This is a genomic window from Marinobacter sp. C2H3, from assembly GCF_037080155.1.
Classification (GTDB): Bacteria; Pseudomonadota; Gammaproteobacteria; order Pseudomonadales; family Oleiphilaceae; genus Marinobacter.
This window is the reverse complement of record NZ_JBBBNZ010000006.1, coordinates 115,344-170,910: the sequence shown is the minus strand read 5'-3', so window position 1 is coordinate 170,910 and position 55,567 is coordinate 115,344. Positions and strand designations below refer to the sequence as shown.

Here is a 55,567-nt window from a genome sequence, read left to right as displayed (position 1 = left end):
ACACCCAGGGTGTACAGAACCGTAAGCAGGGCCGCTCCAAGTACGGTGCAAAACGACCCAAGTCCTGATGTCCCTAGCGGGTGTCTTTTATCGTTGCTTGTCAGAACGGTAAGAGTAAGGCTGAGTAGCCAGGTGCTATCTCAGGGGTTCCTGAAGACCTTTTAACGATAAGGGCTTATCGATGCCTAGAAGAAGAGTTGCAGCAAAACGGGAAATCATTCCCGATCCGAAATTCGGCAGTGCACGGCTTGCCAAGTTCATCAACCACGTGATGGAAAGCGGCAAGAAATCCGTAGCAGAGCGCATTGTTTACGGCGCGCTCGACATTGTTGCCGACAAGTCTAAAGAAGAGCCGATCGAAATGTTCGAGAAGGCCCTGGAGAACATCCAGCCGATGGTTGAGGTTAAGTCCCGTCGCGTCGGTGGTGCCACCTACCAGGTGCCGGTTGAAGTTCGGCCTTCCCGTCAAAACGCGCTGGCGATGCGCTGGCTCGTTGAATTTTCCCGGAAGCGCGGTGAGAAGAGCATGGCGCAGCGTCTGGCCGGAGAAATCCTCGACGCCGCCGACAGCAAGGGTGCCGCTGTGAAGAAGCGCGAAGACGTGCACCGTATGGCAGAAGCCAACAAGGCATTCTCTCACTTCCGTTTCTAATCAGCCGAGGTTTATATCGTGGCACGCAAGACTCCGATCAAGCGTTACAGAAACATTGGTATTTGTGCGCACGTCGATGCGGGCAAAACCACAACCACCGAGCGGGTTCTGTTCTACACGGGCATCTCCCACAAGATCGGTGAGGTTCATGATGGCGCTGCCACCATGGACTGGATGGAGCAGGAGCAGGAGCGTGGTATTACTATCACGTCTGCCGCAACCACCTGCTTCTGGCAAGGCATGGACAAGCAGTATCCGGAACACCGGATCAACATCATCGATACCCCGGGCCACGTGGACTTTACCATCGAGGTAGAGCGTTCCCTGCGTGTTCTGGACGGCGCTGTTGTGGTGTTCTGTGGTTCCTCCGGTGTAGAGCCGCAATCCGAAACCGTATGGCGTCAGGCCAACAAGTACGAAGTGCCCCGGATGGTGTTCGTCAACAAGATGGACCGCGCCGGCGCGAACTTCCTGCGCGTGGTTGCTCAGATCAAGAACCGTCTGGGTGCGACTGCGGTTCCCATCCAGCTGCCGATCGGTGCCGAAGAAAACTTCGCGGGCATCGTCGATCTGATTCGTAACAAGGCGATTTACTGGAATGAAGAAGATTCCGGTATGACCTACGAGCAGAAAGACGTTCCGGCCGAGATGGCGGACGAGGTTGCCAAGTACCGTGAGCAGATGGTCGAGGCCGCTGCCGAGGCCAATGAAGAGCTCATGGAGAAGTACCTGGAGGGCGGTGAGCTGTCCATCGACGAGATCAAGCAGGGCTTGCGCCAGCGCACCCTCGCCAACGAAATCGTTGTGGCCACCTGTGGTTCCGCGTTCAAGAACAAGGGCGTTCAGGCGGTTCTGGACTCTGTGATCGAATTCCTGCCGGCGCCTGACGAAGTCAAGGCGATCCGCGGTGAGGTGGATGACGAAGGCACCGAAGAGACCCGTCCGGTAGACGACGATGCCCCGTTCGCGGCGCTGGCGTTCAAGATTGCTACGGACCCGTTCGTAGGTACGCTGACCTTCTTCCGGGTCTACTCCGGCAAGCTGGAGAGCGGCTCTGCCGTGTACAACTCGGTCAAGCAGAAGAAAGAGCGTGTTGGCCGGATGGTGCAGATGCACTCCAAAGAGCGTCAGGAGATCAAGGAAGTGCTGGCGGGCGATATCGCCGCCGCCATTGGTCTGAAGAGCGTCACCACCGGTGACACCCTGTGCGATGAGAACCACAAGATCGTTCTCGAGCGCATGGAATTCCCGGAGCCGGTTATCTCTGTCGCGGTTGAGCCGAAGTCCAAGGCCGATCAGGAGAAGATGGGCGTCGCTCTGGGCAAGCTGGCCCAGGAAGACCCGTCGTTCCGTGTCCGGACCGATGAAGAGTCTGGCCAGACCATCATCTCCGGTATGGGTGAGCTTCACCTGGACATCATCGTTGACCGTATGCGTCGCGAGTTCAAGGTTGAGGCGAACATCGGTAAGCCGCAGGTGGCCTACCGCGAGTGCATCCGCAAGCCGGTGGACGTTGAAGGCAAATTCGTTCGTCAGTCCGGTGGTCGCGGTCAGTACGGTCACGTCAAGATCAAGCTCGAGCCGCTGCCGCTGGACGATGAAGATGGTGAGAACTTTATCTTCGTGAACGAGATCGTGGGTGGTGTGGTTCCGAAGGAATACATCCCGGCCGTTCAGCAGGGTATTTCCGAGCAGATGCAGAACGGCTGTCTGGCCGGCTATCCTCTGCTGCGCATCAAGGCGACCCTGTACGACGGTTCCTACCACGACGTTGACTCCAACGAGATGGCGTTCAAGATTGCCGGCTCCATGGCGATGAAGAAAGGCGCCCTGGAAGCCAATCCGGCACTCCTGGAGCCCATCATGAAGGTGGAAGTCGTCAGCCCTGAGGATTACATGGGCGATGTCGTCGGCGACCTGAACCGTCGTCGCGGCCTGATTCAGGGTATGGATGATAGCCCGTCGGGCAAGATCATCCGCGCGGAAGTTCCGTTGTCGGAGATGTTCGGTTACGCCACTGACCTGCGGTCTGCGACCCAGGGTCGGGCGTCCTATGCGATGGAATTCTCTCGCTATATGGAAGCTCCGTCGAACATTGCCGAAGCGATCATTAAAAAGGGTTGATCCCAGGACTTAAGTAACAGGAAGAGGTGTAACCGTGTCTAAAGCAAAATTTGAGCGTAACAAGCCGCACGTAAACGTGGGCACCATTGGTCACGTTGACCATGGTAAGACCACTCTGACCGCCGCCCTGACCCGTGTATGTCACGAAGTCTGGGGCACTGGCGAGAGCCGTGCATTCGACCAGATCGACAACGCTCCGGAAGAGCGCGCGCGTGGTATCACCATCGCGACCTCCCACGTTGAGTACGATTCCCCGACCCGTCACTACGCACACGTTGACTGCCCGGGCCACGCCGACTATGTGAAGAACATGATCACCGGCGCGGCACAGATGGACGGCGCTATCCTGGTGTGCTCCGCTGCTGACGGCCCCATGCCGCAGACCCGTGAGCACATCCTGCTGTCCCGTCAGGTTGGCGTACCGTTCATCGTCGTGTTCCTGAACAAGGCCGACATGGTGGACGACGAGGAGCTTCTGGAGCTGGTCGAGATGGAAGTTCGCGATCTGCTGAGCCAGTACGACTTCCCGGGCGACGACACCCCGATCATTACCGGCTCTGCGCTGATGGCGCTGGAAGGTAAAGACGACAACGAGATGGGCACCACCGCTGTCAAGAAGCTGGTCGAGGCCCTGGACGAGTACATCCCTGAGCCGGAGCGCGCGATTGATCAGCCGTTCCTGATGCCGATCGAGGACGTCTTCTCCATTTCCGGCCGTGGTACCGTGGTCACTGGCCGTGTTGAGCGGGGCGTGATCAAGGTTGGTGAGGAAATCGAGATTGTTGGTATCAAGGATACCGTCAAGACGACCTGTACCGGCGTTGAGATGTTCCGCAAGCTGCTGGACGAAGGCCGTGCCGGTGAGAACGTCGGTGTTCTGCTGCGTGGTACCAAGCGTGACGACGTTGAGCGTGGTCAGGTTCTGTGTAAGCCGGGTACCATCAAGCCGCACACCAAGTTCGAGTGCGAAGTGTACGTACTGTCCAAGGAAGAAGGTGGTCGTCATACCCCGTTCTTCAAGGGCTACCGCCCGCAGTTCTACTTCCGGACCACTGACGTGACCGGTTCTTGCGAACTGCCGGAAGGTGTTGAGATGGTAATGCCGGGTGACAACGTCAAGATGAGCGTCACCCTGATTGCTCCGATCGCCATGGAAGATGGCCTGCGCTTCGCGATTCGTGAAGGCGGCCGTACCGTTGGTGCCGGCGTGGTCTCCAAGATCCTCGAGTAATTTGCTCGCTGGATCCGGAAAAGGGGCTGAGTTATCAGCCCCTTTTTCTGTTTGTCGCAACGGTTTGCCCGATCCTGTCCCCCAGCGTCGCTGTTGACAGGGTTGGGTATTCTGCATACAATGCGGCTCCTTTTTTTGAAGGTCGGCTAACTAGTCGCTGCCACAAGTGGAGTTTGGTGCATCATGCAAAGCCAAAAAATTCGTATTCGGTTGAAGGCGTTTGATTACCGCCTGATCGACCAGTCCACGCAGGAGATCGTCGATACCGCGAAGCGGACCGGCGCTCAGGTGCGTGGCCCGATTCCTCTGCCGACGCGCAAGGAAAAGTACACCGTACTGATCTCCCCGCACGTGAATAAAGACGCGCGCGACCAGTACGAGATTCGTACCCACAAGCGTCTGCTCGACATCGTCGAGCCGACCGAAAAGACAGTAGATGCTTTGATGAAGTTGGACCTGGCAGCAGGTGTAGACGTTCAGATCAGCCTCGGCTGATACCGCCCGGTATCAGTCTGTGTAACTGTCCTAAGGCCATAGAGGGTGAGAGCCCCGTACACTTAAGAGGTGAAACATGGCAATTGGTGTAGTCGGTCGTAAGGCCGGTATGACCCGTATTTTTACGGAAGACGGGCAGGCATTGCCCGTAACGGTAATCGAGGTTGAGCCCAACCGGATTACCCAGCTGAAAACCCTCGAATCCGACGGATATCGCGCCGTTCAGGTAACGGTCGGCGTTCGTCGCTCCTCTCGTGTCACCAAGTCCGAGGCGGGCCATTTCGCGAAGGCGGGCGTTGAAGCCGGTCGTGGCGTATGGGAATTCCGTCTGGCTGACGGCGAAGGCGAAGAGCTGGCTGCTGGTGGTGAGATCACCGCGTCAGTCTTCGAAGACGGTCAGATGGTGGACGCCATCGGTCAGTCCAAGGGTAAAGGCTTCCAGGGCGGCGTTAAGCGCTGGAACTTTGCCATGCAGGACGCCACCCACGGCAACTCCCTGTCCCATCGTGCGCCGGGTTCCATTGGTCAGAACCAGACCCCTGGCCGGGTGTTCAAGGGCAAGAAGATGGCGGGCCAGATGGGTAATGCACAGGTTACCGTGCAGAACCTGAAGATCGTCCGTGTCGACGCCGAGCGCAACCTGCTGCTGGTGAGTGGTGCCGTACCGGGCGCAACTGGCGGCGACGTTGTCATCAAGCCTGCAGTGAAAGCCTGAGGAGCGGTTCGATGGAATTGACAATTACTGGTAGCGGCAAAGGCATCGAAGTTTCCGACGCCACGTTCGCCAAAGATTTCAACGAGTCCCTGGTGCACCAGGTCGTCACCGCGTACCTCGCCGGCGGTCGTCAGGGTACCAAGGCTCAGAAGACACGTTCCGAAGTCAGCGGCGGCGGCAAGAAGCCCTGGCGCCAGAAGGGCACCGGTCGTGCCCGTGCTGGTACCATCCGCAGCCCGATCTGGCGTTCCGGTGGCGTAACGTTCGCGGCAAAGCCCCGTGATTTCGAGCAGAAAGTCAACCGCAAGATGTACCGCGCGGCCATGCGCGCCATCCTGTCCGAGCTGGTTCGTCAGGAGCGGCTGGTTGTGGTGGACGAACTGACGGTAGAGACCCCGAAGACCAAGGCCTTCAATGCGAAGCTGAAGGATCTGGGTGTATCCAGCGCGCTGATCCTGTCCGAGAGCGTTGAGCAGAACCTGCACCTGGCCGCTCGCAACATCCCGCACGTTGACGTGCGCGACGTTGCCGGCCTGGATCCGGTCAGCCTGGTTGCCTTCGAAAACGTTGTGGTCACCGTTTCCGCTCTGAAGAAGATCGAGGAGATGCTGGCATGAATCAGGAACGTATCTACAAGGTCCTGCTCGGACCTCACGTATCAGAGAAAGCGTCTCTGGCGGCAGAGCGTGGTCAGGTGGTCTTCCGTGTAGCCCCGGACGCCACCAAGCCGGAGATCAAGAAAGCCGTTGAGCAGCTGTTCAACGTCACCGTCGAAGGTGTTCAGGTTCTGAATCGCAAGGGTAAGCTCAAGCGCACTATCCGCGGGTTCGGCAAGCGTAATGACATTCGAAAGGCTTACGTCAAGCTGGCAGAAGGTCAGAACATCGATTTTCTGGATGTGGAATAAGGTAAAGGGGTCGTAATATGCCGATCGTCAAAACCAAGCCAACATCTGCCGGACGCCGTCACGTTGTAAAAATTTACAACCCGGACCTCCATAAGGGGCGCCCTTTCGAGCCGCTGGTAGAAACGCTGAACAAGACCGGTGGTCGTAACCACTTCGGTCGCATCACCACCCGTCACGTGGGCGGTGGTCACAAGAAGCATTACCGTGTTATCGACTTCAAGCGGAACAAGGACGGTATCCCGGCGGTCATCGAGCGCCTGGAATACGATCCGAACCGCTCTGCGCATATCGCGCTGGTCAAGTATGCCGATGGCGAGCGTCGTTACATCATCGCTCCGAAAGGCATGAAGGCCGGTGATCCTGTGCGTTCCGGCGTCGACGCGCCGATCAAGGTGGGCTCCACGCTGCCGCTCCGGAACATTCCGGTCGGTTCCGTGATCCACTGCGTCGAACTCAAGCCTGGCAAAGGTGCACAGCTGGCCCGTTCTGCGGGCGCATCCGTACAGCTGGTTGCTCGGGAAGGGGCTTACGCCACTATCCGCCTGCGCTCAGGTGAAATGCGAAAGGTGCTTGTGGAGTGCCGTGCAACGTTGGGCGAAGTGTCCAACAGCGAGCACAGCCTCAAGCAGCTTGGTAAAGCGGGTGCATCACGTTGGCGCGGCAAACGGCCAACAGTACGTGGTGTTGCTATGAACCCAGTTGACCACCCGCATGGTGGTGGTGAAGGGCGTACCTCTGGCGGGCGTCACCCGGTTACTCCGTGGGGTGTTCCGACCAAAGGGCATAAAACTCGTAAGAACAAGCGTACTGACAAGATGATAGTACGTCGTCGTTCGGCCAAGTAAACGACTACATAGAGGTAATTGCTGTGCCACGTTCTTTGAAGAAAGGTCCTTTTATAGACCTGCATCTGTTGAAGAAGGTCGAAGCAGCTCTGGAAGCGAATGACAAGCGGCCGATCAAAACCTGGTCCCGCCGGTCAACGATCTTCCCGGAGATGGTAGGCCTGACCATTGCAGTCCATAACGGCAAGCAGCACGTGCCGGTTTATGTCACCGAAGACATGGTTGGACATAAACTCGGCGAGTTCGCGGCAACGCGGACGTTCCGTGGTCATGCGGCCGACAAGAAAGCCAAACGCTGAGTGAGGTAATAGAAATGGAAGTAGCAGCCAAGTACAAGGGCGCTCGCCTCTCAGCTCAGAAAGCGCGTCTTGTCGCTGACCAGGTACGCGGCAAGGCTGTTGAGGACGCCCTGAACATTCTGACTTTCAGCCCGAAAAAGGCGGCGGTGGTCATCAAGAAAGCTCTTGAGTCCGCCATTGCCAACGCTGAGCACAACGAAGGTCTGGACGTGGATGAACTGCGGGTTTCCACCATCATGGTGGATGAAGGCCCGACGCTCAAGCGCATCAAGGCTCGAGCCAAGGGGCGCGCTGATCGTATTTTCAAGCGCACCTGCCATATCACCGTCAAGGTCGCCGACAAGTAGGAGATGCTCAGATGGGTCATAAAGTAAATCCGAACGGCATCCGTCTGGGTGTGATCAAAGAGCACAACTCAGTCTGGTATGCCGATAAAAAGAGCTACGCGAAAAACCTGTTGAACGATATTCAGGTCCGCGAGTTCTTGGACAAGCGCCTGGTGAAGGCGTCTGTCAGCAAAATTGTGATCGAGCGCCCGGCTCAGAATGCCCGGATCACGATCCATACCGCCCGCCCCGGTATTGTCATTGGCAAGAAGGGTGAAGATGTTGACCGTCTGCGTCGCGAAGTGAGCGACATGATGGGTGTGCCTGTGCACATCAACATCGAGGAAGTCCGCAAGCCGGATCTCGACGCTCGCCTGGTCGCACAAAACGTGGCCGGTCAGCTGGAGCGCCGTGTGATGTTCCGTCGCGCCATGAAGCGTGCGGTGCAGAACGCCATGCGCCAAGGTGCCAAGGGCATCAAGATCCAGGTTGGTGGCCGTCTCGGCGGCGCTGAAATTGCCCGTTCCGAGTGGTACCGCGAAGGTCGCGTGCCCCTGCACACTCTGCGTGCAGACATTGATTACGCGACCTACGAAGCGCATACCACGTACGGTGTTATCGGCGTCAAGGTATGGATCTTCAAAGGTGAGATTCTTGGTGGTATGGAGCAGGTCCGTGCTGACAAGAAAGCCTCTGGGAAGAAAGGTTCTAAGTAAAGGGGCACTCTTATGCTGCAACCAAAACGCACCAAATTCCGCAAGGTAATGAAAGGCCGTAACACCGGTCTTGCTCAGCGTGCCAACAAGGTGAGCTTCGGTGAATACGGATTGAAGGCCACCAGCCGTGGCCGTATAACTGCGCGCCAGATTGAAGCGGCGCGTCGGACCATGACCCGCCGCATCAAGCGGGGCGGCAAGATCTGGATCCGGGTCTTCCCGGACAAGCCGATCACTGGCAAGCCGCTCGAAGTCCGGATGGGTAAGGGTAAGGGTTCTGTCGAGTATTGGGTGGCTGAGATCCAGCCGGGCCGCATGCTGTATGAGATGGAAGGCGTCGCCGAAGATGTGGCGCGTGAAGCCTTCGCTCTGGCCGCAGCGAAACTGCCCGTACAGACCACCTTCGTAACGAGGACGGTGATGTGATGAATGCAACAGAGCTGCGTGACAAGTCAGTCGAGGAGCTGAACAAAGAGCTGATCGACCTCCTGAAGGAGCAGTTCAACCTGCGCATGCGTAAGGCGACGGGTCAGCTGAATCAGTCTCACCTCCTCGGCAAGGTGAAGCGTGACATTGCTCGCGTGAAAACAGTATTGAACGAAAAGGCAGGACAGTGACATGACCGAAGCTACCCAAACTGCCAGAACGCTGAGCGGCAAGGTCGTGAGCAACAAGATGGATAAGTCCATCGTGGTCCTGGTTGAGCGTCAGGTTAAGCATCCTCTGTACGGCAAGTACATGAAGCGTTCAACCAAGATCCATGCGCACGACGAAAGCAATCAGTGCAACATCGGTGACACCGTAACCATTCAGGAAACCCGCCCGGTCTCGAAGACCAAAAGCTGGGCCCTGGTGGAAGTCACCGAACGCGCGTCCAAGGTGTAATTCGCCCGGAGAACAACCATGATTCAGACTCAAACCATGCTTGAAGTCGCGGATAACAGTGGTGCACGGCAGGTTATGTGCATCAAGGTCCTGGGCGGATCTCACCGGCGTTATGCGAGCGTTGGGGATATCATCAAGGTGACCGTCAAGGAAGCCATCCCTCGCGGCAAGGTGAAGAAAGGCCAGGTCCTCAAGGCTGTGGTCGTGCGCACCCGCAAGGGTGTTCGTCGCCCGGACGGATCCCTGATCCGCTTCGATGGCAACGCGGCGGTACTTCTGAACAATCAGGACGCGCCCATCGGTACCCGTATCTTCGGACCGGTTACCCGTGAGCTGCGCAACGAGAAGTTCATGAAGATTATCTCACTGGCACCCGAAGTACTTTAAAGGACCAGAGGCCGGTTATGAAAAAGATCAAACGAGATGACGAAGTTATCGTCACCACGGGGAAAGACAAGGGCAAACGTGGTAAAGTCCTGAAGGTTCAGGACGACGGCCGTGTGATTGTTTCCGGGATCAACATGATCAAGAAACACACCAAGCCGAACCCGATGCTGGGCACCCCAGGTGGCATCGTCGAGAAAGAAGCGCCTATCCAGGCTTCCAACGTGGCTATTTTTAATCCGCAGACCGGCAAAGCCGATCGCGTGGGCTTCCAGATCAAGGAAGACGGCGCGAAAGTGCGGATCTTCAAGTCCACGAACGAAGCTGTCGATAACCAGTAAGCGGTGGTGGTTACGATGCTAAACAGCAAAGAGCAGTACAGTAAGGAAGTGGTACCCGCCCTGCAGAAGGAGTTCGGCTACAAGAACATCATGCAGGTGCCGCGTATCGAGAAGATCACCCTGAACATGGGTGTCGGCGAAGCGGTTGGCGACAAAAAGCTGATCGAGAATGCGGTTGCTGACCTTGAGCGTCTGGCCGGCCAAAAGGTCGTTGTCACCAAGGCTCGCAAGTCAGTTGCCGGGTTCAAGATCCGTGAAGGTTGGCCTATTGGCTGCAAGGTAACCCTGCGCGGCGAGCGTATGTGGGATTTCTTCGATCGTCTGGTGCACATTGCGGTCCCCCGCATTCGTGACTTCCGCGGTCTGAATCCGAAGTCCTTCGACGGTCGCGGTAATTACAGCATGGGCGTGCGTGAGCAGATCATCTTCCCTGAAATCGAGTACGACAAGGTCGACAAGATTCGCGGGCTGGATATCACCATCACCACCACCGCCGGTACCGATGACGAAGGTCGTGAACTGTTGAAAGCCTTTGGCTTTCCGTTCAAGAAATAAGGAACGAGTGACATGGCGAAGGTTTCCATGAAGAACCGTGAGCTCAAGCGCGAGCAGACGGTGGCGAAGTATGCCGCCAAGCGCGCCGAGCTCAAGGCGATTATCAAGAACCCGAACACCAGCGAAGAAGAGCGTTGGGACGCACAGATGAAGCTCCAGCAGCTTCCCCGTGATGCGTCACCCTCCCGCCTTCGGAATCGTTGCCAGGTGACCGGTCGTCCGCACGGCGTTCTGCGCAAGTTCGAGCTTTCACGGATCAAACTCCGTGAATACGGCATGCGCGGTGACGTTCCCGGCCTGACCAAAGCAAGCTGGTGAGATAGGCTCCTGACTCGGTCAGGAGCCTGTTGGTAAGCGGTGCGGCACGCCGCTGCACAACTGAAAAGATCAGGAGCCTCACACCAATGAGTATGCAAGATACGCTTGCGGATATGATTACCCGTATCCGTAACGCACAGATGGCATCGAAAGCTGACGTGACGATGCCGTCTTCCAAAATGAAGATCTCCGTGGCCCAAGTCCTTAAGGACGAAGGCTACGTCCAGGATTTTTCCGTCTCAGCTGACGCCAAGCCCGAGCTGACGATCACCCTGAAGTACTTCGGCGGTAAGCCCGTTATCGAAGACATCAAGCGGGTCAGTCGTCCGAGTCTGCGCCAGTACCGTGGCGCAGGGAAACTGCCGAAGGTGTCCGGTGGTCTGGGAGTTGCGATTGTGTCCACGTCCAAGGGCGTGATGACCGATCGTGCCGCGCGCGCTGCCGGTGTCGGTGGCGAAGTCATCTGCACCGTATTCTAGGAGATTCACATGTCCAGGGTTGCCAATAATCCTGTCGTGCTGCCTTCCGGTGTTGAGGTTAAGCTGAACGGACAGGAAATTAATGTGAAGGGCTCCAAGGGAGCGCTTCAATTCACGATCCATCAGGCGGTAGAAGTGAAGCAGGACGACAACGTTCTGCGGTTCGCTGCCCGTGATGGCGCCAAGCAGTCCCGCGCTCTTGCCGGTACCACCCGCGCGTTGGTCAACAACATGGTGACCGGTGTGTCAGCGGGTTGGGAGCGCAAGCTCATGTTGACGGGCGTAGGTTACCGTGCCCAGGCGCAGGGTAAGAAGCTCAATCTGACGCTGGGTTTTTCTCACCCGGTCGAGTATGAGCTGCCCGAGGGGATCACCGCCGAGACTCCGTCCAATACGGAAGTCGTGATTCGCGGTATCGACAAGCAACAGGTTGGCCAGGTCGCTGCGGAAATCCGCGCGTTCCGTCCGCCCGAGCCGTACAAAGGCAAGGGTGTTCGTTATGCGGATGAGCAGGTCAGACGCAAAGAAGCCAAGAAGAAATAAGGCGGGACTATGAGCGCGAATATTGAAAGACTGCGTCGCGCACGCAAAGTGCGCATGAAGATCCGTGAGCTGGGTACTGACCGTCTGTGCGTTCACCGTACGCCGCGTCACATGTACGCCCAGGTCACCACTGCCGACGGCAGCAAGGTTCTGGCTTCTGCCTCCACTCTCGACAAGGAGCTGCGTCAGGGCGTCACCGGTAATGTTGAGGCGGCCAAGAAGGTCGGCCAACTGATCGCTGAGCGTGCGAAGGCCGCCGGCGTTGAGAAGGTCGCGTTTGATCGCTCCGGTTACCGTTATCACGGTCGCGTCCAGGCTCTGGCCGACGCTGCCCGTGAAGCTGGCTTGCAATTCTAAGAGGTGGAGAAGATGAGCGTTAATGATCAGAAGGCGCCTGAGCTCCAGGAGAAGCTGGTTCAGGTTAACCGCGTCGCCAAGGTGGTTAAGGGCGGTCGGATTTTTGCCTTTACCGCACTGACCGTGGTCGGTGACGGCAAAGGTCGTGTCGGTTTCGGTCGCGGCAAGGCTCGCGAAGTGCCGGTGGCGATCCAGAAGGCAATGGAAGCGGCCCGCAAGAACATGGTTGATGTTGCCCTTGACGGCTCCACGCTGCAGTACCCGGTTCGGGCGCAGCACGGTGGCTCCAAGGTGTACATGCAGCCGGCTTCCGAAGGTACCGGTATCATCGCCGGCGGCGCCATGCGTGCCGTTCTGGAAGTGGCGGGTGTCCATAACGTACTGTCCAAGTGCTATGGGTCCACCAACCCGGTGAACGTGGTACGTTCCACCATCAAGGGTCTGCAGGCAATGAAAGCGCCTGAAGACGTGGCAGCCAAGCGCGGCAAGTCCGTGGAAGATATTCTGGGTTGATGTCATGGCGAACGCAAAAACGATCAAAGTTACACTGACCCGCAGCCCCATCAGCTGTCAGCCCAAGCACAAACTGTGCGTCAAGGGCTTGGGTCTTCGTAAAATCGGTCACACCGTGGAAGTGGAGGATACCCCTTCCGTTCGCGGCATGATCAACCGGGTAAACTACCTGGTTCGGGTTGAGGAGAACTGAGATGCGTCTGAACGAACTTGCTCCGGATCCCGGTTCACGTCCGTCCGCTAAGCGCGTCGGTCGCGGTATCGGTAGCGGCCTCGGCAAGACCGGCGGCCGTGGCCACAAAGGTCTGAAGTCCCGCTCCGGCGGCAGCGTTGCACCTGGTTTCGAGGGCGGCCAGCAGCCGCTGGCTCGTCGTCTGCCGAAGTTCGGCTTCGTATCACGGCAGCAGCGCTACGTCGCTGAAATCCGCCTGAACGAGCTGACCAAGGTCGATGGTGACGTGGTGGATCTGGAAAGCCTGAAGAAGGCCGACGTGATTCGCGAGGAAATCCGAGTAGCGAAAGTGATCCTGTCCGGTGAAATTGATCGGGCGATCACCGTCAAGGGCCTGCGGGTTACCAAGGGTGCACGCGAGGCAATTGCCGCCGCGGGTGGAAAAGTCGAAGACTAAGGCGAGTCGAGGACTAGATGGCCAAGACAGCATCATTGCCTGCGGGCGCGGGAAAAGGACTGGCAGAGCTGCGTTCGCGGCTCTGGTTCGTCTTCCTGGCATTGTTGGTGTACCGTATCGGTGCGCACATCCCGGTGCCGGGTATCAACCCCGACCGTCTGGCGGCACTGTTTGAGCAGAATCAGGGAACCATCCTGAGCATGTTCAACATGTTTTCCGGTGGTGCGCTTGAGCGTATGAGTATCTTCGCACTCGGCATCATGCCGTATATTTCCGCGTCCATTATCATGCAGCTCATGACGGCGGTCAGCCCGCAGCTTGAGCAGCTGAAAAAGGAAGGGGAGGCTGGCCGTCGCAAGATTAGCCAGTACACCCGATACGGCACGGTGATTCTGGCGCTCGTTCAGGGCGCCGGTATTTCCATGGGGCTCGCATCCCAGGGCGTCACCTTTACAAACAGCTTCAGCTTCCACTTCGTGGCGGTTGTGTCGTTTGTCTGTGGTGCGGTCTTTATGATGTGGCTCGGCGAGCAGATCACCGAGCGCGGTATCGGCAACGGTATCTCCCTGCTGATTTTCACCGGCATCGTGGCTGGCCTGCCTGGCGCTATCGGCCAGACGCTCGAACAGGCCCGTAACGGTGAAATGAGCCTTCTGGTGGTCCTGGGTATCGCGATTCTGGCGGTGGCTGTGGTTGGCTTCGTGGTGTTTATGGAAAGGGGGCAGCGCCGCCTGACCATAAATTACGCCAAGCGGCAACAGGGGCGGCGCATGTTCGCCCAGCAGTCCAGTCATCTGCCGCTGAAGGTGAACATGGCCGGCGTTATCCCGCCGATCTTTGCGTCATCCATCTTGCTGTTTCCGGCGTCTCTCGGCCAGTGGTTTGGCCAGAACGAAGGTATGCAGTGGCTGAGCGATCTGTCCCAGGCGCTGGCCCCGAGCCAGCCGTTGTACATCCTCCTGTTTGCGGCAGCAGTGATTTTCTTCTGCTACTTTTACACAGCGCTGATGTACAACCCGAAGGAAGTTGCGGATAACCTCAAGCGTTCCGGCGCCTTTATTCCGGGCATTCGCCCGGGCGAGCAGACGGCCAAGTACATCGACGGTGTGCTGACCCGGCTGACCCTGTTCGGTGCAATCTACATTACAGCGGTGTCCCTGTTCCCCCAGTTCCTGATGGTGGCCGGAAACGTGCCTTTCTATCTGGGCGGCACCTCACTGCTGATTGTGGTAGTCGTGGTGATGGATTTCATGGCACAGGTTCAGTCTCACCTGATGTCCCATCAGTATGAATCGCTGATGAAGAAATCCAATCTCAAGGGCTATGGACGGAACGGCTGACGGCCGTTCCCCGTGAAAACTGGAGTCGACAATGAAAGTACGCGCTTCGGTAAAGAAAATTTGCCGTAACTGCAAAGTAATTCGTCGCAATGGCTCGGTCCGGGTCATTTGCACGGAGCCTCGTCACAAGCAGCGTCAGGGCTGATCCTTCGGGAACCGACCGACGCTGACGAAGGGGTACGAAATGGTGGCGCTTGACTCCCCATGGGGTCAGGCGCTATTATTTCGCGCCCTTTTTGTGGCGGAAAATTCACACAGCAAAGCTTTGAACGCGGAGTAATTTGGATGGCACGTATAGCCGGTGTCAATATACCCGACAACAAACATGCTGTTATCTCGCTGACCTACATCTTTGGTGTTGGCAAGACGACAGCTCAAAAGCTTTGCGATGCAACCGGCGTCAAGCCGGACGTCAAGGTCAAGGACCTGAGCGACGAGCAACTTGAAGCGCTTCGTAGCGAAGTGGGCAAGGTGACCGTTGAAGGCGATCTGCGTCGTGAAGTACAGATGAACATCAAGCGTTTGAAGGATCTCGGTTGCTTCCGTGGTCTGCGCCACCGTCACGGCCTTCCGGTCCGTGGTCAGCGCACCAAGACCAATGCTCGCACCCGCAAAGGTCCGCGCAAACCGATTCGCAAGTAACAGGTAGGCAAACATGGCAAAGCCAGGTACACGTACCCGTAAAAAGGTGAAAAAGACGGTTGTTGATGGCGTCGCGCACATTCACGCGTCCTTCAACAACACCATCGTGACCATTTCGGACCGTCAGGGCAACGTTCTGTCCTGGGCCACCTCTGGTGGTTCCGGCTTCCGCGGCTCACGTAAGAGTACACCTTTTGCTGCGCAGGTAGCAGCTGAAAGAGCCGGTAACGCGGCTGCTGAATACGGCCTTAAAAACCTGGATGTTGAGGTTAAGGGTCCTGGGCCCGGACGTGAGTCTGCGGTTCGTGCGCTGAACGCGTGCGGCTACAAGATCACCAACATCACTGATGTGACGCCGATTCCCCACAACGGCTGTCGTCCGCCCAAGAAGCGCCGCGTCTAACACAGGAGACAGTGAAATATGGCTCGTTATATAGGCCCGAAGTGCAAGCTGTCTCGTCGTGAAGGGACAGATCTTTTTCTGAAGAGCGGCGTTCGCGCGCTCGATTCCAAGTGCAACATCGAGACTCCGCCGGGTGTTCACGGCGCGCGTCGCGGTCGTCTGTCCGAGTACGGCGTACAGCTTCGTGAAAAGCAGAAAGTTCGTCGTATCTACGGTGTGCTTGAAAAGCAATTCCGTGGTTACTACAAAGAGGCTGCCCGTCAGAAGGGCGCAACTGGTGAAAACCTGCTGCGTCTGCTGGAAGGTCGTCTTGATAACGTTGTATATCGCATGGGCTTCGGTTCCACCCGTGCGGAAGCTCGTCAGCTGGTCTCCCACAAGGCCATCCAGGTGAATGACCAGACGGTGAACGTGCCGTCCTACCAGGTCAAGCCGGGTGACGTTGTGAGCGTGCGCGAGAAAGCCAAAAACCAGCTGCGCGTTAAAGGCGCTCTGGAACTGGCTGGCAGCCGCGCTGAGGTAAGCTGGATCGAGGTTGACGCCAACAAGATGTCCGGCGTTTACAAAGCAGTGCCTGAGCGCACTGAGTTGTCTTCCGACATCAACGAGAACCTCATCGTCGAGCTTTACTCCAAGTAAAGCCCAGTAAGCAACGATAGCAGATAGGGGCGTCTATGCAGCGTTCAGCACATGAGTTATTGACACCTCGTACCATTGACGTGAAGGAATCCGGTGCGACTCGCGCCAAGGTGACGCTGGAGCCTCTGGAAAGAGGTTTTGGCCACACCTTGGGCAGCGCGCTGCGCCGGATCCTCTTGTCCTCGATGCCGGGCTGTGCCATCACGGAGGCGCAGATTGACGGTGTCCTGCACGAGTACAGCGCCATTGAGGGTGTCCAGGAAGACGTCATCGAGATTCTTCTGAATCTCAAGGGCGTCGCGGTGAAAATGAACGGCCGTGATGAAGCTGAGCTTACCCTCAGCAAAAAGGGCCCGGGCGTTGTGACCGCGGGTGACATCAAGCTTGACCACGACGTCGAGATTGCGAACCCGGATCACGTGATCTGTCATCTTAGTGAGAACGGTGAAGTGAACATGCGTCTGCGCCTCGCGCGCGGCCGTGGTTACGAGCCGGCAGATCAGCGTGGCCTGGACGAGGACGAGACTCGTGCCATTGGACGCCTGCAGCTGGATGCGACCTTCAGTCCGGTCCGTCGTGTGGCCTACGCCGTTGAAAGCGCGCGGGTAGAGCAGCGGACCGACCTGGACAAGCTGGTGATTGATCTGGAGACCAACGGCACCATCGACCCGGAAGAAGCGATTCGCCGGGCGGCCACGATTCTCCAGCAGCAACTGGCGGTCTTTGTTGATTTCGATCACGAGAAAGAGCCGGAGCGCGTTGAAGAAGAGGAAGAAATCGATCCGATTCTGCTGCGTCCCGTCGACGATCTGGAATTGACTGTGCGTTCAGCGAACTGCTTGAAGGCTGAAAACATTTACTATATCGGCGATCTGATCCAGCGTACCGAAGTGGAGCTGCTGAAGACGCCTAACCTTGGCAAAAAGTCGCTTACCGAGATCAAGGACGTCCTCGCGTCCCGTGGTTTGTCTCTGGGCATGCGTCTTGATAACTGGCCGCCGGCTAGCCTTCGTGGCGACGACCGGGTTCTGGGCGGTTAATCGCCGATTAGTTTCAGGTAAGGAATCAGAGCAATGCGTCATCGTAAGAGTGGTCGTAAGTTCAACAGGACCAGTGCGCATCGCAAGGCCATGTTCCGTAACATGACTGCGTCACTGGTTGAACACGAGCTGATCAAGACGACGCTCCCGAAAGCCAAAGAGCTGCGTCGGGTAGCAGAGCCGTTGATCACGCTCGCAAAGCAAGATTCGGTTGCAAATCGTCGTCTGGCGTTTTCTCGCCTGCGCAACGATGCGGTGGTGGCCAAGCTGTTTGATGAGCTGGGTCCCCGCTTTAGCGACCGTCCGGGTGGATACCTCCGGATTCTGAAGTGCGGCTTCCGTGCCGGCGACAACGCGCCTATGGCGTTCGTTGAAGTGATTGGCCGTCCTCTGGACGTGGAAGCGGAAGAAGTGGACGAAGACGACGAGTAAGTTCGTTGGCTTCTGTCACAAAAAACGGGCTCCTTCGGGAGCCCTTTTTTTTGCCTTTGGGGTGAAGTCGGGGTCAGATGAAGGCGTTCATCTGACCCCAGATCATGAAGGGGTCAGGTGGGGCTATTCGTCTGAGCCCGTTGTCACAGCATCGGCTTCAAATACCGCCCGGTGTGGGACGCCGGATGTGCCGCCACTGCTTCGGGCGTGCCCTCAGCAATGATTCGTCCGCCGCCAGAGCCGCCTTCCGGGCCCAGGTCGACGATCCAGTCCGCCGTCTTGATAACGTCCAGGTTGTGCTCTATCACCACGATGGTATTGCCGTGGTCCCGGAGTCGCTGCAGTACGTTCAGCAACTGCTGGATATCATAGAAATGCAGGCCTGTGGTGGGCTCGTCCAGAATGTAGAGGGTTTTTCCCGTATCCCGCTTGGACAGCTCCTTGGCGAGTTTGACCCGCTGTGCCTCGCCCCCAGAAAGCGTAACGGCACTCTGGCCCAGGCGGATATAGGAAAGGCCGACGTCCATCAGGGTTTGCAGTTTGCGGGCGAGGAACGGCACCGCGTCAAAAAATTCGCGGCCCTCCTCGACGGTCATCTCAAGCACTTCGTGGATGTTCTTGCCCTTGTAGCGAACCTCCAGGGTCTCCCGGTTGTAACGTTTGCCTTTGCAGACGTCGCAGGGTACGTAGATGTCGGGCAGAAAATGCATTTCCACTTTGATCACGCCGTCGCCCTGGCAGGCCTCGCAACGTCCGCCCTTGACGTTGAAGGAGAACCTCCCCGGTTTATAGCCCCGGGACCGGGCCTCCTGGGTGCCGGCAAACAGCTCCCGGATGGGAGTGAACAGCCCTGTGTAGGTGGCCGGGTTTGACCGGGGAGTGCGCCCAATCGGGCTCTGGTCTATGTCGATCACCTTGTCCAGGTGCTCCAGGCCCTTAAGGTCCTGATAAGGCGCGTGGCTCAGGCTGGTGGCCTTGTTCAGGCGTGTTGCCGCCACCGGGTACAGGGTGCTGTTGATCAGTGTGGACTTACCGGAGCCAGAGACCCCGGTAATGCAGGTCATCATGCCGAGGGGGAGCGTCAACGTGACATCCTGCAGGTTGTTGCCGCTCGCGCCGGTCAGGATCAATTGCTGGCCATTGCCCGGCTGCCGCTCCGCCGGAACCTCGATGCGCCGGGTGCCGGCCAGGTACTGGCCGGTCATTGAGTGGCCCTCGGCGATGATCTGTTCCGGGGTGCCCCGGGCGACTATTTCGCCGCCGTGCACACCGGCACCCGGGCCGATGTCGATGACATAGTCGGCGGCGCGGATGGCGTCCTCGTCATGCTCCACCACGATCACCGTATTGCCCAGGTCCCGCAGGTGGGTGAGGGTGGCCAGCAACCGGTCGTTGTCGCGCTGGTGCAGGCCGATCGACGGCTCATCCAGGATGTACATGACCCCCACGAGCCCGGCGCCGATCTGGCTGGCCAGGCGGATGCGCTGGGCCTCGCCACCGGACAGGGTGTCGGCGCTGCGTTCGAGGGTCAGGTATTCGAGACCCACGTTGACCAGGAACTGGAGCCGCTCGCGGACCTCCTTGAGGATCTTTTCCGCGATCTCGCCCTTACGTCCGGGCAGCGCCAGCTCAGAGAAATACCGGTGGGCCTCGCCCACTGGCAGTTGCACCACTGCCGGCAGGTTGGTGTCATCGATAAACACGTGGCGAGCGCTGCGGCGCAGGCGGGAGCCCTGGCAGTCTTTACAGGGCTGGGTACTCAGGTGTTTGGCCAGCTCCTCGCGCATGCCCTGGGAATCGGTTTCCCGGTAGCGCCGTTCCAGATTGGGCAGAATGCCCTCGAACGGGTGGGCTTTTTCGACAATCTGGCCCCGGGAGCTGACGTAACGGAACACGATGTCTTGTTTGCCCGAGCCGTGCAGCAGGACCTCGCGGAAGGTTGCCGGCAGCGCCTCCCAGGGCGTGTCCAGGTCGATACCGTAGTGGTCGGCCACGCTGGCGAGCATCTGGAAGTAGTACACCGCCCGGCGGTCCCAGCCCCGAATGGCACCCTCGGCGAGAGTGGCCTCCGGATTCTGGATGATTTTTTCCGGGTCGAAGAACTGTTTGACGCCGAGGCCGTCGCAGGTGGGGCAGGCGCCGGCTGGATTGTTGAAGGAGAACAGCCGGGGTTCCAGTTCACTGAGGGCATAGCCGCACTGGGTGCAAGCGTACCGGGAGGAGAAGGTTTGCTCCTCGAACCCGGTGTCGTCGCTGCCCATGGGGGCCACTAGGGCAATGCCGTCGGCCAGGTCCAGCGCGGTCTCAAAACTCTCGGCCAGCCGTTGCTGGAGACCGTCCTTCACCTTGAAGCGGTCGACCACCACGTCAATGTGGTGTTTGCGCTTCTTGTCGAGGGTAGGCAGGTCGTCGATGTCGTAGACGATGCCGTCGATGCGAAGCCGAATGAACCCCTGGCTGCGCAGGTTGTCCATCACCTGCAGGTGTTCGCCTTTGCGGTCACGGATCACCGGGGCCAGGATCATCAGTCGGGCGCCCTCGGGCATGGCCAGCACCTGGTCCACCATCTGGCTGACGGTCTGTGCCTCGAGCGGCTGGCCATGATCCGGACAGCGGGGCTCGCCGGCGCGGGCAAACAGCAGGCGCAGGTAGTCGTAGATCTCGGTGATGGTGCCCACGGTGGACCGGGGGTTGTGAGAGGTGGATTTCTGCTCGATGGAAATGGCCGGTGACAGGCCCTCGATGTGGTCGACGTCGGGCTTTTCCATCATCGACAGGAACTGGCGGGCGTAGGTCGACAGGGATTCGACGTAACGGCGCTGACCCTCGGCGTACAGCGTGTCGAACGCCAGGGAGGACTTGCCGGAGCCAGACAGGCCGGTAATCACAATCAGCTTGTCCCTCGGCATATCCAGGTCGATGTTCTTCAGGTTGTGGGTACGTGCCCCCTTGATCTGGATATGATCCATAACACCTCTCAGACAGAAAAACGAAGAGTATACCGCGTCGGTCAAGAGCGGGTGAAACCGCAAGACACGTTCGTCGGCGCCGCGACGGTTGGCCGCTTCTGATACACTACGACGCCCCGGGGAGGACCGGCTCCCCGATAGTGGGCTTTCACTTCCGGACGACAAAGGTTCTCATTGTAATGAACGCGCTGGAAACACGCTCTGTCGCCGCCCTGGCGTCTGTTTATGCCATGCGTATGCTTGGTCTGTTCATGGTCCTGCCGGTGTTCATGCTTCTGGGCCAGGATCTTGATGGCGCCACGCCCGCCCTGCTGGGCTTTGCGGTCGGCGCCTACGGCCTCAGCCAGGCCCTGCTCCAGGTGCCCTTCGGTCTGCTGTCCGACCGGGTGGGGCGCAAACGCATGATCAATATCGGGTTGGTCCTGTTTGCGTTAGGCAGCCTGTTGGCCGCATCGACGGATTCCATATACGTCGTCATTGCCGGAAGGGTTCTCCAGGGTGCGGGCGCCATTGCCAGCGTATTGATGGCCCTGCTCAGTGATCTGACCCGGGAAGAGCAGCGCACCAAGGCCATGGCCACAGTAGGCATGGCCATTGGGCTTTCGTTCTCGATTTCCCTGGTGGTCGGGCCGCTGATCGGGTCTCACTGGGGGCTGAGCGGAATCTTCTATGTCACCGGCGCGCTGTCATTGCTGGCGCTGATCCTCGTGAATCGTGTCGTGCCGACACCCCGGACCCAGCGCTCCAGTGCTGATGTGCAGCCCGCCCGGGCCATGCTTGGCAGGGTGTTGTCCGAGGGGCGACTGCTGCGCCTGGACTTTGGTATCTTCTGCCTGCATCTGACGCTGACCTCCCTGTTCCTGGTCTTTCCTACCCTGCTCGAAGATCGGCTCGGCCTGTCACGCAGCGACCATTGGTGGTTCTATCTGACGGTGATGGTGACATCCTTCTTCGCCATGGTCCCGTTCATCATCATCGGCGAGAAAAAACGCCAGATGAAGGCCATCCTGTGTGGCGCCATCGCGCTGTTGACTACCGCCGCGGGTGCGCTCTCCAATCTCCGTCATAATCTCGTCTTTGCCTGGATCGTCCTGTTTGCCTTCTTCATGGCCTTCAACCTGTTGGAGGCCAGCCTGCCGTCCCTGATCAGCAAGGAGGCGCCGGCTGCCAGCAAAGGCACCGCTATGGGGGTGTATTCCACCTCCCAGTTCCTCGGCGCGTTCGTGGGCGGTTCCCTGGGTGGGCTGCTTCTCGAGTCGGTCGGGATCTCCGGGGTTGTCTGGCTGATGGTGGCGGTGCTGCTGGTTTGGCTGGTGGTGGCGCTGACCATGCCGAAGCCGGATTACACCACCAGTTTCATGGTAAAGTTGCAAGCGGCCATGGCCGACGGCTACGACGACGTGGACGCCAGCCTGCGGCAACTGCCGGGCGTGAGGGACGTGGTGATTGTGGAGGATGCCGCGACCGCTTACCTGAAGATCGACCGGCAGCGTTTTGACGAGGCGCAGCTTGCGGATTTGGCGTTTGTCCGGCAGGGTAGCGGTTCATGAACTCTGGAACCTCGCACGGAACGCGGGTTCCCCGAAACAGACAGTCAGGAGCAAACGATGGCACGAGGCGTTAACAAGGTCATTCTGATTGGCAATCTGGGCCAGGACCCGGAGACCCGCTACACCCCGAACGGTAATGCGGTGGTCAACCTGAACCTGGCCACGGACGAAAGCTACAAGGATCGACAGACCGGGCAACTGGTGCCGAAGACCGAATGGCACCGCATCGTCATGTTCGGCAAGATCGCCGAAGTGGCCGGCCAGTACCTGCGCAAAGGGTCGAAGGTCTACATTGAAGGCAAACTGCAGACCCGCAAATGGCAGGGGCAGGATGGCCAGGATCGGTATACCACGGAAGTGGTGGTGGACATCAACGGCCAGATGCAGATGCTCGACAGCCGTGGTGGCGAAGGCGGGGGCATGGGCCAGGGCGCGCCGGCTGGCCGTCCCCAGCAGCAGGGCAACTATAACAATTCGCCCCAGCAACCTCAGGGTGACAGTCAGGGGCCGTCCGGCGGATACAGCCAGGCCAGCCAGGGTGGCAACATGCCTGAGCCCATCGACGATTTTGACGACGACATTCCCTTCTGATCCGGCGCGACGCCCTCGCGGCCGGGCCCGTACTTACCAGAGCCTCCGCCACAGGCGGGGGCTTTTTTTCTTCGCCGCCCGCGGCGTCCGGGCTGCCGATGTAACCGGCCTGTAAAACCTCGTCAAATTGTGGGCAGTCGGTAGAGATACCGTTACGCTTTGCTTTATGATGTAAACGTCTGTAAATGGCTGTAAATGCCAACAATAACGACATTGGCCCGTGCGAGCGGCCCTGGAACCGTCTTACCTGATTCATGGCCAGGACCTATCTTTTGACCTCCATCAGACAATGGCTTCGCCGAATCCGTCCCGGAGGCACCGCTACACGTGTGTGGCTGGAGTGCCGCGATGAGGGCGTGGCCTGGGCCGCGGTCGGGCCGGGCACGGGGCTGGCTGCCGGGCGTATTGACGATTCGGCGGAAGGGCTTGCCCGTCTGGTTACCGATCAGGGCTGGCAGGGCGCGTCGGCGACTCTGGTGCTGTCGCTGGATCAGTATCAGGTGTTCCAGATGGAGCGCCCCGCTGGCGTTGCCGACAACGAACTGGCGGATGCCCTGACCTGGAAGCTCAAGGATCTGCTGGATTTTCCTCCGGCCGAAGCCGTAGCCGACGTGTTTGCGTTCCCGGAAGACGCCGCCCGGGGTCAGCGAAACCTCGTGAACGTGGCGGCCGCGCGGATGCCCCGGATCGCCGGGCTTGTTGAACGGATGACCAGCGCGGGCCTTACGCCCGATCGCGTCGAGATCGCCGAGCTGGCGTTACGAACGGTCACCGGCAAGGCGTCCGGAACCGACCGCAGCAGCGCCTTGGTGCACTTGAGCGAGGCCTACGGCCATCTCGTCATTTGCCGGGGCGGGCAGTTGTACCTGTCCCGCCGGCTGGACGTGTCCACCGCCGATCTCCGGGACGTCTCCCGCCAGGAAAACGCGGTACAGACCCTCGCCCTCGAAATCCAGCGCTCTCTCGATTATTACGAAAGCCAGCTCGGCCAGGTGCCACCAGCTACCGTGTATCTGGTGGCTCGGGACACGGCCTTGCCCCTGCCTTCCATGCTGTCATCTTATCTGGCTGCGACCATTTCGGAACCGGATCCGGCGACGTTCGGGGTGGGCGAGTTCCTGGACAGCCGATGCCTGGTTGCCGTGAGCGCCGCGCTAGCAAACGCCCCCGGCGATGATCCCCAGCAGGTCAGCCTGTTGCCCCGGGACCTGCCGCCGCATCGGCAACCGGCCAGCGCACGGATGGCGCTGGCGACCCTGGCGTTGTTGATGGCGATCCTGATTGGCTATGGCGCCTGGATGTGGGTGGATAACCAGCAGTTGGCGCGCCGTCTGGCCGCGACCGATGTGCAGAATCAGTCTCTGCAGTCGTCCCTTGACCGGCTCTCCCAGGCCGTGGCCGGGCAGAAGCCGTCGCCGGAACTCAGCGACCGCTTGAGCCAGCTTGATCTGGCACTGGCTCGCCGGCAGCGGCTGCTCGAGGTGGTGTCTGACCTGGCCCTGGGCCAGGCGGGCACGCTGTCGCCGATGCTGGTGGCCCTGGCCGAGCAGGTACCGGCGAACGTCTGGCTGACCGAGGTTCAGCTGTCCCTCTCGCCGACGCTCATCCGTCTCGACGGCCGCGCAGGATCACCGGACCTGGTGCCCACCTACCTGCAGCGCCTGGGCCAGACCGACGCGTTCGCGGGCCGGTCCCTGTCCGATGTCCGGATGGACCAGCCCGAGCACGGCAATGGCATTGAATTCCACGTGGCCACGGATCGCACCGAAGGCGGTGGTTCATGACCGCCCGGCTGCGAGAAGCACTGGCCGGGGGCGTCGCCTGGTTCGATGGCCGACCGCTCCGGGAGCGGGTGCTGCTGATAGCCACCACCGCGCTGGTGCTGGTGTTCCTAGCCTGGACGCTGGTGCTGGCGCCGCTGGCGGCAAACGGTGACCAGCTCCGCCAGTCACTGGCCGCGGGCCAACGCACCACCGACCAGCTCGCCCGGCAGCAGGCGACGCTTCAGGCGACCCTGTCACAGGACCCGTCGGCGGCACTCAGGGCCCGGATTGCGCAAAAAGAGAACGAGCTGGCCGCGCTGAACCGGTCGATTGACGAGACCGTCGGCCAGTTGATTGATCCGAGGGCCATGGTCACGCTGCTCAAGCAGATTCTGGACGTCCAGAAAGGACTTGCGTTGAGGTCGCTGGTGCTGAAGTCGCCACAGCCGGTGTATGCGGCGGCCACGGATAGAAAAGACCCGAACCAAAAAGGTGCCAGCGCTCGAAAGGCCGGAGACGCGGACCGCCCGACGGCGGATAGCGAGCCGCTGCTGTACCGGCATGAGGTTGAGCTGACCGTCCGCGGCAGCTATCCGGCGGTGGTGGCGTATCTGCAGAAACTGGAAGCGTTGGACCACCGCCTGGGCTGGGTGGGCGTGCAGTACACATCCGGGGACTGGCCGGCGGGGCAGGCGGTGATCACCGTCCGAACCCTGAGCCTGAGCCCCTCCTGGCTGGGGATCTGAGATGCAAAGAGCGGCTGTGTGGTTGCACGTATTGGTCGCGGTTGCCTTGGCCGGGCCAGTGTCCGCCCGGGCCGCGGACGCGACAGGCCTGGCCATGAAGGATCCGACCCGCCCGCCCGCGGCCTCGTCGCCCACGCCGGCCAGTGAGCCGCTCAGGCCGCTGTCGCTGGATGCCATTGTGTTCGGCTCCGGGCGCCGCACGGCGGTGATTGATGGCCGGGCGTATCAGGAGGGGGACCGTCACGCCGGGTTGACCGTGCAGCGAATACACCGCCGATCAGTCCGGCTGCTGGATAACGGCCGCGCCCGCGAGCTTACGCTGTCGCCGGCCCCGGACGTCCGGGCACTCCAAAGAACCCAATGAACGGAACGCGCATGACCTTCATGAAACCCTGGCTGCTGGTGCTTGCGAGCGTGATGCTGATCACCGCCTGCAGCAACAACCCGCTCATGCGGACGTCTTCGGCGACCTCCACCGATGCGGCCGATGAGATTGTTAACACGCTGGACACAGCGGCGCCGGCGGGCACGCCAAAGCCTGCCGCCGACCAGGCTGTGCCGGCGGTGCCCGCAGACGTCAGCAACGCGCTGCTGCCACCGCTCCAGCCAGATACCGCCTCCGATGGTCGGTTTGACGTGAACGCTCAGGGCGTGGCGGTTCGCAGCTTCTTTGAATCGCTGGTGGCCGGAACCCGCTACAACGCGGTGGTGGATCCGGCGCTGGAGGCGACCATCAGTCTGAGCCTGCACGATGTCACGGTCCCGGAGGTCATGGACATCGTTGCCGACCTTTACCACCTCAACATCCGCCGCACCGGCCGCCTGTATCGTATCGGCCCGGACCGGGTGGAAACCCGTCTGTTCGCCATCGACTACCTGGACTTCAAGCGCAAGGGCGAGTCCGAAACCCGGGTCAGCTCGGGGCAGGTCACCGAGACCAGTACCCGAAATGGCAACAACAACGGCGCTACCGGCAACGGCAGCAGCGGCACCAACGATACCCAGAGCCTGGTGGGCACCACCATCTCCACCCAGACCGCGTCCGATTTCTGGAGCGATCTGAACCGCACGTTGGGCCTGCTGGTCAGCAACGATGAGGGCGGCCAGGTGATCGTCAACGCCGGCGCCGGCCTGGTGATGGTCCGGGGCCGGGCGCAAACGCTGGACACCGTCGAAGACTACCTGCGGCGTACGGAACTGATCATGCAGCGGCAGGTGGTGCTGGAGGCCAAGATCCTGGAAGTGGCACTTAACGAGGGTTACCAGCAGGGCATCAACTGGTCCGATCTGCAGCGTAAATCGTCCATTACCGCCAGCGACGGCTTGCCGGCGGACTTTACCGCCCAGTCCCTGGCCGGCCAGACGATCAATACCTCGGCCATTGGCGGTCTGTTCTCCGCCACCTTTCGGGAGGGCAGCTTCTCGGCGCTGATCCAGCTCCTGGGCACCCAGGGCAACGTGCAGATCCTGTCCAGCCCCCGGGTCTCCACGGTGAACAACCAGAAGGCGGTGATCAAGGTCGGGACCGACGAGTTCTTCGTGACCGATATCGATTTCAACCAGAACAACGCCAACCTTACCGGTAACAACGACACCACCACCTCGGTGCAACTGACGCCGTTCTTCTCCGGCATTTCCTTGGACGTCACCCCCCAGATTGCCAAAGATGGTGCCATTACCCTGCACGTACACCCTTCGGTCAGCGATGTGGTGGACCAGCAGAAGGTGATCACCATCGGGGACCGGGACGTCACGCTGCCCTTGGCCCAGAGCACCGTTCGGGAAACCGACAGCGTGATCCGGGCGGACTCCGGCCAGATTGTGGTGATCGGCGGGCTGATCCAGAATTCCAGCGAGGATAACAACGCCACCGTGCCCTTCTTCAGCGAGATTCCCCTGGTGGGCGAGCTGTTCAAGCAGCGCAAGTTCAAGAGCCGCAAGAGCGAGCTGGTGATCCTGTTGCGCCCGGTGGTGGTGGGACAAAACGTCATGGCAGATGATGTGGCGGCCAGCCGCCAGCGCATGGAGGTGCTGCGCCAGTTGCTGCAGTCCGCCGAATCTGTCAAACCGGAACCGGAGACCGCGCCAAACTAGCATGTACGAGAGCCATTTCGGACTGCAGGAAGCCCCGTTCGCACTGACGCCCAACACGCGCTACTTTCTGCGCGCGCCCAGCCACGCCGATGCGCTGGAGCTGCTGTTGGTTGCCCTTGGCGAACGCGAAGGCTTTATCAAGATTACCGGTGAGGTGGGCACCGGCAAGACCCTGTTGTGCCGGCTCCTGCTGAACGAACTCGACGGCAAGGCGTGCACCGCCTATGTGCCCAACCCCCAGTTGCCACCAGAGGCGCTGTATGAGTCCGTGGCGGAGGAACTGGAGGTGGATCTGTCCGGCTGCGACAACACCCATCAGGTGCTCAAGGCGCTGAATCAGCGCTTGCTTGAGCGGGCGGGTGAGGGCACGCCGGTGGTGCTGGTGATCGACGAAGCCCAGGCCATGCCCGAGCAGACCCTGGAGGCGCTGCGCCTGCTGACCAACCTGGAAACCGAACGCAGCAAGCTGCTGCAGGTCGTGCTGTTCGGACAGCCAGAGCTGAACGTGCTGCTGGCCCGGGACAGCCTGCGCCAGCTGCGCCAGCGCATTACCTTTCAATACCATCTGGCCCCGCTCGACGGTGGCAGTGTCGCTCAGTACCTTCGCCATCGCCTGAGCCAGGCCGGCTACAACGGCAGCGACCTGTTCGCGCCAGCGGCGCTGCGGCTGATTGCCCGGTCGTCCGGGGGCATTCCCCGGCTTGTGAACGTATTGGCCCACAAGGGGCTGCTCGCGGCCTGGGGGCAGGGTGCTCGCCAGGTCAGCCGACAGCATGTCTGGCAGGCCATCCGTGACACCGACAGTGTACGCCGGCCGGGCTTGCTGGGGCGGTGGTTGTGAGCCTGCTGAACGATGCACTTCGCGCCGCCGAGCAGCGCCAGGCTGCCCCGAAAGGCAGCCAGGCGTATGTGGGCCAGTCGGCGGCCGCACCGTCGCGTCGTGGCCCGGTGTGGGCCATTCTGCTGGCGGTGGCCGTGCTGGTCGTGGCCGGCCTTCTGGCGCGACAATGGCTCCTGTCGCCCGAGCCGCAGATCAGTACCGAGCCAGTGCAGGCGCCATCCCCTTTGTTGCCGGAAGATTCAGGTATCGTGGTGAAGGCCCAACCGGATCAGGCGCGCCAACCGGCATCAACGAAACCGAGCACCAACCGCACGGCCCCGGCCGACCCCGTCGCGAGTGAGAAGAAAACGGCGGTCGTGATGGCCGTCAAGGAACCACCGAAAGCCGCCCCCAAGGTGGACCAGGCTGCCGCCGAGAAAGCGCCCGTTGAGAACACACCCGCAGACGCGGCGCCGGCGGTCAAGCGACTGCCGGATACCCCCGAGCAGCGGGATCGTCAATTGACCCGTACGTTGCGCTCGCTGCTGAACTCGGGCAACGTGGCGGAAGCGAAAGCCCGGTTGCAGTCGCTGGTACAGACTCAGGCCGCACCACGGAGCCGGTTGCTTGTCGCCCGCGAACTGCTGGCCCGGCAGCGAATCGGGGATGCCCTGGCCTTGCTGCCGGAGTCGGCCACCCTGGGGCAGCCCGAATTGCGACTGCTGAGGGCCCGTGCCCTGTTGGCGGATAACCGCCCGAAAGAAGCCCAGGCGCTACTGCAAAGTGATCTTCCGCCGGTTGACCGATGGCCCGCCTATCGTGTCACCCTGGCGGCGCTGCTCCAGCGCAACGGTGACAGCCAGGGTGCTGTCGTGCAGTGGACCCAACTGCTGGCCAGCGACGACAGCCAGGGCGCCTGGTGGGTGGGCCTGGGCATTGCGCTTGAGGATTTGGGCAAACGGACCAGCGCCCGCCAGGCCTATGCGCAGGCCGCCGCGCTGCCGGGCCTGCCATCAGCGCTGTCCCGTTACGTGAACCAGCGACTCGACGCATTGCAGGCGGGATCATGAGCACGGAACCGAAAAAGAAAATCCGCATCGGCGACCTGCTGATCCAGAACGGTGTGATCACCGAGGACCAGCTGGCCACGGCTCTGCAGGAACAGAAAGCAAGCGGCCGTAAGCTTGGCCGCACCCTGATCGATTTGGGCTATGTGGACGAAGACAGCCTGTTGAACATCCTGTCACGTCAATTGGACGTGCCGTTCGTGCAGCTTCGCCACTACCAGTTCAACAACGAACTGGTGAAAAAGTTGCCCGAGGCCATGGCTCGCCGCTTCCGGGCGATTGTGCTGGCGGAGCAGCGGGGCGAGCTGCTGGTGGGCATGGCCGATCCGCTGGATATCTTTGCCTACGACGAAATCGTCCGGGTCGTGCGTCAGCCCATCCGCCAGGCGGTGGTTCGGGAAGGCGAGCTGCTCAACACCCTCGACCTGGTCTACCGCCGCACCGAGGAAATCGCGTCGCTGGCGGAAGAGCTGGAGGACGAGCTCGGCGACGATGCCTTTGATCTGGCCAGCCTGAGCGCGGAATCCGAGAGCGACGACGCGCCGGTGGTCAAGCTGTTGAAGACCCTGTTTGAAGATGCCGTGCAGGCGCGCAGCTCGGACATTCATATTGAGCCGGACGAATCGGTGGTCCGCATCCGGCAGCGGGTGGACGGCGTTCTGCAGGAACAGGTGATGAAGGAGAAGCGCGTGAACGCGGCGCTGGTCCTGCGGCTCAAGCTGATGGCGGGCCTGAACATCTCCGAAAAGCGGCTGCCCCAGGACGGACGGTTCAACGTTCGGGTCAAGGGGCGCAGTATTGATGTCCGGGTGTCCACCATGCCAGTCCAGTTCGGCGAATCGGTCGTGATGCGCCTGTTGGACCAGAGCCAGGGCGTGCTGGACCTCAGTAGCACCGGCATGCCGGAAGACGTGCTGTCCCGGTTCCGACGGATGATCCACAAGCCCCACGGCATGATCCTGGTGACCGGCCCCACCGGCAGCGGCAAGACCACCACCCTCTACGGCGCCCTGACCGAGCTGAACCGCCCGGAGGTCAAGATCATCACCGCCGAGGACCCGGTGGAATACCGCCTGCCTCGCATTACCCAGGTACAGGTGAACCCTCGCATTGGTCTGGAGTTCGCCAGTGTTCTGCGGGCGGCCCTGCGGCAAGACCCGGATGTGATCCTGGTGGGTGAGATGCGGGACCGGGAGACGGTGGAAATCGGCCTTCGTGCGGCCATGACCGGCCACCTGGTGCTGTCTACCCTGCACACCAACGACTCCATCAGCAGCGCCATGCGGCTGATGGACATGGGTGCCGAGCCGTTCCTGGTGGCCAGCTCGCTGCTGGGTGTGGTCGCCCAGCGCTTGGTACGGCGAGTGTGCGAAAACTGCGCTACCCCCTACGAGCCGGACGAGCAGGAGCGGGCCTGGCTGGCGGGTTATGATCTCGACCCGCTGGATCTGGAGGCCGGCTTCGTCCAGGGCCGGGGCTGCTATCAGTGCAGCAACACCGGTTACCGGGGCCGTGTGGGGGTGTACGAGCTGCTGGAAATGAACGAGGGCATGCTTGATGCCCTGCGGCGCAGCGATGTTTCCGGATTCAACCAGGCCGCCCGGAACAGCCCTTACTATCGCCCGTTGGGGCGCAATGCCCTGGATTACGCGCTGAGGGGCGTCACCAGCCTGGCCGAAGTGGCCAGGGTGGCGGCAACGTCTGAGGGCGAGTTCTCGCCCGAGGATGACATCCCGCCCCCAGACAGCCCGCTGGCGGAGGCGCCATGAGCGAGTTCCGGTATCGCGGCAGGGACGCGGGCGGCGGCCTGCAACAGGGCGTGCTCAACGGCGCGAACGCGGACGCGGTGGCGGCCGAACTGATGCGGCGGGGCATTACCCCGCTGGCCATCGATGCGGCACCCGAACGCAAACCGATGTTGGGCCGGGTCAACAACATCGGATGGTTCCGTCGAAAGGTGACCCTGGACGAACTGATCGTTTTCTGTCGCCAGATGCACGCCCTGACCAAGGCCGGTATCCCGCTGATCCGCACCATGCGGGGGCTGGCGGAAACCAGCCGGTCGCCGGTGCTGGCGGCCACGCTGGATGATGTCACCAACCGGCTGGAGGGCGGCACCAGCATGGCCGCTGCGATGCAGGCGCATCCGTCGGTGTTTTCGGATCTGTTTGTGGCCATGATCCACGTGGGCGAGAACACCGGCCTGCTCGATGATGCCTTCAAGCGGTTGTCCGAGATTCTCGAGCTTGAACGGGACACCCGCCGCCGGCTGAAGCAGGCCCTGCGTTATCCGACCTTTGTGGTGGTGGCACTGTTCGCGGCACTGATGGTGGTGAATTTCCTGGTGATTCCCAAGTTTGCGGCGGTATTCAGCAAGCTGGGGGCGGACCTGCCGTTCCTGACCCAGGTGCTGGTGGGCACGTCCAACTTTCTGCTCAACGAATGGTACGTGGTGCTGTTCGTGATGGCGTCCATCGGTCTGCTGGTTCGCCAGTGGAAGCAGACGGAAGCCGGGCGGCTGACCTGGGACCGGTACAAGCTGCGGGTGCCGATCATCGGCCACCTGCTGGAGCTGATCACCCTGAGCCGCTTCGCCCGAAATTTCGCCACCATGCTGGCGGCGGGCATGCCGGTGACCCACGCGCTGACGGTGGTGGCGGACGCCACCGACAACGCCTGGATTGCCCGCCATCTGAGGGATATGCGGTTTGGCATCGAACGGGGTGAGAGCCTGCTGCGCACCGCCCGGCAGAGTGAGCTGTTTCCGCCGCTGATCCTGCAGATGATCGCCGTCGGGGAGGAAACCGGCTCGGTGGATGAGATGCTCAACAACGTGGCGGATTTTTACGACGAGGACGTGGATTTCGGCCTCAAACGGCTGGCGGAATCCATCGAGCCGATCCTGATCGTGGCCATGGGCGTCCTGGTGCTGATTCTGGCGCTCGGGGTGTTCCTGCCGATCTGGGATCTTGGTGCTGCGGCGCTGGGACGCTGACGGTTCGGAACAGGCACCCAGCCAAGGACACAATGAAAACACGGTTCAAAGAAGACATTCAGGAGGACAGACCCATGCAACCATTCGGATACGGACCCAAACCGGCACGGGGGTTTACCCTGATTGAACTGGTCGTGGTCATCGCGATACTGGCGATACTGGCCGCCGTTGCGTTGCCCCGGTTCGCACGCCTTTCTGAGCAGGCGCACCAGTCCAGTATTCGCGCCACGGCCGGTGCGCTGGCCGCCGGCGTGGCCCTGGTCAAAACCCAGTGGCTAAGCAATGGCTACACCGCGGCCGCCACCAATGTGCAGGGCTTCGGCAATGACAATGTCGATGTGAGCGGCGACGGCTGGCCGACGGCGACCGACAACACGCTCAATACCAACATGACCACGGCCCGCTGCCAGCAGGTCTGGCAGGGCCTGCTGCAGAGCAACGCGCCGACCATCACCGGCGCCAATCCGGACTACACCGCCGGCACCCAGGACGACGCCGACGGCGACCCGGGCGCGGACTGTGTCTTCACGTACCAGCCCGATGGGCAGGGCAGCACCATTGTCTACGACGCCGACACCGGCGACGTGGTCACGAACCTCAACTGAACATGGATCAACCACAACGGAGTAACACCATGAAAACCATGAACGCTGTGCAGGTAAACTCGGAAAAAGGCTTCACCCTGATCGAACTGGTCATGGTGATCGTGATTCTTGGCATTCTGGCGGCGTTTGCGTTGCCTCGGTTTGCGGATTTGGGAGGGGATGCTCGGGTCGCGTCACTGGATGGCGCCATTGGCGCTGTGAAATCCGCTGCCGGTATCGCCCATTCCCGATACATCGCGGACGGAGACAATCCTGCAACTGTGACGCTGGATGGTGTGACCGTTGATATGGAAAACACCAACAATGGATACCCGGCGGCAACGACCGGTGGCATTGGCGCTGCGGCTCAGCTGGATGCGAATGACTTTGCCATCGGTACAGCGGCAGCGAACGTGGTCACTATCACCCTCGCCGACTCCGTTACGGTTGATCGGGATAGCGATGGCACCGCGGGTGAATGTTCATTTGACTACAGCGCCGTCACTGGCACGGTAACCAACCGCTCCACTGACGACTGCTAATCAAGGCAATCGCGTTCGGGCGTCGTAGCGATATGTTTACTCGCAGATGCTCTGTAACAGTGCCGCCGGGCCCGGGGGGCGTGAAGGTGTATCGACCGTACGGCTTCACCCTGGTGGAACTGGTGATCGTCCTGGTGCTGATCGGGGTACTCTCGGCCCTGGGCATCGGCCTGTTCGCCACCCGGGGCGCTTTCTCGCCACTGGTGGCCAGCCAGCAGCTGGCCTCTGCGACGCTGCTGGCCCAGCAGGCAGCGCTGGCAGGGCACCCGGGGGCGACGCTCACGGTGGCGCAAACCGCCGAGGCTTTCCGCTTCACGGTGGGTGCCGGAACGCCCGGTGCCCGGGTGTTCGAGGTGCCCCGGGCCGGCGCGTCCCTGTCCGGGGCCAGCCTGCCCCTGACGCTGTCCTTCACGCCCATCGGCGCGTTGGCGTCGGGAGCGCCGGTGGCGCTGGCGTTCACCGGTGACTCCTCCTATCCGGTCTGCATCAGCGGCCTGGGCGCCGTCTACGCCGGGGCCTGCCTGCCATGAACCGTCGGCAACAGGGGGTCACCCTCATTGAACTGGTGATGACCATCGTCATCCTCAGCGTCGCGATTGCCGGTGTGGTGGGGGCCTTTGCGCTGCTCAGCGGCCGCAGCGCCGACCCCCTGAACCAGACCCGGGCCATCGCCCTGGCCCAACTCTACGCCGATGAGATCCTCTCCAAAGCCTACGACGACCAGACCCCGCCCGGCGGTGTGCCCCGGCGCGAGGGATGTTCCGTTGGCACGGAGGAAGCAGACCGGGCCATTTACGACGACGTGGATGACTACAACGGCATCACCAGCCAGCCCCCGGCCAACGCCGAGGGTGACTCGCTGGCGGATGAGGGCTATGCCGGCTTTACCGTCAGCGTCTCGGTCCGTTGTGCGGGCAGCGAGGTATCGTTGCCCGCGCCGGACGCCAAACGGGTGGATCTGACGGTGGCTGACCCTTCGGGCAACCAGTACCGATTCACGGTCTATCGGGCGAACTTCTGATGCGGCGGCAAGGGTTTACCCTGGTGGAGCTGATCATCGTGATCGTGCTGCTGGCGATTGTGGCCACCGTATCCGTGCGGTTTGTCAGCCTTTCGACCCGGGGCGCGCTGGATCTGAGTGCCCGCCAGCAGCGATCCCTGCAGGCGGTGGTGCTCAGCGAGCAGCTGTCCCGGCAGCTAAGGGAGGCGCACCCGCTGACGATCCGGGTCCGCAACGACTGTCTGGAATGGCTGCCGGTAGTGGGTGCCACCCAGTACACCGAGCGCACCCGGGGGCCGGCGTTCGATACGCTCACGGTCGTTCCGTTCGAGGTCCCGCCCCCGGCGGGCAGCCGCCTGCTGATCTATGGTTACGGCTCGACCACCGGCGCGCTGTATGACACCCAGGATCCGGGGCCCGTCTCCGGCCCCATTGCCAGTGTCAGCGGTGACCAGATTACCCTGGCGTCGAGCCATCGATTTAACCGCGAGTCGCCGGAGCGCCGGGTGTACGCGCTGGGCGGGCCGGTGAGCGTGTGCCAGAGCGGCGCGGTACTGTACCGGTATACCGGCTACAGCCCCACGTCCACCCAGCCGGCACCGCCGACCGGCGGCACACGGCAGGTCATGGCGGCCAACCTCGGTGGCCCGATTGCGTTCCGTTTCGTGCCCGCGACCCTGAAGCGGGCCGCCGTGGTGGATTTCACCCTGGTGCTGGCGGATCTCGACACCGGCAGCGGAGAATCAACCACCACCCGGCAGGAGGTGCAGATTCGCAATGTGCCCTGATGCCCGTTTGCTCGTTGCCCCGCGCATGGCCTGTGTCCGCCGCCAGGCCGGTGTGGGCCTCCCACTCGCCCTGTTTGTGATCACTGTGCTGGCGTTGCTGGTGGTTGGCATGGCCCAGCTGCAGCAGCAGACCGGGGAATCCGTCAGCCTGCAGGTGCAATCCCAGCGAGCGTTCTTTGCTGCCGAGAGCGGCGCCCAAGTGGCGATCACCCAGGTGTTGCATGAAGGTCAGGCCTGCCCGGCGGCTGGCGCAAGCTGGACGCTGCCCTTCGGCCAACAGGCCCTGGCCGGCTGTGACGCGGCGCTTCGTTGCGCCAGCCAGTCCGCCAGCAGTGGTGAGACGGTGTATACCATTACCAGCGAAGGCCAGTGCGGCACAGGGCCGGATCGCGCGGCGCGGCGAGTTGAGGTGAGGGTGCGATGAGCGAGAACCGAAGGCCGATTGCGTGCCGGTGCCCGGGAAAGCGATGTGTAGCGATGGCCCTGTGGGCGGTGCTGATGGCGCTGGCCAGCTTCCCGGGCTTGAGCCAGGCCGCTGCCTGCTCCCAGGTCTACGCCGCCGGCAACGGCCAGAACGCCAATCTCCAGGCCGCCGGGGACACCCTTGATCTGAGTGGTGTGCCCTTTGCCAATGTTGCCTGGCCGGCCTCGGGCACGGTCCTGACCGGCGGCGATTACTATTTTCGCGGAACCAACCTGCCGAACGGCTACCGCCTCGATGTGGCTAACGGCGCCCGCGTGCGCATTTTCGTGAACGGCTCGCTGTCTGCCGGCAATAACCTTGACCTGAACCGGAACCGCAACGCGGACCAGTTTCTGCTGGTCGTCAACGGCAGTTTGTCGGTTGGCAACAACGCCCAGATCCGCGGGCTGGTGTACGCCGCTGGCGCCATTGGTGTTGGCAATAACGGCGATATCCGCGGTGGCTTGGCGGCGGGCGGTGGTATTTCGGCCGGTAACCGACCGGTGGTCGCTGATTACAGTGGACTTCAGGCCGGTTTGCTCGACGGCCTGTGTGGCGATGCGCTGACTCTGTCTGCCAACGGCGATGCCGTCGGTCCGGTGACGGTGCCCGTCGGCAGCACCGTGAATTTCTCGGTGGAGGCGTCCGGTTGTCCGGCGGCGGCGGACCCGTTCTTTGACGATCCCTGGCTCGACGAATGGCTGATCGATGGTGTTGCGTTTGCGCAAAGCTGGGAAGGGGCAGCGCCCTGCACACGCACACCGGCGGTTCAGCGGACCTTTGATCAGGTGGGTTCCTTCACCGTCAGCTATCAGTCGAGTTACTGCAGCCAATACACGTTCTTTGGCCTTGCCTGCGGGCAGTACAGCAGCTTTGGTACCGACAGCATTGTTGTGCAGGTCACCGACCAGACCACCGGGCTGACCTGCTTCAACGACGAATTCACCGGCGGGAGCCTCAGCGTCGACGACTGGGTCACCTCCGTCTCTCAGGGCAATTTTATTCCTTCGGTGCAGGGCAATGGCCGGCTGCGGATGACGGAGGCCGTCAACAACCAGTCCACGGCCGCCACGCTGCAGCGGGAGATTCCCGGCGCCGATAACCTGGTTGTCCTGCAGTTCGATTATTACGCCTACGGCGGCAATGGCGCGGATGGCATTGCGGTGGTTCTGTCAGACGCCACCATCACACCCCAGCCTGGCAGCTACGGCGGTTCCCTGGGTTATGCCCAGCGCAGCGGCGGCAGCAGCGGTTTTGCCGGCGGCTGGCTGGGCATCGGCCTGGACGAATACGGCAATTTTGCCAACGCGTCCGAGGGCCGGTCGGGCGGCATCGGGCTGACGCCCGATTCGGTCACGTTGAGGGGATCTGCCCCCGCCTACGGGTTTCTGGGAAGCTCCGGCAGCCTGTCGCCGGGCATTGATGCCACCGGCGCCAACAACCCTCATCGTTACCGAATTACCGTGGATTCCCGTAACGGGATTGGCCCGATTGTGACTGTGGAGCGCGATATCAGCGGCACGGGCAATGCGTACAGCGAGTTGATTCGCCGGGACCTGTCCACGGTCAGCGGCCAGAGCGCCATTCCCGCCAACCTGCTGCTGTCCCTGACCGGTTCCACGGGTGGTTCCACCAACATCCACGAACTCGATGACGTGCAGCTGTGCGCGCTGAAGCTGAATCCGGTGGGCCAGCAGGTGGACCATTTTGAAATCCTGCACGACGGACAAGCACTCACCTGCCAGCCGGAAACCGTGACGGTACGGGCCTGTGCCGACGCCGGCTGCACCGCGCTGTTCACCGACCCGGTGCAGGCGACGCTCGCGCCCGCGAACGGCTGGGTGGGGGGCAATCCGCTGACCATTACCGGCGGTGCCGGGCAGGCCACGTTGCAAAAGACCACGGCGGGCACGATAACGCTCGGCGTGATCGGCTCCCAGCCAACCACGCGCCCTCAGTCGACCACCCTGTGTAACAACGGCAGCGGCGGATTCTCCGCTGGTCAGTGCCAGTTAACCTTTGCGGACGCCGGGCTGGCGTTTGATGTGCCGGACCTGACCGCGTCCAAACCGGTGAGCGGTATCGCGGTGCGGGCGGTCAAGCGGGACGACGCCACCAACGCGTGCGTGCCGGCCTTCGAGAACGTGACCCGGCCCGTGCGGTTCTGGTCCAGCTACGTGGACCCGGGCCCGACCAACCGGCCCGCCAGTCGCGCTGTATCCGTTCAGGGGCAGCCGGTGGGCGGCTCGAGTGCGACGGCCACTGAGGAAAACCTGGCCTTCGGTCCCGGTGGTGTGGCGACCATTGGCGTGGCGTATCCGGACGCTGGCGCCATGACCTTGAGCGCTCTGTATGAAGGCAGCAGCGATCGCGGTGACGTTGGCCTGGTGATGCCCGGATCGGACGGATTTGTCAGCGTGCCGGCAGGGCTGTGTGTCCAGACGGCCGCGGCCTGCGCTGCCGGCGATGCCAGTTGCCCGGCCTTCGTCCGGGCCGGTGCGCCGTTCGATCTGTCGGTGCAGGCGGTGGGCTGGCAGGTCGACGGCGACAGCAACCTCTGCCAGGGCAATCCGGATACCCCCAACTTCCGGCTGGCGGGGATTCCGCTGGGCGTCTCGCTGCTGGCGCCCGCCGGTGGCGTTATAGGCACCCTGGCCCCCGGAAGCTATGACCACGCCACCGCGGCGGACGGGACCACCGTGGTCAGCAGCGCCCTGTCCGAGGTGGGGGTGTTCCGCATCAGCGCCGACCCAGTGCCCAACAGCTACTTCGGCCTTACGGTGCCCGGCGGCATCAGCGCGCCCATCGGCCGGATCTACCCGGACCGATTCGAGACGTCACTGGACCCGGGGGAACTGGCCGGCGCCTGCGAACCCTCCGCCGGCACGGCGTTCAGTTATCTGGGGCAGCCATTTCCGTGGCAGCGGGAGCCGTCCCTGAGCCTGGAGCCGGTCTCGGTTCAGGGTACCCGAACCCTCAACTACACCGCACCTGGCTTCCGGAAGCTGACGGCGGACGACGTGCTGCGGACCTTCCCAGTGGCGGACGATACGGCGACCGACACACTGGGGAACCCACTGGCTCTGGAGAGCCTGGCGGACCCGGGCACCCTGTCGGTGGCCGAACCCGGCCTTCTGACCTACGCCTACGCGTCGACGGACCGTTACCGCTATCTCAAAACCCCTCAGTCACGGGTGGCACCGATCGCCCCGACGCTGTCTTTCTCCATCGACCAGGTTGAAGACAGCGACGGTGTAACGGCGGTATCCGCCCCGCTGGCTTTTCAGCCGGATGCGGCGTTCGACCTACGCTACGGTCGCTGGGCCATGGAGAACGCTTACGGCCCTGAAACCGCTGAAAGCCTGCCCTTGCCGTTCCGCCTGGAATACTGGGACGGTAACCGGTTTGTGGCCAATGCCCTCGACACCTGCACGACATGGAATACCGCATCGCTCACGGACACGGCGGATTACCACGATCTGACGCCCGCTTCAGGGGATTTTACAGGCAGCGAGCCGCCCGCGTTGTCCCTGGTCCCCAACGGCACCCCCGGCACCGATACCCTGGTCTGGAACGTGGATGCCTGGCTGCAGGACGACTGGGATGGCAACGGCACCCTGGAGAATCCGTCGGCGATTGCGACCTTCGGGGTGTACCGGGGGAATGACCGGGTGATTTATTGGCGGGAGGTGCAGTGAAGCCGGGGTGTGGGGAGTCGGGGGTCAGATGAGTTTCATCTGACCCCAAGGTCAAGCTTCATTTGACCCCTCCCTGCTTCAGTCCTCATCCCGGTCCGGATGATCCAGCCCCAGCTCGTTGATCTTTCGGGTAAGCGTATTCCGCCCCCAGCCCAGCAGGATCGAGGCATCGCGGCGCCGGCCGCCGGTGTAACCCAGGGCGCTTTCGATCATGATGCGTTCGAACTCGGGCACGGCGGTATCAAGGATGCCCTTGCGGCCCCGGCGAAGCTCCTGTTCGGCCCAGCGGCGCAGGCCCTCCTGCCAGGTAACACCAGCGGCGGCGACTTCGGATTCCGCCTGCTGAAGCAGTTCGGGTGGCAGGTCATCCACGTGGATTTCTCGGCCACTGGCCATCACCGTCAGCCAGCGGCAGGTGTTTTCCAACTGGCGGACGTTGCCCGGCCAGGGCAGGGTGGTTAGGTATTCCTCGGCGTCCGGGCGAAGGATTTTGGGCTCCACTGCGAGTTCTCGGGCGGCCCGTTTCAGGAAGTGCTGCATCAGGCGGGGAATATCCTCCCGACGCTCGGCCAGTTTGGGCAGGTGCACGCGAATGACATTGAGGCGATGGAACAGATCCTCCCGGAAACTGCCGGCCTGAACCAGTTTTTCCAGGTCCTGGTGCGTGGCGGCGATGATGCGCACGTCCACCTTGATCGGCGTTGTGCCGCCCACCCGATAGAACTCCCCATCGGCCAGCACCCGCAGCAGCCGTGTTTGCGTATCCGCCGGCATGTCGCCAATCTCATCGAGGAACAGGGTGCCGCCGTTCGCCTGCTCGAACCGGCCCTGACGGGCGGCGGCTGCGCCGGTAAACGCGCCCTTTTCGTGGCCAAACAGCTCGGATTCGATCAGATCCTTGGGGATGGCGGCCATGTTCAGAGCGATGAACGGATGACTGGCTCGCGGGCTGTGGTTGTGCAGGGCCTGGGCGACCAGCTCTTTGCCGGTGCCGCTCTCGCCGTTGATCAGCACCGTGATGTTGGAATGGGAGAGCCGGCCTATGGCCCGAAACACCTCCTGCATCGCCGGCGCCTCACCAATGATTTCGGTGTTTCTGGACACGGTATCCACCGCAGGCTCCGAGGTCGCCCGCTGTTCGTGGGCGTGAGCCACGGCCCGTTTGACCAGGGCAACGGCGTCGTCCACGTCAAACGGCTTGGGCAGGTATTCGAACGCGCCGGTCTGATAGCTGGTAACCGCGCTGTCCAGGTCCGAATGGGCGGTCATGATGATCACCGGTACGTCCGGGTGTAGCTCGACAATGCGGGACAGCAGGGTGATGCCGTCGATGCCGGGCATCCGGATGTCGCTCAGGATGGCATGGGGGCGCTCGTGCTCCAGACGGGTCAGGATGCTGTCACCGCTGTCAAACACCCGGGGCTGCATGCCCGCCTGGCTCAGGGCCCGCTCCAGTACCCAGCGAATGCTTTTGTCATCATCAATGATCCAGACGTTGGCCGTTTGGCTCATGGGCAGTGCTCCAGGGGCAGGAAGATAATGAAGTCGGTGCGGCCGGGTTCGCTTTCACATTCCACCAGGCCGTGGTGTTGTCCGATGATGCTCTGGGTGATGGACAGGCCCAGGCCTGTGCCGGTAGCGCGGCCGCTGATCATCGGGTAGAAAATGTTTTGCAGGAGGTCCGGCGGAATGCCGGGGCCGTTATCCGTCACGTCCACCCTGCACACCAGCCGGTGGCGGCGGTGGCCGATGGTGAACTGGCGCAGGGCCCGGGTGCGGAAGGTAATGGTTGGCGGCTCACCGTCCGGCCGCGCATCCGGACACTCGAACGCCGCTTCCATGGCGTTGCGGGCAATGTTGAGGAACGCCTGGATCAGTTGCTCCTTGTCGCCCACCAGATCCGGCAGGCTTGGGTCGTAATCCCGAAGCAATTGAACCCGGCCCTTGCTTTCGGCCTCCAGCAGGGTGCGCACCCGTTCGAGGATTTCATGGACGTTGGTGGGGGCTAACTGGGGTGCCTTGTTCGGGCCAAGCATCCGATCCACCAGGCTGCGCAGCCGGTCCGCCTCGTCGATGATGACCCGGGTGTACTCCCGCTGTTCGTCGCTGTCCAGTTCCCGGTCCAGCAGCTGGGCGGCCCCGCGAATACCCCCCAGGGGGTTCTTGATTTCGTGGGCCATGCCACGGACCAGCGTCCGGGTGGTCTCCTGCTGGGAAATGATGTCTTCTTCCCGGCTGATCCGCAGAAGCCGATCCCGTCCCTGGATTTCCATCAGCAGCTCTGAGGGCTCCAGAGAGAGTGGCGTCACCGAATAGTCCACGGTGAGCCGGGTGCCGCTGGCGAGGACAAATTCCGCTTCCCGCCGGGTGTAAGACTGGCCATTTTCCAGGGCGGCATTCAGGGTGCTCAAGGCGTCGTCGGAATCCAACAGGATGTCGTCCAGGGGTTGCCCGTGGCTGCGGGTCAGGCTCGTTTCGAACAGGCTCTCGGCGGCCGGATTCAGATACTCGACCCGCAAGCGGTCGCCGAGGACCAGAACCGCCGTTGTCAGGCTGTCGAGGATACCCCGGTCGTTGTGTGCGTTGGCTGGCAGTGAACCCATAACCCTGTCCCGGACGAAAGTGATGAACGTCTGGGTGAGACGACTGCAAGAAACGAACCAGCTAGAGCCGGTTGCGGCTGGGTGCGGGCCGATAGGGCGCGAAGCGCCGAAAGACGTGCTGTGTGCTGGTGCACCGTACGGTTCAAGGCCGCCCCGGGTGCAGGTCGTCGCCCCGTTGCTGAACAGAGTATGGCTGCTTTATGGTGCGCGTGCACACAAATGGTGCGTGATCGGTCCGGGGTGGCTTAGTTCAGGACGGACGGCCGATGAACCGTAAAGGAAATCGGGGTGCCGGTTTTCACCTGGACGCCGTTCGCGTCCACGATCGAGACGTTGGCCTGGTGGGTGCCGCGATAGACGTTGTTGGCGACGATGGATCCGGATGTCGACTGGCCCACCGGTTGACCGTCGATGGTCACTTCATACTTGTGACCTTTCTGCAGGCCAGGAGTGCTGGAGACTTCGAAACGGACGTCGCCGCTGCCGCTCTGAAACGCCTGGCCATCTTCCGGCGAGGTAATCGCAACGCGATCGTAGACGGCGCCTTCCCGCTGGACCTCTTCCCTGAGCTTGTCCGTGCGCTCCACCGCCTGTGGCTTGGGAAGCGTCACTGTGGTGACCGGTTTGATATCGACGGTGTCGCCACCTTTGATGGGCTCGTCGGAGAAGGTCACGTTGCCGTTCTCGTCCACGTGCCGGTACACCGTCGCCGCCAGGGCAGAAGACGCTGCAAGGGCCAGGATCAGGGCGGCTGCGCCGGAAATCACCTTCATAGAACTCGCCTCACCGTTGGGTTCCGTTTGATTATCAACGGCCTGTAGGGGGTTTTCAACGGCCGGCCATAAAAAAACCCTGCCCGGAGGCAGGGTTTGTGCCGTGGTTCCCGGCGGGCCGGGCACCACGCCGGTTTTAGCAGGAGTAGTACAGCTCGAACTCAACCGGGTGCGTGGTCATGTTCAGGCGCTCGACTTCGCCGCGCTTCAGGCCAACGTAGCCGGCAATCATGTCTTCGGTGAACACGCCGCCGCGGGTCAGGAACTCGTGATCGGCTTCCAGGCAGTCGAGGGCCTCGGACAGGGTCTCGGCCACCTTCGGAATGTTGATCGCTTCTTCCTTCGGCAGATCGTACAGATCCTTGTCCATGGCATCGCCCGGGTGGATCTTGTTCTGGATGCCGTCCAGGCCAGCCATCATCAGGGCCGCGAAGGCCAGGTACGGGTTCGCAGACGGGTCCGGGAAGCGCACTTCGATGCGGCGGGCTTTCGGGCTGCTCACGTACGGGATACGGATGGAGGCAGAGCGGTTGCGGGCGGAGTAGGCCAGCATAACCGGCGCTTCGAAGCCCGGAACCAGACGCTTGTAGGAGTTGGTGGAGCTGTTGGTGAAGGCGTTGATGGCCTTGGCGTGCTTGATCACACCGCCGATGTAGTAAAGGGCGGTTTCGCTCAGGCCAGCGTAGCTGTCACCGGCAAACAGGTTCTTGCCGTCTTTGCTCAGGGACATGTGTACGTGCATGCCGGAGCCGTTGTCGCCAACCAGCGGCTTGGGCATGAAGGTCGCAGTCTTGCCATAGGCGTGTGCCACGTTGTGTACACAGTACTTCAGGATCTGAACTTCGTCAGCCTTGCGGGTCAGGGTGTTGGCGCCAACGCCGATTTCACACTGGCCAGCGGTGCCCACTTCGTGGTGGTGCACTTCGATTTCAAGGCCCATGGACTCCATGGCGGCACACATGGCGCCACGCAGGTCGTGCAGGCTGTCAACCGGCGGAACCGGGAAATAACCGCCTTTCACACCGGGACGGTGGCCGATGTTGTTGCGGTCGAAATCTTCGCCGGAAACCCAGGCGGCTTCTTCGGAGTGGATGTTGTACATCGCACCTTGGATGTCCACGTTCCACTTGACGGAATCAAACACGAAGAACTCCGGCTCCGGGCCGAACAGAGCGCCGTCGGCGATGCCGGTGGACTTGAGGTATTCCTCGGCGCGACGGGCGACGGAACGCGGATCCCGCTCGTAGCCCTGCATGGTGGAGGGCTCAACGATGTCGCAGGTGATGTTCACGGTGGTTTCTTCGGTGAACGGGTCCAGCACGGCAGTGGTGTCGTCCGGCATCAGGATCATGTCGGATTCGTTGATGCCTTTCCAGCCGGCGATGGAGGAGCCGTCAAACATCTTGCCGTCGGCGAAAAAGTCTTCGTCGGCTTCGGAAGCCGGCAGCGTCACGTGCTGCTCTTTGCCGCGGCTGTCGGTGAACCGCAGGTCGATCCACTTGACTTCGTGTTCTTTGATCAAATCAATCGTCTTGGACATTGTGCATGCTCCATAAGTTGTCCCGCGGCGCGGGCCTGTTCATGTTGGCGGTGCCGGATCGTTCAGCAGGCTGAGGTCCGATCATTGTTTTGGGTAACGGAAGCTTATCAGAAGGCTTTCTACGTTACCTGACAATTTGTACGGCTGACATTCGTAAAGCAATCGCCTTGCCAGATTGGCGAGACTGCTCCAGAACAGCGCAGCTGCGCGGGTTCAGGGCATGCTTGGCGGTCAGCCGCTGGCTCTTCTCTGGGCTAGTTTGCCCTAAAATAGTGCGCAAAACGCTCATTCGCCCAATAATGGTGCGATCAGGCGGCTGGGCCCGGTTCAGCGCCGGTGAGCAGGGGCTGGCGTTCGTCGTCCAGCTCGCCGGCGCCGACGATACGGTTCCGGCCCGTCGCTTTGGCGTGATAGAGGCGGGCGTCTGCCCGTCGCACCAGAGCCTTGAGGCTGTCGCCGTCGATCCCGTACTCGGCGACGCCACCGCTGACCGTCAGCGACAGTGTGGTGTCGCCGATCACCAGCAGGGTTTGCTCGATGTTCTGACGAATCTTGTCTGCGACCACCCGGGCTTGTTCCAGGGACGTGTCGCTGAGCAGCAGCACAAATTCTTCCCCGCCCAGGCGGGCGGCCAGGTCGGTTCGGCGCAGAGACGTCTGCAGCAGTCCAGCCACGTGCCGCAAGGCCCGGTCCCCGGTGTCGTGCCCGTGATCGTCGTTCACGCGCTTGAAATGATCCAGGTCCAGAATCAGAGCGCTCAGAGGCGTGCCCTGGCGCAGGCTCCGGCGACGCTCCAGCTCAAACACATCGGCAAGGCGAGCCCGATTGGCCAGCCCGGTCAGCGGATCGGTCTGGGCCAGCTTGAGCAGGCGCTGCTCCGACTGCTCCCGGGTAATTTCATAAATGTGGGAGAACGCCAGAATGCACAGGGACATGATGCCGATATTGGCGATCGGGATGGCCTGCATCAGGGTTGGATCGCCCCGGTGTTTCAAGTAGAAGATCACCGCTGCGATGGTCATGAAGATGCCGGAAATCAGCAATCCCTGGCGCCGCCCGGTCAGCAGGTGGGCGAGAATCGGAATCAGCAGGACCCAGGCGAACACCGTGGAGGTCGCCCGTGGCGTGGTCAACGCAAACATCATGGTGATAAAGAACGGCAGCAGGTAAGCCAATACCCATCGCTCGAGATGGCGGGTGTTGCGGACCGCGCGGAAAATGACTGCGGCGTACAGGGCCATGCCGATTTCCGCGAACGCCAGCGGGTGATTGCCACGCTGCATATTCAGCAGGAAAAAGAGAATGCCGGCGACGAACGTGAAGACGAGCAGGGCCCTCAAAACCGCCTTCCGGTATGGGCGGGCGAGCTGGCGCTGTGATTCCTGGTAGCTGTCCATGGCGTTCCGGCCAGAGCGCCCGGATGAGCGCGGAAGAATAAGCAATCGCCGCAGAATAGGGCATTTGTCTGTATAACCGCAAGATCAAACCATGTACAATTCCGCACCCTTTATTTCCGATCTTCCCACTGGATGGGGAGCATCGATTTCCGGGGCGGCTTGGCACCCGGTGCCGGTACCCCACATCAATGCAGCAGGCGAACCTTTCGAATGTCTTCTACTATCAGTAAGTTGCGTAACATCGCGATCATCGCTCACGTTGACCATGGTAAAACCACACTGGTCGACAAGCTCCTGCGCCAGTCCGGCACCCTGGACCGGAAAGAGCTGGAGAACGAGCGTGTCATGGACTCCAACGATCAGGAAAAAGAGCGTGGTATCACCATTCTGGCCAAGAACACGGCCCTGAAGTGGAACGGCTACGACATCAATATCGTGGACACCCCGGGCCACGCTGACTTCGGCGGCGAAGTGGAGCGGGTGATGAGCATGGTGGATTGCGTGCTGCTGGTGGTGGATTCCATTGACGGCCCGATGCCGCAAACCCGCTTCGTCACTCAGAAAGCGTTTGCCGCCGGCCTGCGTCCGATCGTGGTGGTGAACAAGATCGACCGCCCGGGCGCGCGTCCGGACTGGGTGGTGGACCAGGTGTTTGACCTGTTCGACAACCTCGGTGCCACCGACGAGCAACTGGATTTTCCGATTGTTTACGCCAGCGCCCTGAACGGCATTGCCGGCACCGATCACGAGAAACTTGACGATAATATGGACGCGGTGTTCCAGGCCATCGTGGATCACGTCCCGGCGCCAGATGTCGACCCGGACGGCCCGTTCCAGATGCAGATTTCCCAGCTGGACTACAACAGCTTTCTGGGGGTCATCGGCATTGGTCGTATCACCCGCGGCAAGGTCAAGACCAACTCGCCGGTCACCGCGATCGGCGCCAACGGCAAGAAGCGCAACGGTCGTATCCTGAAAATCATGGGCCACTCCGGCCTGCAGCGGGTGGAAGTGGACGAAGCCCAGGCCGGTGACATCGTGTGTGTCAGCGGCATGGATGAGCTGTTCATCTCAGACACCCTGTGTGACCCTGCCAACGTTGAGGCGCTGCCCGCCCTGACCGTGGACGAGCCCACCGTTTCCATGACCTTCCAGGTAAACGACTCCCCGTTCGCCGGCCGTGAAGGCAAGTACGTGACCAGCCGCAACATCAAGGAGCGGCTGGAAAAGGAGCTGCTGCACAATGTGGCGCTGCGGGTTGAAGAAGGCGAGTCCGCTGACAAGTTCAAGGTGTCCGGCCGGGGCGAATTGCACCTGTCCGTTTTGATCGAGAACATGCGCCGGGAGAACTTCGAACTGGCCGTGGGCCGGCCGGAAGTGGTCATCAAAGTTGTGGACGGCGTCAAGCAAGAGCCGTACGAGAACGTTATTGTCGACATTGAAGAGCAGCACCAGGGCCCGGTGATGGAACAGATGGGGCTGCGCAAGGGCGATCTGACCAACATGGTTCCGGATGGCAAGGGCCGTATGCGGCTGGAATACACCATCCCGGCCCGCGGCCTGATCGGTTTCCGGAATACCTTCCTGACCATGACGTCCGGTACCGGCATCCTGACCTCCACCTTCAGCCATTACGGTCCGGTCAAGCTTGGCGATGTCACCAACCGCCAGAACGGCGTGCTGGTGTCCATGGCCACCGGTACCGCGCTGACTTACTCCCTGGAAACCCTGCAAAGCCGCGGCAAGCTGTTTCTGGCCCCGGGCCAGGAGATTTACGAAGGGCAGTTGTGCGGCATTCACAGCCGGGACAACGACCTCGTGATCAACCCGACCAAGGGTAAGAAGCTCGACAACATGCGCGCTTCCGGTAAGGATGAGGTCATCGCCCTGGTACCGCCCATCCGGCACACCCTGGAGCAGGCCCTCGAGTTCATTGACGACGATGAGCTGGTGGAAGTGACCCCGAAGTCCATCCGCCTGCGCAAGAAACTGCTGACGGAAAACGAGCGCAAGCGCGCCAACAAGAAGTAAGGGCAATAAACAGGGGTCAGATGAAAACGTTCATCTGACCCCGAGGTTCTGATCCCGAGTTCGCTGTCCGGGGTCAGAAGAGAGCTTTCTTCTGACCCCCAGCTTTGCCGCCCATCTTCTTCCCGCATCTTCATTTCACCACCCGCTTCAGCCACACTTCGGTAAACCCCTTCACACCGGAGCCGGCCCATGCTCACCCTTTTCCCCGAGATCCAGCCTAACGCCCAGCATCGGCTGGCGGTTGATCCGCCCCACGAGCTGTATGTTGAGGAGAGCGGTAATCCGGACGGCATTCCGGTTTTGGTGGTCCATGGCGGCCCCGGGGGCGGTTGCAGCGACGATCACCGGCGCTATTTCGACGCTGAGCGGTACCGCATCATTTTGATGGACCAGCGCGGCTCCGGCCGGTCAACACCCCTGGCGGAGCTGGTCGGGAATGACACGGACGCGTTGGTGCGCGACATAGAGACGGTGCGCCGGTTTCTTGGTGTCGATCGCTGGCTGCTGTTTGGCGGGAGCTGGGGCTCCACCCTTAGCCTGATCTATGCCCAGGCCCACCCAGAGCGGGTGCTCGGGCTGGTTCTGCGGGGGATTTTCCTATGCCGCCCCCGGGACATTCACTGGTTCTACCAGGACGGTGCCAGCCGGGTCTTCCCCGACTACTGGGAGGATTTCCTGGCGCCCATCCCAGAACGCGAGCAGGGCGATCTGGTGTCGGCGTATTACAGGCGCCTGACCAGCGCCAACGAGCTGGAACAGATCCAGGCGGCGAAGGCCTGGTCGATCTGGGAGGGGCGGTGCGCCACGCTTCACCCAAACCCTCGCGTGGTCGAGCACTTCGGTCACCCCCACGTGGCAATTGCGCTGGCGCGCATTGAGTGCCACTACTTCATGAATCAGGCGTTCCTGGCGCCGGACCAGATTGTCCGGGACGCCCATCGGCTCCGGGATATTCCTGCCATTCTGGTGCACGGCCGGTACGATATGGTCTGTCCGGTAGAGAATGCCCTGGCGCTGAGCCGGGTGTGGCCTGAAGCGGATCTTCGAATCATTCGTGACGCCGGGCATTCGGCCTCGGAGCCGGCCATCATCGATGCGCTGATCCGGGGCGTGGAGGACGTGATCGCCCGCGCGCAGCCGGTCGCGGGCTAGCGGGGTGCGCGCTGTGGGTTGGGTTGCGATCCGTTAACCGGCTCTATACACTCTTGCGCGTTCTTAATGTTTCCGCCGCAGGACGCGAATGAAAGGTCTGATCCAGCGAGTCTCTGAAGCCGCCGTTAAGGTTGATCACGAAACGGTGGGTACCGCGGGCCGCGGCCTCCTCGTCCTGCTGGGCGTTGAACGGGGCGATGACCTAAACCGCGCAAGGGATCTGTGCCGCCGAATCACCACCTACCGCATTTTTCCCGATGAGCAGGGGCGCATGAACCGAAGCCTGGAGCAGGTGTCGGGCGACCTGCTTGTGGTATCCCAGTTCACCCTGGCCGCCGACACCCGCTCCGGAACCCGTCCGGGGTTTTCCACCGCTGCTGAGCCGGCATTGGCGGAATCCCTGTACCGGGCGTTCCTGGCAGAGGCGGAAGCACGCCTCGGCGCCGGGCGTGTACAGTCCGGGCGCTTCGGCGCAGATATGCGGGTGTCCCTGGTGAATGAGGGGCCGGTAACATTTTTGCTGGAGGTGCCGGGTAGGGCGTAGGCGGGGTCATGTCCGTTCGGGCCTGCACCGAAATCTGGCAGGGATTGGTTTGTTGCGCCCGGCTGGTGCATGCGAGGCGGGAATCAAGCGCGCCTGCGGGGAGCATTGTTGTTCAACCGACTGAAAAAAAACACAAAACCGGTGCCTGGCCCTGGATTTGATTGGTGACTGACGAGATACGTCGGGCGAAACGCCTTAATCAAACGATCAGAAAAGACGCAATTTCGGTTTGCAAAAATGTCAGGTTTGTATTAAAACAGCCTCATGAATTATGGCTTTAAGAAATAGCTGTAAGTGATTGACCTAGAAAGATGTGCCGAGAGGCAAATCTTAAGAATAACAAAAAAGGTTATCGGATTGTCATGGAAGTGACATGAAGATAGCGGAGAATCCGGTGTCACCGGCGCGTCCGGCTCACCACAAGAAACCGGGATTCATACCCGTCGCTAAAACCTGAGTTAACTCAAAAAGGAAGACGCTAAAATGAAAAAAACGCTTATTGCATCCGCCATCGCAGCGGCTACGTTCTCCGGCGCAGCCTTCGCCCAGGACGCGACCCTGTCCGCCTCCGAGCTGGCCGCGCGCATGGATTCCATGCCGACCGTTTACGGTAACATCCAGCTGGCGTTCGTTCACGACAACTACGACGGCGGCACCTCTGACTCCGAGCTGGCCGATAACGGTTCCACCATCGGCGTGGCTCACGAGCACGAAATCGCTCCGGGCGTGACCGGTTTCTTCAAAGCCGAGCTCGAGTTTGACGCGGACCAGAAGGCCGGAAACGGCGGCCTGAATGCGTTTGATGAAGCCTACTTCGGCGTGAAAGGCGATCGTTTCGGCCAGGTCTGGATCGGCTCTGACGACTCCACCTACGAAACCGCCATCGATGAGATCTTCAACTTCTACGAGTACGGCACTGGCGTTGGTGGCAGCTACAGCACCGGCGAAGGCGACTCCATCCAGTACCTGTCTCCGTCCTTCGCAGGCCTGACCCTGGGCGCTGAAGTTCAGATCAGTGGCGCTGGCACAGCGGAGGATGCGAATGGCAACGATGTAAACTATGGCAAGTCCTACCCGTACCAGCTGGCGGCCATGTACACCGCTGGCGGCCTGGAGCTGGCCTTCGCCATGGACTCCAACGACGGCAAGACCGCGTACTCCAGCAACGACGAGCTGGATGTGAACAACGAAAACACCTACGGTGTGCGCGCCAGCTACAACCTGGATAACCTGCGCCTGACCGCGTCCTACCAGACCCGGAAGGACGTCTACGACACCGCCGGTGTGATGGCCATCTACACCCTCGGCTCCAACCAGTTCGCCGCGTCTTACCAGAACGTGGATTCTGACGTAGCCGATGCTCAAGGTGACGTCATTGCGCTTCAGGCCCTGCACAACCTGTCTGACAACATGTACGTCTACGTGGAAGGCTACTTCTACGGCGGCGACGAAGTGTATGCCTACGACGAGAACGGCACCTCTGGTGTAACCGACCAGCGCACCATCGGCGTTGTCGGCGCGACCTACTACTTCTGATTCGCACCCGCGACAGAACGTAACGTCGCACTCTGAAACCGGTGGCCTTCGGGCCGCCGGTTTTTTTATGCTTGTTTCCCAGGATTCCTGTTGTTCCAACCCGACACATCGCGGACGTCACGAGCGCTTATGCCCCAGGAAATTGAAATCAAATTAACCGTTGGCGCGGACCATCTGGCCGAGGTCGAGCGTTGGCTGGCACCTCGCCTGAGCGGGGGGGCGGCCAAGCCCGCCGGTGAGTGCCCGTTGCTCAACCGCTATTTCGACACGCCGGATGGCCAGTTAAACCGGGCCCGGGCCGCGCTGCGAGTGCGCCAGTCGGGGGATCGCTGGATCCAGACCCTCAAGACCCAGGGCGAGTATCGCAACGGCGCTCACCGGCGGGAAGAATGGGAGTGGCCGGTCAGCGGGCCAGCCCTGGACCTGTCCGTCCTGGCGGGCCTGCCCCTGGCAGATGCTGTGGATCTGGGCCAACTGGACGTGGTCTTCGAGACCAACTTCCGCCGGCGGATCTGGAACCTCACGGAGTCGGTCGCTGAGGTGGAAATGGCGCTGGACTCGGGCTTGGTACTGGCCGGCGGGCGTGAGAGCCCGTTGAACGAGGTGGAGTTTGAGCTGAAGTCCGGGGACCCAGACGTCCTGCATCATCTGGCCGGTGAGCTGGCGGGGTCCGTGCCGGTGCTTCTGAATCTGGTCAGCAAGGCGGAGCAGGGGTACCACCTGGCGGGCATCGGGGCGGTGGCCAGACCTGAACGCCAACGCTCGGGGGAAGCGCTGTCCGTTGCCAGATGGCTCGACTACCTCAGCCAATGCTGGCTCCTGGGGGCTCTGGTGGCGCTGCCTACCGACCGTCTAGCGGCGCTGTCGTCGGCGGCGGATCGCGCCGGGGTTTCTGATGTGTGGAGCGAGCTCGCGCCGCTGCTGGCGGCCGGCCTGTCCGTACCGGCTTTGCTCGACGCATTTCCCCGTCTTGGTCAGGTTCAGCTTGCGCTTGCGCGGTCGTAGAGAAGGGGTGTTTCCTCAGCTATCTGGCGTGACGTCTGTTTCGTTGCCTGGAGGCAGGTTATACAGTGTGGCCACAATGACAAATCAAAAGAGGATTACCTGATGCCCCAGCCCTGGTCTGAACTGCCCGCGCCGCTTGCCGAGGACGTCGCCCGGTGTTGGGTCACCGTGTTTCCGGACGGCGTGCCTGGCTGGCTGGTGGATGCCCTCGGAGGCCCAAATGCGACGGTTGCGCCGGAAACCGTGGTCGCGGAGGCGCTGGCCCGCAGCCTGTTCCTGAGACAGACCCTGGAGCGTCACCCCGAGCATCTGTTGGAGGTGCTGGCCGCGCAACCACTGACCGCCGCCAACACGCCCACCTCGCTGGCGGCGCGCTGGCAATCCTATCAGCAGGGCGTCACCGATGAGGCGTCCCTGGGCCGTGAGCTGCGTCGATTCCGGCGGGAGGCGCAGTTCCGGATCATCTGGCGGGACCTGCTTCGGTGGGCCGACCTGGACGAAACCCTGGCGGCCACCAGTGCCTTTGCGGATATCTGCATCGATGGCGCCCTTGAGTGGCTGTACCGGGATGCCTGCGAGCAGCTGGGCACGCCTTACGGAGAAGATCCGGTCACCGGCGAAGACGCACCTCAGCGTCTGGTGGTGCTGGGCATGGGCAAGCTGGGCGGTCGAGAGCTGAACGTGTCCTCCGACATCGATCTGATCTTTGCCTTCCCTGGTAACGGGGAGACCCGGGGTGGCCGGCGGGCCATGGACAACCAGCAGTTCTTCATTCGCCTGGGGCAACGTCTTATCCAGTCCCTGGACCAGATGACTGCCGACGGCTTCGTGTTTCGGGTAGACATGCGCCTTCGGCCCTACGGGCAGAGCGGTGCGCTTGCGCTCAGCTTCGCCGCCATGGAGGCCTACTATCAGGACCAGGGGCGGGACTGGGAGCGCTACGCTATGGTCAAGGCCCGGGTGGTGGCCGGAGATCAGGCCGCCGGGGACGTGCTCATGGCCAGCCTGCGTCCATTTGTCTACCGTAAATACATCGATTTCTCGGCGTTTGAATCCCTTCGGGGCATGAAAGGCATGATCAGCCGGGAAGTGCGCCGCAAGGGCCTTGAGAACAACATCAAGCTGGGCAGCGGCGGTATCCGGGAGATCGAGTTTGTGGTCCAGGCGTTCCAACTGATCCGCGGAGGCCGGGATCGAGAGCTGCAGCAGCGGGAATTGCTGCTTATTCTCAAAGAGCTCGAGGCGCTGGAACTGTTGCCGTCCGGCGTGGTTGCCGAGCTGCGGGACGCCTACGTGTTTCTCCGAAATCTGGAACATGCCCTGCAGGGCCTGGACGATCGCCAGACCCAGACCCTGCCGGACGACGAGCTGAGCCTCGCCCGGCTGGCGCGAATCATGGGGTTTGCTTGCTGGGGTGACTGCCTGACGGCGTTGAACGGACACCGGGAACGAGTGTCCACTCACTTCGCCAACATCATCGCTAGCGAAGACGATGGCGACAGCGAGGATGCCGAGCTGGCTGGCGCCTGGTATGACATCTGGCTGGCAGACATGGACGACGAGGCGGTCGTCCAGTGGCTTGCAGAACACGGGTATGAATCGCCGGAAGAGAGCCGCCAGGCCCTCCGGTCTCTCCGGGAGAGCCGAACGGTCCAGACTCTTCAGACCCAGGGCCGCAAGCGCTTGAACCAGTTCATGCCGGTGCTGCTGGATGCGTTGACGTCCGTGGACAACCCCTCCGAGACCCTGTCCCGGGTGCTGCAGCTCGTGCAGGCCATACTCCGCCGCACCGCCTATATGGTGTTGCTGCTGGAAAACCCCGGCGCCCGCACCCAGCTGGTCCGCCTGTGCAGCGAAAGTCCCTGGATCGCCCAGCTGCTGGCGGACACCCCACTGCTGCTGGACGAACTGCTGAACGCGGAGAGCCTGTATACCCCGCCGACCCGGGAAATGCTGCAGGACGATCTTCGTCAGCAGATGCTGCGGATCTCTTACGACGACCTCGAAGAGCAGATGGAATCCCTGCGCCACTTCAAGAAAGCCCATGTGCTGCGGGTCGCCGCCTCGGAGCTAAAGGGTACGTTGCCGCTGATGAAAGTCAGCGACTACCTGACCTGGATCGCCGAGGTGGTGCTGGAGCACGTGGTGGACGTGGCGTTCGCCAATCTGGTGAGCCGCCATGGCTACCCGAGGCGGGCGGATGGCGGTACTTGCAACACCGATTTTGCCATCATCGGTTACGGCAAGTTCGGGGGCATCGAGTTAGGCTACACCTCGGACCTCGACCTGGTGTTCGTGCACACCGCCGATCCGCAGCTGTCCACCGACGGTGACCGGCCCATCGATAACGCGGTCTTTTACACCCGCCTGGGTCAGCGCATCGTCCACATCCTGAGCACCCAGACACCCTCCGGCCAGCTCTATGAAGTGGACATGCGCCTGCGACCGTCAGGCAATTCCGGACTGCTGGTCACCACGCTCCAGGCCTTCGAAAAGTACCAGCGAAATGACGCCTGGACTTGGGAGCACCAGGCCCTGACCCGGGCCCGTGGCGTGGCGGGTTGCCACGATACCCTGCACGCATTTGAACAGGTGCGCCATGACATACTCAGCCAGCCAAGGGACCGGGACGCCTTGCGCGGAGAGGTGGTCAGCATGCGGGAGAAAATGCGCGTCAGTCTGGGCACCCCGGAAGCCGACAGGGCCGAGGTTTTTCACGTTAAGCACGATACCGGCGGCATCATCGACATCGAGTTCATGGTGCAGTACCTGGTGCTGGCCTGGGCATGCGAGCACCCCCACCTGACCCGCTGGTCCGACAACATCCGGCAGCTGGAGGAACTGGGCCACGCCGGAGTGCTGCCGGTGGCGGATACTGAGCAGCTGCGGGACGCTTTCATTACCCTGCGCTCCAGTATTCATCGCCGGGCCCTGCAGAACCTGAACAGCCAAGTGCCGGGCGACGCCTTTTCGGAAGAGCGGGCTTACATTCGCCGCATGTGGGCATCGGTGATGCAGGGCGTTAGCGAGCCACAAGAAAAGTAGGAGCCTAAGTTTATCTCTGGCCAATTTTCCTGCTAGAATGCCGAATCCCTGAAAACTGCTTTTGTAGGAGCGCTCAAGAATGTCGATGGCTGATCGCGATGGCCTTATCTGGCTCGATGGTGAAATGGTTCCCTGGCGGGAAGCCAAAACCCACGTGCTGACCCACACGCTGCACTATGGCCTCGGCTGCTTTGAGGGTGTGCGGGCCTACAACAGCGTGAACGGCCCCGCGATTTTCCGGCTGCAGGCGCACACCGACCGCCTGTTCCGCTCCGCCCACATCCTCAATATGAAGATGCCGTTCAGCAAAGAGGACGTGAACGAAGCCCAGCGTGCGGCCGTTCGTGAGAACAACCTGGACGAGGCTTACATCCGTCCGATGGTCTTCCTGGGCTCAGAGGGCATGGGCCTGCGGGCTGACAACCTCCAGGTGCATATCATGGTCGCCGCCTGGAGCTGGC

Annotated in this window: 62 protein-coding genes (2 of these 62 only partly in view); 56 read left to right on the top strand and 6 right to left on the bottom strand. The window is 61.5% G+C overall.

Annotated features, from left to right (window positions below):
• The 32 genes from rpsL to rplQ all read left to right on the top strand — a co-directional run.
• A protein-coding gene (gene rpsL, locus V3388_RS15440) for a 30S ribosomal protein S12 (protein WP_008174844.1) crosses the window boundary here: on the top strand, positions 1-68 show its end. Its footprint begins 307 nt before the window's first position; 68 of the gene's 375 nt are visible here — the last part of the coding sequence; its start codon lies off the left edge, out of view; the stop codon is at positions 66-68.
• 113 nt (positions 69-181) lie between these two features.
• Positions 182-652, top strand: a complete 471-nt coding sequence (rpsG, locus tag V3388_RS15435; RefSeq protein ID WP_239039233.1) for a 30S ribosomal protein S7 — start codon at positions 182-184, stop codon at positions 650-652.
• 18 nt (positions 653-670) lie between these two features.
• Positions 671-2,776: an elongation factor G gene (gene fusA, locus V3388_RS15430; protein WP_336368469.1), complete on the top strand. Its 2,106-nt coding sequence runs from the start codon at positions 671-673 to the stop codon at positions 2,774-2,776.
• Positions 2,777-2,810: 34 nt separating this feature from the next.
• Positions 2,811-4,007 (top strand): elongation factor Tu, encoded by a 1,197-nt coding sequence (gene tuf, locus V3388_RS15425; protein WP_336368468.1) that lies wholly within the window; start codon positions 2,811-2,813, stop codon positions 4,005-4,007.
• A 183-nt stretch (positions 4,008-4,190) separates the two neighbouring features.
• The gene (rpsJ, locus tag V3388_RS15420; protein WP_004580743.1) at positions 4,191-4,502 is read left to right on the top strand and encodes a 30S ribosomal protein S10; all 312 of its coding nucleotides are present in this window, start codon (positions 4,191-4,193) and stop codon (positions 4,500-4,502) included.
• Between the two features lie 76 nt (positions 4,503-4,578).
• Positions 4,579-5,217, top strand: coding sequence for a 50S ribosomal protein L3 (rplC, locus tag V3388_RS15415; protein ID WP_336368467.1), 639 nt, complete (start codon positions 4,579-4,581; stop codon positions 5,215-5,217).
• Positions 5,218-5,228: 11 nt separating this feature from the next.
• Positions 5,229-5,834, top strand: coding sequence for a 50S ribosomal protein L4 (gene rplD, locus V3388_RS15410; protein ID WP_336368466.1), 606 nt, complete (start codon positions 5,229-5,231; stop codon positions 5,832-5,834).
• Positions 5,831-6,124, top strand: a complete 294-nt coding sequence (gene rplW, locus V3388_RS15405) for a 50S ribosomal protein L23 (RefSeq protein WP_336368465.1) — start codon at positions 5,831-5,833, stop codon at positions 6,122-6,124. The genes rplD and rplW overlap by 4 nt, the downstream gene beginning before the upstream one ends.
• Before the next feature lie 17 nt (positions 6,125-6,141).
• Positions 6,142-6,969: a 50S ribosomal protein L2 gene (gene rplB / locus V3388_RS15400; RefSeq protein WP_336368464.1), complete on the top strand. Its 828-nt coding sequence runs from the start codon at positions 6,142-6,144 to the stop codon at positions 6,967-6,969.
• Between the two features lie 23 nt (positions 6,970-6,992).
• Positions 6,993-7,268: a 30S ribosomal protein S19 gene (gene rpsS, locus V3388_RS15395; protein WP_076723152.1), complete on the top strand. Its 276-nt coding sequence runs from the start codon at positions 6,993-6,995 to the stop codon at positions 7,266-7,268.
• A 14-nt stretch (positions 7,269-7,282) separates the two neighbouring features.
• On the top strand, positions 7,283-7,615 hold the full coding sequence (gene rplV, locus V3388_RS15390) for a 50S ribosomal protein L22 (protein ID WP_336368463.1): 333 nt from the start codon (positions 7,283-7,285) through the stop codon (positions 7,613-7,615).
• Positions 7,616-7,626: 11 nt separating this feature from the next.
• On the top strand, positions 7,627-8,310 hold the full coding sequence (gene rpsC, locus V3388_RS15385; protein WP_336368462.1) for a 30S ribosomal protein S3: 684 nt from the start codon (positions 7,627-7,629) through the stop codon (positions 8,308-8,310).
• 12 nt (positions 8,311-8,322) lie between these two features.
• Positions 8,323-8,736, top strand: coding sequence for a 50S ribosomal protein L16 (gene rplP, locus V3388_RS15380; RefSeq protein ID WP_336368461.1), 414 nt, complete (start codon positions 8,323-8,325; stop codon positions 8,734-8,736).
• Entirely contained in the window at positions 8,736-8,927 is a 192-nt protein-coding gene (gene rpmC / locus V3388_RS15375; protein ID WP_148607563.1) for a 50S ribosomal protein L29, read from the top strand. The genes rplP and rpmC overlap by 1 nt, the downstream gene beginning before the upstream one ends.
• Before the next feature lies 1 nt (position 8,928).
• The gene (rpsQ, locus tag V3388_RS15370) at positions 8,929-9,195 is read left to right on the top strand and encodes a 30S ribosomal protein S17 (protein ID WP_092005427.1); all 267 of its coding nucleotides are present in this window, start codon (positions 8,929-8,931) and stop codon (positions 9,193-9,195) included.
• A gap of 18 nt (positions 9,196-9,213) precedes the next feature.
• On the top strand, positions 9,214-9,582 hold the full coding sequence (gene rplN, locus V3388_RS15365; protein WP_007154005.1) for a 50S ribosomal protein L14: 369 nt from the start codon (positions 9,214-9,216) through the stop codon (positions 9,580-9,582).
• A 17-nt stretch (positions 9,583-9,599) separates the two neighbouring features.
• Positions 9,600-9,920, top strand: coding sequence for a 50S ribosomal protein L24 (gene rplX, locus V3388_RS15360; RefSeq protein ID WP_336368460.1), 321 nt, complete (start codon positions 9,600-9,602; stop codon positions 9,918-9,920).
• Between the two features lie 15 nt (positions 9,921-9,935).
• Positions 9,936-10,475, top strand: coding sequence for a 50S ribosomal protein L5 (rplE, locus tag V3388_RS15355; RefSeq protein ID WP_336368459.1), 540 nt, complete (start codon positions 9,936-9,938; stop codon positions 10,473-10,475).
• 12 nt (positions 10,476-10,487) lie between these two features.
• Positions 10,488-10,793 (top strand): 30S ribosomal protein S14, encoded by a 306-nt coding sequence (rpsN, locus tag V3388_RS15350; RefSeq protein ID WP_336368458.1) that lies wholly within the window; start codon positions 10,488-10,490, stop codon positions 10,791-10,793.
• A gap of 86 nt (positions 10,794-10,879) precedes the next feature.
• Positions 10,880-11,272 (top strand): 30S ribosomal protein S8, encoded by a 393-nt coding sequence (gene rpsH / locus V3388_RS15345; protein WP_336368457.1) that lies wholly within the window; start codon positions 10,880-10,882, stop codon positions 11,270-11,272.
• A 9-nt stretch (positions 11,273-11,281) separates the two neighbouring features.
• The gene (gene rplF / locus V3388_RS15340) at positions 11,282-11,815 is read left to right on the top strand and encodes a 50S ribosomal protein L6 (RefSeq protein ID WP_336368456.1); all 534 of its coding nucleotides are present in this window, start codon (positions 11,282-11,284) and stop codon (positions 11,813-11,815) included.
• 9 nt (positions 11,816-11,824) lie between these two features.
• A complete protein-coding gene (rplR, locus tag V3388_RS15335) occupies positions 11,825-12,172 on the top strand; it encodes a 50S ribosomal protein L18 (protein ID WP_336368455.1) in 348 nt (115 codons plus the stop codon).
• 12 nt (positions 12,173-12,184) lie between these two features.
• Positions 12,185-12,685, top strand: a complete 501-nt coding sequence (gene rpsE, locus V3388_RS15330) for a 30S ribosomal protein S5 (RefSeq protein ID WP_336368454.1) — start codon at positions 12,185-12,187, stop codon at positions 12,683-12,685.
• A 4-nt stretch (positions 12,686-12,689) separates the two neighbouring features.
• Complete coding sequence (gene rpmD, locus V3388_RS15325) at positions 12,690-12,878, top strand: 50S ribosomal protein L30 (protein WP_336368453.1); 189 nt, start codon at positions 12,690-12,692, stop codon at positions 12,876-12,878.
• Position 12,879: 1 nt separating this feature from the next.
• Positions 12,880-13,314, top strand: coding sequence for a 50S ribosomal protein L15 (gene rplO / locus V3388_RS15320; RefSeq protein WP_336368452.1), 435 nt, complete (start codon positions 12,880-12,882; stop codon positions 13,312-13,314).
• A gap of 17 nt (positions 13,315-13,331) precedes the next feature.
• Positions 13,332-14,654, top strand: coding sequence for a preprotein translocase subunit SecY (gene secY, locus V3388_RS15315; protein WP_336368451.1), 1,323 nt, complete (start codon positions 13,332-13,334; stop codon positions 14,652-14,654).
• Positions 14,655-14,685: 31 nt separating this feature from the next.
• Complete coding sequence (rpmJ, locus tag V3388_RS15310) at positions 14,686-14,799, top strand: 50S ribosomal protein L36 (RefSeq protein WP_004580765.1); 114 nt, start codon at positions 14,686-14,688, stop codon at positions 14,797-14,799.
• A gap of 140 nt (positions 14,800-14,939) precedes the next feature.
• The gene (gene rpsM / locus V3388_RS15305; RefSeq protein WP_336368450.1) at positions 14,940-15,296 is read left to right on the top strand and encodes a 30S ribosomal protein S13; all 357 of its coding nucleotides are present in this window, start codon (positions 14,940-14,942) and stop codon (positions 15,294-15,296) included.
• A gap of 13 nt (positions 15,297-15,309) precedes the next feature.
• Positions 15,310-15,699, top strand: coding sequence for a 30S ribosomal protein S11 (rpsK, locus tag V3388_RS15300; RefSeq protein WP_007153992.1), 390 nt, complete (start codon positions 15,310-15,312; stop codon positions 15,697-15,699).
• An 18-nt stretch (positions 15,700-15,717) separates the two neighbouring features.
• Entirely contained in the window at positions 15,718-16,338 is a 621-nt protein-coding gene (gene rpsD / locus V3388_RS15295) for a 30S ribosomal protein S4 (protein ID WP_336368449.1), read from the top strand.
• A gap of 35 nt (positions 16,339-16,373) precedes the next feature.
• On the top strand, positions 16,374-17,378 hold the full coding sequence (locus V3388_RS15290; protein ID WP_336368448.1) for a DNA-directed RNA polymerase subunit alpha: 1,005 nt from the start codon (positions 16,374-16,376) through the stop codon (positions 17,376-17,378).
• A gap of 33 nt (positions 17,379-17,411) precedes the next feature.
• Entirely contained in the window at positions 17,412-17,810 is a 399-nt protein-coding gene (gene rplQ, locus V3388_RS15285; RefSeq protein ID WP_336368447.1) for a 50S ribosomal protein L17, read from the top strand.
• Positions 17,811-17,953: 143 nt separating this feature from the next.
• Here rplQ and uvrA read toward each other — a convergent pair whose 3' ends face one another.
• A complete protein-coding gene (gene uvrA, locus V3388_RS15280) occupies positions 17,954-20,779 on the bottom strand; it encodes an excinuclease ABC subunit UvrA (protein ID WP_336368446.1) in 2,826 nt (941 codons plus the stop codon).
• A 179-nt stretch (positions 20,780-20,958) separates the two neighbouring features.
• Here uvrA and V3388_RS15275 point away from each other — a divergent pair, with 179 nt between their 5' ends.
• The 17 genes from V3388_RS15275 (at position 20,959) to V3388_RS15195 (ending at position 39,480) form a co-directional block, all read left to right on the top strand.
• A complete protein-coding gene (locus V3388_RS15275) occupies positions 20,959-22,329 on the top strand; it encodes an MFS transporter (protein ID WP_336368445.1) in 1,371 nt (456 codons plus the stop codon).
• 57 nt (positions 22,330-22,386) lie between these two features.
• Positions 22,387-22,920: a single-stranded DNA-binding protein gene (gene ssb, locus V3388_RS15270; protein WP_336368444.1), complete on the top strand. Its 534-nt coding sequence runs from the start codon at positions 22,387-22,389 to the stop codon at positions 22,918-22,920.
• A gap of 329 nt (positions 22,921-23,249) precedes the next feature.
• Complete coding sequence (locus V3388_RS15265) at positions 23,250-24,704, top strand: PilN domain-containing protein (protein ID WP_336368443.1); 1,455 nt, start codon at positions 23,250-23,252, stop codon at positions 24,702-24,704.
• On the top strand, positions 24,701-25,429 hold the full coding sequence (gspM, locus tag V3388_RS15260) for a type II secretion system protein GspM (protein ID WP_336368442.1): 729 nt from the start codon (positions 24,701-24,703) through the stop codon (positions 25,427-25,429). The genes V3388_RS15265 and gspM overlap by 4 nt, the downstream gene beginning before the upstream one ends.
• A gap of 94 nt (positions 25,430-25,523) precedes the next feature.
• Complete coding sequence (locus V3388_RS15255) at positions 25,524-25,793, top strand: hypothetical protein (RefSeq protein ID WP_336368441.1); 270 nt, start codon at positions 25,524-25,526, stop codon at positions 25,791-25,793.
• Positions 25,794-25,804: 11 nt separating this feature from the next.
• Positions 25,805-27,523 carry a pilus (MSHA type) biogenesis protein MshL gene (gene mshL, locus V3388_RS15250; RefSeq protein ID WP_336368440.1) on the top strand — a complete coding sequence of 573 codons (1,719 nt, stop codon included), beginning with the start codon at positions 25,805-25,807 and terminating at the stop codon, positions 27,521-27,523.
• Position 27,524: 1 nt separating this feature from the next.
• Positions 27,525-28,364 carry an ExeA family protein gene (locus V3388_RS15245; protein ID WP_336368439.1) on the top strand — a complete coding sequence of 280 codons (840 nt, stop codon included), beginning with the start codon at positions 27,525-27,527 and terminating at the stop codon, positions 28,362-28,364.
• Positions 28,361-29,413 carry a hypothetical protein gene (locus V3388_RS15240; RefSeq protein ID WP_336368438.1) on the top strand — a complete coding sequence of 351 codons (1,053 nt, stop codon included), beginning with the start codon at positions 28,361-28,363 and terminating at the stop codon, positions 29,411-29,413. Before V3388_RS15245 ends, V3388_RS15240 begins: the two co-directional genes overlap by 4 nt.
• Positions 29,410-31,179 (top strand): GspE/PulE family protein, encoded by a 1,770-nt coding sequence (locus V3388_RS15235; RefSeq protein ID WP_336368437.1) that lies wholly within the window; start codon positions 29,410-29,412, stop codon positions 31,177-31,179. Before V3388_RS15240 ends, V3388_RS15235 begins: the two co-directional genes overlap by 4 nt.
• Complete coding sequence (locus V3388_RS15230; protein WP_336368436.1) at positions 31,176-32,405, top strand: type II secretion system F family protein; 1,230 nt, start codon at positions 31,176-31,178, stop codon at positions 32,403-32,405. Before V3388_RS15235 ends, V3388_RS15230 begins: the two co-directional genes overlap by 4 nt.
• A 74-nt stretch (positions 32,406-32,479) precedes the next feature.
• The gene (locus V3388_RS15225; protein ID WP_336368435.1) at positions 32,480-33,010 is read left to right on the top strand and encodes a prepilin-type N-terminal cleavage/methylation domain-containing protein; all 531 of its coding nucleotides are present in this window, start codon (positions 32,480-32,482) and stop codon (positions 33,008-33,010) included.
• A gap of 29 nt (positions 33,011-33,039) precedes the next feature.
• A complete protein-coding gene (locus V3388_RS15220; RefSeq protein ID WP_336368434.1) occupies positions 33,040-33,531 on the top strand; it encodes a type II secretion system protein in 492 nt (163 codons plus the stop codon).
• Between the two features lie 86 nt (positions 33,532-33,617).
• A complete protein-coding gene (locus tag V3388_RS15215; protein WP_336368433.1) occupies positions 33,618-34,061 on the top strand; it encodes a prepilin-type N-terminal cleavage/methylation domain-containing protein in 444 nt (147 codons plus the stop codon).
• On the top strand, positions 34,058-34,552 hold the full coding sequence (locus V3388_RS15210) for a type IV pilus modification PilV family protein (protein WP_336368432.1): 495 nt from the start codon (positions 34,058-34,060) through the stop codon (positions 34,550-34,552). The genes V3388_RS15215 and V3388_RS15210 overlap by 4 nt, the downstream gene beginning before the upstream one ends.
• Positions 34,552-35,319 carry a type II secretion system protein gene (locus V3388_RS15205; protein ID WP_336368431.1) on the top strand — a complete coding sequence of 256 codons (768 nt, stop codon included), beginning with the start codon at positions 34,552-34,554 and terminating at the stop codon, positions 35,317-35,319. The genes V3388_RS15210 and V3388_RS15205 overlap by 1 nt, the downstream gene beginning before the upstream one ends.
• A gap of 7 nt (positions 35,320-35,326) precedes the next feature.
• On the top strand, positions 35,327-35,743 hold the full coding sequence (locus V3388_RS15200; RefSeq protein WP_336368430.1) for a hypothetical protein: 417 nt from the start codon (positions 35,327-35,329) through the stop codon (positions 35,741-35,743).
• Between the two features lie 53 nt (positions 35,744-35,796).
• Positions 35,797-39,480: a DUF6701 domain-containing protein gene (locus tag V3388_RS15195; RefSeq protein WP_336368429.1), complete on the top strand. Its 3,684-nt coding sequence runs from the start codon at positions 35,797-35,799 to the stop codon at positions 39,478-39,480.
• Positions 39,481-39,558: 78 nt separating this feature from the next.
• Here the strand turns inward: V3388_RS15195 and glnG are convergent, their stop codons facing one another.
• From glnG to V3388_RS15170, 5 genes are all read right to left on the bottom strand, one after another.
• Positions 39,559-40,992, bottom strand: coding sequence for a nitrogen regulation protein NR(I) (glnG, locus tag V3388_RS15190; RefSeq protein WP_336368428.1), 1,434 nt, complete (start codon positions 40,990-40,992; stop codon positions 39,559-39,561).
• The gene (gene glnL / locus V3388_RS15185) at positions 40,989-42,083 is read right to left on the bottom strand and encodes a nitrogen regulation protein NR(II) (protein WP_336368427.1); all 1,095 of its coding nucleotides are present in this window, start codon (positions 42,081-42,083) and stop codon (positions 40,989-40,991) included. The genes glnG and glnL overlap by 4 nt, the downstream gene beginning before the upstream one ends.
• Before the next feature lie 245 nt (positions 42,084-42,328).
• Positions 42,329-42,856, bottom strand: a complete 528-nt coding sequence (locus tag V3388_RS15180) for a DUF4124 domain-containing protein (RefSeq protein WP_336368426.1) — start codon at positions 42,854-42,856, stop codon at positions 42,329-42,331.
• Positions 42,857-42,992: 136 nt separating this feature from the next.
• A complete protein-coding gene (gene glnA / locus V3388_RS15175; RefSeq protein WP_336368425.1) occupies positions 42,993-44,396 on the bottom strand; it encodes a glutamate--ammonia ligase in 1,404 nt (467 codons plus the stop codon).
• Between the two features lie 308 nt (positions 44,397-44,704).
• Complete coding sequence (locus V3388_RS15170) at positions 44,705-45,793, bottom strand: GGDEF domain-containing protein (protein ID WP_336368424.1); 1,089 nt, start codon at positions 45,791-45,793, stop codon at positions 44,705-44,707.
• A gap of 210 nt (positions 45,794-46,003) precedes the next feature.
• Here V3388_RS15170 and typA point away from each other — a divergent pair, with 210 nt between their 5' ends.
• From typA to V3388_RS15135, 7 genes are all read left to right on the top strand, one after another.
• Positions 46,004-47,824 carry a translational GTPase TypA gene (typA, locus tag V3388_RS15165; RefSeq protein WP_336368423.1) on the top strand — a complete coding sequence of 607 codons (1,821 nt, stop codon included), beginning with the start codon at positions 46,004-46,006 and terminating at the stop codon, positions 47,822-47,824.
• A gap of 189 nt (positions 47,825-48,013) precedes the next feature.
• Complete coding sequence (gene pip, locus V3388_RS15160; RefSeq protein WP_336368422.1) at positions 48,014-48,976, top strand: prolyl aminopeptidase; 963 nt, start codon at positions 48,014-48,016, stop codon at positions 48,974-48,976.
• An 88-nt stretch (positions 48,977-49,064) separates the two neighbouring features.
• Complete coding sequence (dtd, locus tag V3388_RS15155; RefSeq protein ID WP_336368421.1) at positions 49,065-49,520, top strand: D-aminoacyl-tRNA deacylase; 456 nt, start codon at positions 49,065-49,067, stop codon at positions 49,518-49,520.
• Positions 49,521-50,003: 483 nt separating this feature from the next.
• Positions 50,004-51,056: a porin gene (locus V3388_RS15150; protein ID WP_336368420.1), complete on the top strand. Its 1,053-nt coding sequence runs from the start codon at positions 50,004-50,006 to the stop codon at positions 51,054-51,056.
• Between the two features lie 129 nt (positions 51,057-51,185).
• Complete coding sequence (locus V3388_RS15145) at positions 51,186-52,061, top strand: CYTH domain-containing protein (protein ID WP_336368419.1); 876 nt, start codon at positions 51,186-51,188, stop codon at positions 52,059-52,061.
• Positions 52,062-52,163: 102 nt separating this feature from the next.
• Positions 52,164-55,106, top strand: coding sequence for a bifunctional [glutamate--ammonia ligase]-adenylyl-L-tyrosine phosphorylase/[glutamate--ammonia-ligase] adenylyltransferase (glnE, locus tag V3388_RS15140; RefSeq protein ID WP_336368418.1), 2,943 nt, complete (start codon positions 52,164-52,166; stop codon positions 55,104-55,106).
• Positions 55,107-55,185: 79 nt separating this feature from the next.
• On the top strand, positions 55,186-55,567 hold the 5' portion of the coding sequence (locus V3388_RS15135) for a branched-chain amino acid transaminase (protein ID WP_336368417.1). It continues 542 nt past the right edge of the window; the window shows 382 of its 924 coding nt (coding positions 1-382); the start codon lies at positions 55,186-55,188; the stop codon falls past the right edge of the window.

Coding starts and splice junctions, on each gene's coding strand:
- rpsG (WP_239039233.1), top strand. CDS start 182: ATGCCTAGAAGAAGAGTTGCAGCAAAACGGGAAATCATTCCCGATCCG.
- rpsJ (WP_004580743.1), top strand. CDS start 4,191: ATGCAAAGCCAAAAAATTCGTATTCGGTTGAAGGCGTTTGATTACCGC.
- rplC (WP_336368467.1), top strand. CDS start 4,579: ATGGCAATTGGTGTAGTCGGTCGTAAGGCCGGTATGACCCGTATTTTT.
- rplD (WP_336368466.1), top strand. CDS start 5,229: ATGGAATTGACAATTACTGGTAGCGGCAAAGGCATCGAAGTTTCCGAC.
- rplW (WP_336368465.1), top strand. CDS start 5,831: ATGAATCAGGAACGTATCTACAAGGTCCTGCTCGGACCTCACGTATCA.
- rplB (WP_336368464.1), top strand. CDS start 6,142: ATGCCGATCGTCAAAACCAAGCCAACATCTGCCGGACGCCGTCACGTT.
- rplV (WP_336368463.1), top strand. CDS start 7,283: ATGGAAGTAGCAGCCAAGTACAAGGGCGCTCGCCTCTCAGCTCAGAAA.
- rpsC (WP_336368462.1), top strand. CDS start 7,627: ATGGGTCATAAAGTAAATCCGAACGGCATCCGTCTGGGTGTGATCAAA.
- rplP (WP_336368461.1), top strand. CDS start 8,323: ATGCTGCAACCAAAACGCACCAAATTCCGCAAGGTAATGAAAGGCCGT.
- rpmC (WP_148607563.1), top strand. CDS start 8,736: ATGAATGCAACAGAGCTGCGTGACAAGTCAGTCGAGGAGCTGAACAAA.
- rpsQ (WP_092005427.1), top strand. CDS start 8,929: ATGACCGAAGCTACCCAAACTGCCAGAACGCTGAGCGGCAAGGTCGTG.
- rplN (WP_007154005.1), top strand. CDS start 9,214: ATGATTCAGACTCAAACCATGCTTGAAGTCGCGGATAACAGTGGTGCA.
- rplX (WP_336368460.1), top strand. CDS start 9,600: ATGAAAAAGATCAAACGAGATGACGAAGTTATCGTCACCACGGGGAAA.
- rplE (WP_336368459.1), top strand. CDS start 9,936: ATGCTAAACAGCAAAGAGCAGTACAGTAAGGAAGTGGTACCCGCCCTG.
- rpsN (WP_336368458.1), top strand. CDS start 10,488: ATGGCGAAGGTTTCCATGAAGAACCGTGAGCTCAAGCGCGAGCAGACG.
- rpsH (WP_336368457.1), top strand. CDS start 10,880: ATGAGTATGCAAGATACGCTTGCGGATATGATTACCCGTATCCGTAAC.
- rplF (WP_336368456.1), top strand. CDS start 11,282: ATGTCCAGGGTTGCCAATAATCCTGTCGTGCTGCCTTCCGGTGTTGAG.
- rplR (WP_336368455.1), top strand. CDS start 11,825: ATGAGCGCGAATATTGAAAGACTGCGTCGCGCACGCAAAGTGCGCATG.
- rpsE (WP_336368454.1), top strand. CDS start 12,185: ATGAGCGTTAATGATCAGAAGGCGCCTGAGCTCCAGGAGAAGCTGGTT.
- rpmD (WP_336368453.1), top strand. CDS start 12,690: ATGGCGAACGCAAAAACGATCAAAGTTACACTGACCCGCAGCCCCATC.
- rplO (WP_336368452.1), top strand. CDS start 12,880: ATGCGTCTGAACGAACTTGCTCCGGATCCCGGTTCACGTCCGTCCGCT.
- secY (WP_336368451.1), top strand. CDS start 13,332: ATGGCCAAGACAGCATCATTGCCTGCGGGCGCGGGAAAAGGACTGGCA.
- rpmJ (WP_004580765.1), top strand. CDS start 14,686: ATGAAAGTACGCGCTTCGGTAAAGAAAATTTGCCGTAACTGCAAAGTA.
- rpsM (WP_336368450.1), top strand. CDS start 14,940: ATGGCACGTATAGCCGGTGTCAATATACCCGACAACAAACATGCTGTT.
- rpsK (WP_007153992.1), top strand. CDS start 15,310: ATGGCAAAGCCAGGTACACGTACCCGTAAAAAGGTGAAAAAGACGGTT.
- rpsD (WP_336368449.1), top strand. CDS start 15,718: ATGGCTCGTTATATAGGCCCGAAGTGCAAGCTGTCTCGTCGTGAAGGG.
- V3388_RS15290 (WP_336368448.1), top strand. CDS start 16,374: ATGCAGCGTTCAGCACATGAGTTATTGACACCTCGTACCATTGACGTG.
- rplQ (WP_336368447.1), top strand. CDS start 17,412: ATGCGTCATCGTAAGAGTGGTCGTAAGTTCAACAGGACCAGTGCGCAT.
- uvrA (WP_336368446.1), bottom strand. CDS start 20,779: ATGGATCATATCCAGATCAAGGGGGCACGTACCCACAACCTGAAGAAC.
- V3388_RS15275 (WP_336368445.1), top strand. CDS start 20,959: ATGAACGCGCTGGAAACACGCTCTGTCGCCGCCCTGGCGTCTGTTTAT.
- ssb (WP_336368444.1), top strand. CDS start 22,387: ATGGCACGAGGCGTTAACAAGGTCATTCTGATTGGCAATCTGGGCCAG.
- gspM (WP_336368442.1), top strand. CDS start 24,701: ATGACCGCCCGGCTGCGAGAAGCACTGGCCGGGGGCGTCGCCTGGTTC.
- V3388_RS15255 (WP_336368441.1), top strand. CDS start 25,524: ATGAAGGATCCGACCCGCCCGCCCGCGGCCTCGTCGCCCACGCCGGCC.
- mshL (WP_336368440.1), top strand. CDS start 25,805: ATGACCTTCATGAAACCCTGGCTGCTGGTGCTTGCGAGCGTGATGCTG.
- V3388_RS15245 (WP_336368439.1), top strand. CDS start 27,525: ATGTACGAGAGCCATTTCGGACTGCAGGAAGCCCCGTTCGCACTGACG.
- V3388_RS15235 (WP_336368437.1), top strand. CDS start 29,410: ATGAGCACGGAACCGAAAAAGAAAATCCGCATCGGCGACCTGCTGATC.
- V3388_RS15230 (WP_336368436.1), top strand. CDS start 31,176: ATGAGCGAGTTCCGGTATCGCGGCAGGGACGCGGGCGGCGGCCTGCAA.
- V3388_RS15225 (WP_336368435.1), top strand. CDS start 32,480: ATGCAACCATTCGGATACGGACCCAAACCGGCACGGGGGTTTACCCTG.
- V3388_RS15220 (WP_336368434.1), top strand. CDS start 33,040: ATGAAAACCATGAACGCTGTGCAGGTAAACTCGGAAAAAGGCTTCACC.
- V3388_RS15210 (WP_336368432.1), top strand. CDS start 34,058: ATGAACCGTCGGCAACAGGGGGTCACCCTCATTGAACTGGTGATGACC.
- V3388_RS15205 (WP_336368431.1), top strand. CDS start 34,552: ATGCGGCGGCAAGGGTTTACCCTGGTGGAGCTGATCATCGTGATCGTG.
- V3388_RS15195 (WP_336368429.1), top strand. CDS start 35,797: ATGGCCCTGTGGGCGGTGCTGATGGCGCTGGCCAGCTTCCCGGGCTTG.
- glnG (WP_336368428.1), bottom strand. CDS start 40,992: ATGAGCCAAACGGCCAACGTCTGGATCATTGATGATGACAAAAGCATT.
- glnL (WP_336368427.1), bottom strand. CDS start 42,083: ATGGGTTCACTGCCAGCCAACGCACACAACGACCGGGGTATCCTCGAC.
- V3388_RS15180 (WP_336368426.1), bottom strand. CDS start 42,856: ATGAAGGTGATTTCCGGCGCAGCCGCCCTGATCCTGGCCCTTGCAGCG.
- glnA (WP_336368425.1), bottom strand. CDS start 44,396: ATGTCCAAGACGATTGATTTGATCAAAGAACACGAAGTCAAGTGGATC.
- V3388_RS15170 (WP_336368424.1), bottom strand. CDS start 45,793: ATGGACAGCTACCAGGAATCACAGCGCCAGCTCGCCCGCCCATACCGG.
- typA (WP_336368423.1), top strand. CDS start 46,004: ATGTCTTCTACTATCAGTAAGTTGCGTAACATCGCGATCATCGCTCAC.
- pip (WP_336368422.1), top strand. CDS start 48,014: ATGCTCACCCTTTTCCCCGAGATCCAGCCTAACGCCCAGCATCGGCTG.
- dtd (WP_336368421.1), top strand. CDS start 49,065: ATGAAAGGTCTGATCCAGCGAGTCTCTGAAGCCGCCGTTAAGGTTGAT.
- V3388_RS15150 (WP_336368420.1), top strand. CDS start 50,004: ATGAAAAAAACGCTTATTGCATCCGCCATCGCAGCGGCTACGTTCTCC.
- V3388_RS15145 (WP_336368419.1), top strand. CDS start 51,186: ATGCCCCAGGAAATTGAAATCAAATTAACCGTTGGCGCGGACCATCTG.
- glnE (WP_336368418.1), top strand. CDS start 52,164: ATGCCCCAGCCCTGGTCTGAACTGCCCGCGCCGCTTGCCGAGGACGTC.